General features: G+C 38.7%; 53 protein-coding genes and 1 other annotated feature (2 of these 54 cut by a window edge). Of the genes, 3 read left to right on the forward strand and 50 right to left on the reverse strand.

From position 1 onward, the window contains the following. The 3 genes from recG to ABU914_RS01355 all read right to left on the reverse strand — a co-directional run. Window positions 1-1,395: the 5' portion of an ATP-dependent DNA helicase RecG gene (gene recG / locus ABU914_RS01345; protein ID WP_379667958.1), read on the reverse strand. The gene continues 651 nt to the left of window position 1, outside the view; only the first 1,395 of its 2,046 coding nucleotides appear in the window; its start codon is at window positions 1,393-1,395; the stop codon falls past the left edge of the window. 63 nt (window positions 1,396-1,458) lie between these two features. After that, window positions 1,459-3,096, reverse strand: coding sequence for a DAK2 domain-containing protein (locus tag ABU914_RS01350; RefSeq protein ID WP_379667959.1), 1,638 nt, complete (start codon window positions 3,094-3,096; stop codon window positions 1,459-1,461). 23 nt (window positions 3,097-3,119) lie between these two features. Next, entirely contained in the window at window positions 3,120-3,482 is a 363-nt protein-coding gene (locus tag ABU914_RS01355; RefSeq protein ID WP_379667960.1) for an Asp23/Gls24 family envelope stress response protein, read from the reverse strand. A gap of 158 nt (window positions 3,483-3,640) precedes the next feature. Here ABU914_RS01355 and rpmB point away from each other — a divergent pair, with 158 nt between their 5' ends. Then, the gene (rpmB, locus tag ABU914_RS01360) at window positions 3,641-3,826 is read left to right on the forward strand and encodes a 50S ribosomal protein L28 (RefSeq protein ID WP_379667961.1); all 186 of its coding nucleotides are present in this window, start codon (window positions 3,641-3,643) and stop codon (window positions 3,824-3,826) included. A 43-nt stretch (window positions 3,827-3,869) separates the two neighbouring features. Here rpmB and spoVM read toward each other — a convergent pair whose 3' ends face one another. The 14 genes from spoVM to ABU914_RS01430 all read right to left on the reverse strand — a co-directional run bounded on the left by spoVM (window position 3,870) and on the right by ABU914_RS01430 (window position 19,221). Continuing rightward, the gene (gene spoVM, locus ABU914_RS01365) at window positions 3,870-3,950 is read right to left on the reverse strand and encodes a stage V sporulation protein SpoVM (protein WP_379668098.1); all 81 of its coding nucleotides are present in this window, start codon (window positions 3,948-3,950) and stop codon (window positions 3,870-3,872) included. A 194-nt stretch (window positions 3,951-4,144) separates the two neighbouring features. Further along, window positions 4,145-4,795 carry a ribulose-phosphate 3-epimerase gene (gene rpe, locus ABU914_RS01370; protein ID WP_379667962.1) on the reverse strand — a complete coding sequence of 217 codons (651 nt, stop codon included), beginning with the start codon at window positions 4,793-4,795 and terminating at the stop codon, window positions 4,145-4,147. A 2-nt stretch (window positions 4,796-4,797) separates the two neighbouring features. After that, window positions 4,798-5,682, reverse strand: a complete 885-nt coding sequence (rsgA, locus tag ABU914_RS01375; RefSeq protein WP_379667963.1) for a ribosome small subunit-dependent GTPase A — start codon at window positions 5,680-5,682, stop codon at window positions 4,798-4,800. 5 nt (window positions 5,683-5,687) lie between these two features. After that, window positions 5,688-7,601 (reverse strand): Stk1 family PASTA domain-containing Ser/Thr kinase, encoded by a 1,914-nt coding sequence (gene pknB, locus ABU914_RS01380; RefSeq protein WP_379667964.1) that lies wholly within the window; start codon window positions 7,599-7,601, stop codon window positions 5,688-5,690. Further along, window positions 7,598-8,353 (reverse strand): Stp1/IreP family PP2C-type Ser/Thr phosphatase, encoded by a 756-nt coding sequence (locus tag ABU914_RS01385; protein ID WP_379667965.1) that lies wholly within the window; start codon window positions 8,351-8,353, stop codon window positions 7,598-7,600. The genes pknB and ABU914_RS01385 overlap by 4 nt, the downstream gene beginning before the upstream one ends. A 52-nt stretch (window positions 8,354-8,405) precedes the next feature. Continuing rightward, window positions 8,406-9,755 (reverse strand): 16S rRNA (cytosine(967)-C(5))-methyltransferase RsmB, encoded by a 1,350-nt coding sequence (rsmB, locus tag ABU914_RS01390; RefSeq protein WP_379667966.1) that lies wholly within the window; start codon window positions 9,753-9,755, stop codon window positions 8,406-8,408. Further along, window positions 9,756-10,685, reverse strand: a complete 930-nt coding sequence (fmt, locus tag ABU914_RS01395; RefSeq protein ID WP_379667967.1) for a methionyl-tRNA formyltransferase — start codon at window positions 10,683-10,685, stop codon at window positions 9,756-9,758. A gap of 22 nt (window positions 10,686-10,707) precedes the next feature. Then, a complete protein-coding gene (gene priA, locus ABU914_RS01400) occupies window positions 10,708-13,116 on the reverse strand; it encodes a primosomal protein N' (protein ID WP_379667968.1) in 2,409 nt (802 codons plus the stop codon). Continuing rightward, window positions 13,113-14,333, reverse strand: coding sequence for a bifunctional phosphopantothenoylcysteine decarboxylase/phosphopantothenate--cysteine ligase CoaBC (coaBC, locus tag ABU914_RS01405; protein ID WP_379667969.1), 1,221 nt, complete (start codon window positions 14,331-14,333; stop codon window positions 13,113-13,115). The genes priA and coaBC overlap by 4 nt, the downstream gene beginning before the upstream one ends. Before the next feature lie 96 nt (window positions 14,334-14,429). Next, entirely contained in the window at window positions 14,430-14,639 is a 210-nt protein-coding gene (rpoZ, locus tag ABU914_RS01410; protein ID WP_379667970.1) for a DNA-directed RNA polymerase subunit omega, read from the reverse strand. A gap of 2 nt (window positions 14,640-14,641) precedes the next feature. Continuing rightward, the gene (gene gmk, locus ABU914_RS01415; protein WP_379667971.1) at window positions 14,642-15,259 is read right to left on the reverse strand and encodes a guanylate kinase; all 618 of its coding nucleotides are present in this window, start codon (window positions 15,257-15,259) and stop codon (window positions 14,642-14,644) included. Window positions 15,260-15,282: 23 nt separating this feature from the next. Next, window positions 15,283-15,543 carry an extracellular matrix/biofilm regulator RemA gene (gene remA / locus ABU914_RS01420; RefSeq protein WP_379667972.1) on the reverse strand — a complete coding sequence of 87 codons (261 nt, stop codon included), beginning with the start codon at window positions 15,541-15,543 and terminating at the stop codon, window positions 15,283-15,285. 28 nt (window positions 15,544-15,571) lie between these two features. Further along, a complete protein-coding gene (locus ABU914_RS01425; RefSeq protein ID WP_379667973.1) occupies window positions 15,572-16,453 on the reverse strand; it encodes a YicC/YloC family endoribonuclease in 882 nt (293 codons plus the stop codon). Between the two features lie 98 nt (window positions 16,454-16,551). Beyond that, window positions 16,552-19,221 carry a calcium-translocating P-type ATPase, SERCA-type gene (locus tag ABU914_RS01430; protein ID WP_379667974.1) on the reverse strand — a complete coding sequence of 890 codons (2,670 nt, stop codon included), beginning with the start codon at window positions 19,219-19,221 and terminating at the stop codon, window positions 16,552-16,554. A 168-nt stretch (window positions 19,222-19,389) separates the two neighbouring features. Here ABU914_RS01430 and ABU914_RS01435 point away from each other — a divergent pair, with 168 nt between their 5' ends. Next, window positions 19,390-21,090: an Rqc2 family fibronectin-binding protein gene (locus ABU914_RS01435; protein ID WP_379667975.1), complete on the forward strand. Its 1,701-nt coding sequence runs from the start codon at window positions 19,390-19,392 to the stop codon at window positions 21,088-21,090. 70 nt (window positions 21,091-21,160) lie between these two features. On the opposite strand, the gene ABU914_RS01440 is transcribed toward ABU914_RS01435, so the two are convergent. The 17 genes from ABU914_RS01440 to ABU914_RS01520 form a co-directional block, all read right to left on the reverse strand. Beyond that, window positions 21,161-22,468, reverse strand: a complete 1,308-nt coding sequence (locus ABU914_RS01440) for an immunoglobulin-like domain-containing protein (protein WP_379667976.1) — start codon at window positions 22,466-22,468, stop codon at window positions 21,161-21,163. A 367-nt stretch (window positions 22,469-22,835) separates the two neighbouring features. Then, the gene (gene pyrE / locus ABU914_RS01445) at window positions 22,836-23,471 is read right to left on the reverse strand and encodes an orotate phosphoribosyltransferase (protein WP_379667977.1); all 636 of its coding nucleotides are present in this window, start codon (window positions 23,469-23,471) and stop codon (window positions 22,836-22,838) included. Continuing rightward, the gene (gene pyrF / locus ABU914_RS01450; RefSeq protein WP_379667978.1) at window positions 23,459-24,160 is read right to left on the reverse strand and encodes an orotidine-5'-phosphate decarboxylase; all 702 of its coding nucleotides are present in this window, start codon (window positions 24,158-24,160) and stop codon (window positions 23,459-23,461) included. Before pyrF ends, pyrE begins: the two co-directional genes overlap by 13 nt. After that, window positions 24,157-27,366: a carbamoyl-phosphate synthase large subunit gene (gene carB, locus ABU914_RS01455; protein ID WP_379667979.1), complete on the reverse strand. Its 3,210-nt coding sequence runs from the start codon at window positions 27,364-27,366 to the stop codon at window positions 24,157-24,159. Before carB ends, pyrF begins: the two co-directional genes overlap by 4 nt. 20 nt (window positions 27,367-27,386) lie before the next feature. After that, window positions 27,387-28,661: a dihydroorotase gene (locus ABU914_RS01460; RefSeq protein ID WP_379667980.1), complete on the reverse strand. Its 1,275-nt coding sequence runs from the start codon at window positions 28,659-28,661 to the stop codon at window positions 27,387-27,389. Between the two features lie 16 nt (window positions 28,662-28,677). Then, entirely contained in the window at window positions 28,678-29,562 is an 885-nt protein-coding gene (locus ABU914_RS01465; protein ID WP_379667981.1) for an aspartate carbamoyltransferase catalytic subunit, read from the reverse strand. Window positions 29,563-29,695: 133 nt separating this feature from the next. After that, window positions 29,696-30,241 carry a bifunctional pyr operon transcriptional regulator/uracil phosphoribosyltransferase PyrR gene (pyrR, locus tag ABU914_RS01470; RefSeq protein ID WP_379667982.1) on the reverse strand — a complete coding sequence of 182 codons (546 nt, stop codon included), beginning with the start codon at window positions 30,239-30,241 and terminating at the stop codon, window positions 29,696-29,698. Window positions 30,242-30,403: 162 nt separating this feature from the next. Next, the gene (locus ABU914_RS01475) at window positions 30,404-31,309 is read right to left on the reverse strand and encodes an RluA family pseudouridine synthase (protein ID WP_379667983.1); all 906 of its coding nucleotides are present in this window, start codon (window positions 31,307-31,309) and stop codon (window positions 30,404-30,406) included. Continuing rightward, a complete protein-coding gene (gene lspA / locus ABU914_RS01480) occupies window positions 31,309-31,767 on the reverse strand; it encodes a signal peptidase II (protein WP_379667984.1) in 459 nt (152 codons plus the stop codon). Before lspA ends, ABU914_RS01475 begins: the two co-directional genes overlap by 1 nt. Before the next feature lie 23 nt (window positions 31,768-31,790). Further along, a complete protein-coding gene (gene ileS / locus ABU914_RS01485; RefSeq protein WP_379667985.1) occupies window positions 31,791-34,550 on the reverse strand; it encodes an isoleucine--tRNA ligase in 2,760 nt (919 codons plus the stop codon). Between the two features lie 61 nt (window positions 34,551-34,611). Then, window positions 34,612-34,838 (reverse strand) — a binding site (T-box leader). A gap of 56 nt (window positions 34,839-34,894) precedes the next feature. After that, window positions 34,895-35,398, reverse strand: a complete 504-nt coding sequence (locus ABU914_RS01490; RefSeq protein WP_379667986.1) for a DivIVA domain-containing protein — start codon at window positions 35,396-35,398, stop codon at window positions 34,895-34,897. 18 nt (window positions 35,399-35,416) lie between these two features. Next, window positions 35,417-36,190 (reverse strand): YlmH family RNA-binding protein, encoded by a 774-nt coding sequence (locus ABU914_RS01495; protein WP_379667987.1) that lies wholly within the window; start codon window positions 36,188-36,190, stop codon window positions 35,417-35,419. A gap of 9 nt (window positions 36,191-36,199) precedes the next feature. Further along, window positions 36,200-36,463 (reverse strand): YggT family protein, encoded by a 264-nt coding sequence (locus tag ABU914_RS01500; RefSeq protein WP_379667988.1) that lies wholly within the window; start codon window positions 36,461-36,463, stop codon window positions 36,200-36,202. Between the two features lie 21 nt (window positions 36,464-36,484). Continuing rightward, a complete protein-coding gene (locus ABU914_RS01505; protein WP_379667989.1) occupies window positions 36,485-36,901 on the reverse strand; it encodes a cell division protein SepF in 417 nt (138 codons plus the stop codon). Between the two features lie 13 nt (window positions 36,902-36,914). Continuing rightward, window positions 36,915-37,595 carry a YggS family pyridoxal phosphate-dependent enzyme gene (locus ABU914_RS01510; protein WP_379667990.1) on the reverse strand — a complete coding sequence of 227 codons (681 nt, stop codon included), beginning with the start codon at window positions 37,593-37,595 and terminating at the stop codon, window positions 36,915-36,917. A 37-nt stretch (window positions 37,596-37,632) separates the two neighbouring features. Further along, window positions 37,633-38,442 (reverse strand): peptidoglycan editing factor PgeF, encoded by an 810-nt coding sequence (gene pgeF / locus ABU914_RS01515; protein ID WP_379667991.1) that lies wholly within the window; start codon window positions 38,440-38,442, stop codon window positions 37,633-37,635. A gap of 69 nt (window positions 38,443-38,511) precedes the next feature. Beyond that, a complete protein-coding gene (locus ABU914_RS01520) occupies window positions 38,512-38,772 on the reverse strand; it encodes a YlmC/YmxH family sporulation protein (RefSeq protein WP_379667992.1) in 261 nt (86 codons plus the stop codon). Between the two features lie 204 nt (window positions 38,773-38,976). Between ABU914_RS01520 and sigG the strand changes: the two genes are divergently transcribed. Next, entirely contained in the window at window positions 38,977-39,753 is a 777-nt protein-coding gene (gene sigG / locus ABU914_RS01525; RefSeq protein WP_379667993.1) for an RNA polymerase sporulation sigma factor SigG, read from the forward strand. A gap of 145 nt (window positions 39,754-39,898) precedes the next feature. On the opposite strand, the gene sigE is transcribed toward sigG, so the two are convergent. The 16 genes from sigE to ABU914_RS01605 form a co-directional block, all read right to left on the reverse strand. Then, complete coding sequence (sigE, locus tag ABU914_RS01530; RefSeq protein WP_379667994.1) at window positions 39,899-40,618, reverse strand: RNA polymerase sporulation sigma factor SigE; 720 nt, start codon at window positions 40,616-40,618, stop codon at window positions 39,899-39,901. Between the two features lie 23 nt (window positions 40,619-40,641). Next, window positions 40,642-41,541: a sigma-E processing peptidase SpoIIGA gene (gene spoIIGA, locus ABU914_RS01535; protein WP_379667995.1), complete on the reverse strand. Its 900-nt coding sequence runs from the start codon at window positions 41,539-41,541 to the stop codon at window positions 40,642-40,644. A gap of 895 nt (window positions 41,542-42,436) precedes the next feature. Further along, window positions 42,437-43,573 (reverse strand): cell division protein FtsZ, encoded by a 1,137-nt coding sequence (gene ftsZ / locus ABU914_RS01540; RefSeq protein ID WP_379667996.1) that lies wholly within the window; start codon window positions 43,571-43,573, stop codon window positions 42,437-42,439. 40 nt (window positions 43,574-43,613) lie between these two features. Beyond that, window positions 43,614-44,894 (reverse strand): cell division protein FtsA, encoded by a 1,281-nt coding sequence (ftsA, locus tag ABU914_RS01545; protein ID WP_379667997.1) that lies wholly within the window; start codon window positions 44,892-44,894, stop codon window positions 43,614-43,616. Window positions 44,895-44,992: 98 nt separating this feature from the next. Beyond that, on the reverse strand, window positions 44,993-45,346 hold the full coding sequence (locus tag ABU914_RS01550) for a small basic family protein (RefSeq protein WP_379667998.1): 354 nt from the start codon (window positions 45,344-45,346) through the stop codon (window positions 44,993-44,995). Next, complete coding sequence (locus ABU914_RS01555; RefSeq protein ID WP_379667999.1) at window positions 45,346-46,053, reverse strand: DUF881 domain-containing protein; 708 nt, start codon at window positions 46,051-46,053, stop codon at window positions 45,346-45,348. Before ABU914_RS01555 ends, ABU914_RS01550 begins: the two co-directional genes overlap by 1 nt. Continuing rightward, the gene (locus tag ABU914_RS01560; protein WP_379668000.1) at window positions 46,050-46,760 is read right to left on the reverse strand and encodes a DUF881 domain-containing protein; all 711 of its coding nucleotides are present in this window, start codon (window positions 46,758-46,760) and stop codon (window positions 46,050-46,052) included. Before ABU914_RS01560 ends, ABU914_RS01555 begins: the two co-directional genes overlap by 4 nt. Further along, a complete protein-coding gene (locus ABU914_RS01565) occupies window positions 46,744-47,529 on the reverse strand; it encodes a cell division protein FtsQ/DivIB (protein ID WP_379668001.1) in 786 nt (261 codons plus the stop codon). The genes ABU914_RS01560 and ABU914_RS01565 overlap by 17 nt, the downstream gene beginning before the upstream one ends. Before the next feature lie 191 nt (window positions 47,530-47,720). Next, window positions 47,721-48,644 carry a UDP-N-acetylmuramate dehydrogenase gene (gene murB / locus ABU914_RS01570; RefSeq protein ID WP_379668002.1) on the reverse strand — a complete coding sequence of 308 codons (924 nt, stop codon included), beginning with the start codon at window positions 48,642-48,644 and terminating at the stop codon, window positions 47,721-47,723. Between the two features lie 26 nt (window positions 48,645-48,670). Continuing rightward, window positions 48,671-49,771 carry a stage V sporulation protein E gene (gene spoVE, locus ABU914_RS01575; protein ID WP_379668003.1) on the reverse strand — a complete coding sequence of 367 codons (1,101 nt, stop codon included), beginning with the start codon at window positions 49,769-49,771 and terminating at the stop codon, window positions 48,671-48,673. A gap of 50 nt (window positions 49,772-49,821) precedes the next feature. Further along, entirely contained in the window at window positions 49,822-51,180 is a 1,359-nt protein-coding gene (murD, locus tag ABU914_RS01580; protein WP_379668004.1) for a UDP-N-acetylmuramoyl-L-alanine--D-glutamate ligase, read from the reverse strand. 1 nt (window position 51,181) lies between these two features. Continuing rightward, window positions 51,182-52,156, reverse strand: coding sequence for a phospho-N-acetylmuramoyl-pentapeptide-transferase (gene mraY / locus ABU914_RS01585; protein WP_379668005.1), 975 nt, complete (start codon window positions 52,154-52,156; stop codon window positions 51,182-51,184). A gap of 21 nt (window positions 52,157-52,177) precedes the next feature. Then, the gene (locus ABU914_RS01590; RefSeq protein ID WP_379668006.1) at window positions 52,178-53,542 is read right to left on the reverse strand and encodes a UDP-N-acetylmuramoyl-tripeptide--D-alanyl-D-alanine ligase; all 1,365 of its coding nucleotides are present in this window, start codon (window positions 53,540-53,542) and stop codon (window positions 52,178-52,180) included. 5 nt (window positions 53,543-53,547) lie between these two features. Beyond that, window positions 53,548-55,005 (reverse strand): UDP-N-acetylmuramoyl-L-alanyl-D-glutamate--2,6-diaminopimelate ligase, encoded by a 1,458-nt coding sequence (locus tag ABU914_RS01595; protein WP_379668099.1) that lies wholly within the window; start codon window positions 55,003-55,005, stop codon window positions 53,548-53,550. A gap of 249 nt (window positions 55,006-55,254) precedes the next feature. Continuing rightward, window positions 55,255-57,174 (reverse strand): stage V sporulation protein D, encoded by a 1,920-nt coding sequence (locus ABU914_RS01600; RefSeq protein WP_379668007.1) that lies wholly within the window; start codon window positions 57,172-57,174, stop codon window positions 55,255-55,257. A gap of 71 nt (window positions 57,175-57,245) precedes the next feature. Beyond that, window positions 57,246-57,671, reverse strand: partial view of a penicillin-binding transpeptidase domain-containing protein gene (locus ABU914_RS01605; RefSeq protein WP_379668008.1) — the final stretch only. Its footprint extends 1,716 nt past the window's final position; the window shows 426 of its 2,142 coding nt (coding positions 1,717-2,142); its start codon lies beyond the right edge, outside the window; its stop codon occupies window positions 57,246-57,248.

Below are 57,671 nucleotides of genomic sequence, written 5' to 3' on the forward strand. Positions count from 1 at the left end.
ATTCATCACTTCTTTCGAAAGAAAACGATACACACGTTCGATATCATGACTTTTTACCCAATATGTTTCAACTTGTTTACGACCTACAGGCATTTCATTTATCATTGATACGTCCATATCTCCGAAAGCTGTTATGGCTAGCGTTCGCGGTATTGGAGTCGCCGTCATAAATAAAACATCAGGGTGTAGCCCTTTGTCTTTTAACACTCGTCTTTGGTTCACGCCGAATCGATGTTGTTCATCCGTGATGACTAAACCTAACTTATGAAATTGAACATCGTCTTGAATAAGTGAATGTGTTCCAATTACAATTTGAATATCACCCGCTTCAAGACCTTGTAAAATCGCTTCACGCTGCTTTCCTTTCACTGAACTCGTAAGGAGTGCGATTGACACATTCGTATGAGTTAACAGTTCTTGAATTGACTGTGCATGTTGTTCAGCTAATATTTCTGTCGGAACCATTAATGCACCTTGAAAATTAGATAACACTGTTGCATAAAGTGCGATTGTAGCAATCACTGTTTTTCCAGAGCCGACATCACCTTGTAATAGGCGATTCATTTGATAGGGAGATTGTAAGTCTTCGATAATTTCGGCTAATACGTTCTGTTGTGCTGATGTTAACTGAAAAGGTAATGCGTTTACTAAGTCATACAGTTTATCTTCAGGAAACTGCTTTTTCGTCCCCTTACCTTTCTCACGTTCAAACCTACGAAAAGCATGCATTTTTAATTGAAACGAAAGCAATTCTTCGTAGACGAGTCTTCTTCTCGCTTGTTTTAAGTCAAACTCATTTTTTGGAAAATGAATCGCTCTTAGAGCTTCTTTTTTCGTATACAACTTATATGTTTCTCGAATCTGTAATGGCAATGCCTCTTCAATTTCATTCGCATATCGGCTAAGTGCTTCGTAGACAAACTTTCGAAACTGTTTTTGATAAATTCCTTCTTTTAATGAATACACTCCTTCAATAGCCCGACTCCCTGAAAAAGACCCCAATTGAATTTTATCAACAGTTACCGAAGCGCGGTGCTGGTCCCATTTCCCAGTTATCGTTACGACTTTTCCTAATGTTAAACTTTTTTGCAAAAATGCTCGATTAAAAAAAACTGCTGTAATGAGAATTCGACCGATTAGTATTCGGACTGAGAGCTTTGATTTTTTCCCTCCATAATAGCGGACGGACGGGATGCTGTGTACTTTGCCTTCAATGGTGATCGTGTCGCCATGCTGAACTTGCTCTAGATTAGCTAATTCATAACTATCGTAGCGATATGGGTAATATTCAAGCAAATCTTTAATTGTAAAAATGTTGAGGGAGTTTAATTTTTCTTCCATTGTTTGTCCTATTCCATTAATTGTATGAATCATTTTTGTTAACTCCATGTTCATCCCCCATATTCATTAGAAAAATTCCTACCCGTTTTAACAGGTAGGAATGAAAATAATATATGATTATTCAACTGCTACAATAAACGAGTAGACAGGTTGATTTCCATTATGGATTTCATATTCAACATGTGGGAAGTCAGCTTCTAAAAGTGCTTCAATCTGTTCAATTTGTTCCTCATCAATATACTCTCCATAAATAATCGTTATAAGTTCACTATCATGATCAATCATTTGTTTTAGCAACTTTTGCAATGCTTTATCACTTTCCGACGATGTTGAAATAATTTGCCCTTCAAAAATACTTAAGTAATCATCTTTATGAATGGTTACCCCATTCACGACTGAATCTCTAACCGCATACGTAACTTGTCCAGATTTTACATCGTTTATGGCAGCTTTCATTTCTTTTTCATTTATTTCAACATCACGTTCTTGATTGAATACGAATAATGCCGCCATCCCTTGAGGTATCGTTTTCGTTGGAATAACAATCACGCGATTTTCCGAAACGTTTGCTGCTTGCTCAGCAGCCATTACAATATTACCGTTGTTTGGAAGAACGAAAACTGTTTCAGCATTTACTTTCTTAATCGCTGAAAGTACGTCTTCCGTACTCGGATTCATCGTTTGTCCACCATGAATCACTTCTGATGCACCTAAACTTTCAAATAGTTCGATTAATCCTTCACCGGCGGCAACAGTAACGATTCCAACTTGCTCGTTCATTTTATTTTCGTCGTTTACAATTTGATGATGTTGTTCACGCATATTTTCAATTTTTATGTTTAATAACTCACCATATTTTTGAGAATATGTCATAACATCGCCGGGATATTCACTATGAATGTGGATCTTTACTAACTCTTCATCTGAAACAACGAGTAATGAGTCTCCATATTTGCTTAATTCGTGTCGAAACTCATCTTCATGAAAACGAACCGAATCTACTAATTTAATCATAAATTCTGTACAATATCCATTTATGATTTCATCAGCAGAAATGTGTGACTGCACACTTTTATGATGCTCAGCTCGAATCATTTCTTCCATGCTCGGTTCGTGAGTATTCACTTCGTCTAACGTTTTACCTTCAAGAGTTGCTAAAAAAGCTTCATAAATGACGACGAGCCCTTGTCCACCAGAGTCAACTACACCTACTTCCTTCAAGACGGGAAGTAAATTTGGTGTCCGGTATAAAGAAGCTTTTGCTTCTTTTACGGTTTCATTCATTACTTCAACTATATTGTTCGTTGATTTAGCGACTTGTTCAGCTTTACTTGCAGCATCTTTCGCAACTGTTAAAATTGTACCTTCAACAGGCTTCATTACCGCTTTGTAGGCTGTCTCTACCCCTTTCCCAAGTGCAGCAGCAAATTCGATTGCATTCAGCTCACGTTTTGCTTCTGTCGCTTTTGCGAATCCGCGAAACAGCTGGGAAAGGATAACGCCTGAGTTTCCTCGCGCCCCCATTAACAACCCCTTTGACAAATGATACGTCATCGCATCTATTTTTTCAGACGTTACTTTTTTAATTTCATTTGCACCCGAAGAAAATGTAAGGTGCATATTTGTACCTGTGTCTCCATCTGGCACAGGAAAAACATTTAAAGCATCAACTTTATCTTTGTTGTTTGCCAAATGAATTGCTGCTTGCAATATCATCTGTTTAAATACTTGTCCATCCAGTTTCTCCATATCCAATTGCCTTTTTCCTCCTAACGCAGTTACTCTGTCGTTACACGAACACCTTGGACAAAGATATTAACAGAATCAACTGCAAGCCCAAGCATTTTATCTAACTGGTACTTAACGGTTGACTGTACGTTATGTGCAACTTCAGAAATTTTTGTTCCGTAACTAACGATAATATACATATCGATATTTACACTATTTTCTTCGATTCGAACGACGATCCCTTTGCTAAAATTATCTCTCCCTAGTAATTCAGTAATACCATCTTTTAATTGCTTCTGTGAAGCCATACCGACAATTCCATAACAATCAATTGCTGCACCTCCAGCGATTGCAGCAATCACTTCTTTTGTTATGTCAATTTGTCCGTAATTTGTTTTTATTTCAATTGACATCGATATCCTCCTTTGAACGAGCGTGTCAAAACTTTCTTCCCGTATTTTACTATACTTAAAAGGATCTTAACAACTTTCTTTCAAAAACATCATTTGCAAACTCGTTTAAGAAGTGGTATGATTTTTCAGTATACATCGTACGTAAGGAGGTTTGAAACGTGGCAAAATGTGCAATTACTGGACGGAAAACATCTTTTGGAAATAAACGTTCTCACGCTTTAAATGCTACAAGACGCAAATGGGGAGCTAATCTTCAACGTGCTAGAATTATGGTTGACGGAAAACCAAAACGTGTTTGGGTTTCTGCAAGAGCACTTAAATCAGGAAAAGTAGAAAGAGTCTAATTGTAAAAGACGAAAAAGCACCTAAATAAGGGTGCTTTTCTTGTCAGTTCTTTTTTATTGCCCCAAGTATCGCGCGAATAAAACCCCCAAGAAACCTCGGAAGTTTAATGGTGTAAAATTTCATCGTACCCCTCCTTAAAAGGTGCCTTTCAATCAAATAAAATCTTAAAAAGTTCGCAAACTTTTTGAACAACCACTTATAGAAATGAGTTCATTAATAAATATACTCATCAGATGAAAAATAGTACCGAAAGATTTAGCTTTTTATTAGTTTTATGCTCATTAAGGAGGAATAGAATGAAATTCTAGATTTTTTCATCATTCATCATTACGAATTTGTTGAATTGCTAGCTTTCGGTCCGATTGACTAAAAATTGCTGAACCTGCAACAAGAACGGTAGCCCCCGCTTCGATGCAAATTTTTGCTGTTTCTGGATTAATACCGCCATCCACTTCAATTTCAACGGAGACATTTTTTTCATGTATAAGCTGAGCCAATTGTTTAATTTTTGGAACGACTGAAGAAATAAACGATTGTCCTCCAAAACCTGGATTAACTGTCATGAGTAAAACTAAATCAACCTCTTCAATTATATGCTCAAGTGCGGAAATCGGTGTTGCTGGATTTAACACAACACCCGCTTTCACATTCAATTGTTTTATTGATTGAATTGTTCGATGTAAATGTTTGCACGCTTCAACGTGAACTGAAATAATATCAGCACCCGCCCGTGCAAAGTCTGCAATATAAACGTCAGGATTGTCAATCATAAGATGAACATCAAGTGGAAGCTTTGTAATTGGTCGAACGGAGTCAACGACTAGTGGTCCGATCGTAATGTTTGGAACGAAATGACCGTCCATTACGTCAATGTGGATGTAGTCTGCGCCCCCGTGCTCTACTTCTTTTATTTCTTCTCCAAGTTTTGCAAAATCTGCTGCTAAAATCGATGGTGCGACCTTAATCACAATTAATATCTCCTTTTAGTTTCTTTCACTTCATTAAAAAATTGTACGTAATGGTTGTACCGACTCTCTGCGATCTCTCCACTTTTAAGCGCGTCTTTCACTGCACAGTGTGGTTCGGCTAAGTGAGTACAACCTCTAAATTTACATTTTTCTCGACGTTGTTTCATTTCTGGAAAATATAAAGATAAATCTTCTTCATTAAAGTGACTTAAATCTAAAGAACTAAACCCGGGCGTATCCGCAACTAAACCACCAGCGATCGGAAGAAGTTCAACATGCCTAGTCGTATGCTTACCTCTTCCTAAATGCGTTGAAATTTCATTCGTTGCAATTTGTAATGAAGTATCTAATCCATTAAGCAATGATGACTTTCCGACACCTGACTGACCAGCAACAACGGTTATTTTATCTTTTAAATACGCCTTTAGAGGAGCATAGTTTTCCTGTTCAACGATTGAAAGAAAAAAGATGGGATAACTTAGCGAACGATAAAGGCTTGCCACATCAAATAATCGTTCTCGTTCAGTTGCTGTTAGTAAATCCATTTTTGTAAAACAAATAATGGCTTCGATTTCGTTCGCTTCGATATGGACTAAAAACTTGTCAAGTAATTGCAAACTTAAATCAGGTTCTTTTACCGAAAAAACGACGAGTGCTTGTTCAACGTTTGCAATCGGAGGACGAACGAGTTCATTTTTTCGTGGGAGCAATTCAATAATATACCCATCTGTTCCATTGTCCGCCTCAAACTTTACAAGATCTCCGACGAGTGGAGTGATTTTGCGCTTACGAAAAACACCGCGTGCACGACATTGATAAACGACATCTTCTGACAAAACGTAATAAAAACCACTTATTGATTTAATGATTTTCCCTTCGGCAAGCAAGCCAATCACTCCATATTTTGAACTTCTCGATACGTATATGTTTTATTTTTATGCTCTTTTCCATTAATGTAAATCTGAAACGAAGCCGTTCCATGTGGAGCGATAGTTAGCGGAAATGTATACGTTTTTGTATTTGATGCACGTTCTTGAACTGCAACGCCATTTTTCGTCGTTGCATCTTGGTAACGAATGATAATCTCAGAGTCTTCATGAATCTCTATTGGTTGAGATACTTCAAACGTTAATGGCTGTTCTTTTGTTGACGGGTCCTCACCTTTTGAAATTACAAGTTTTACAGTACTACCTTTTTTTACTTCAACAAATGGCTCTGGCGCTTGAGAGATGACATGATTTTTATCTACTTTGTCCGAATATTGCTCGGAAATGTCCACCTTTAAACCTTTATCTTTTAAATAAGATTCTGCAGCCTTTTTTGTCATGCCAATTAAGTTATCGATTGTAACAGTCTGAATTCCGTTACTATATTTTAAAATGAGCGTCGTTTCTTCAATGACGACTTCTTCTCCTTCTTCAGGCGTTTGTTCAAGAATCGTGCCCGCAGGCTCATCTGACTTCACTTCAATCCATTCAACATCTTCAAAATCTAAATTGCTAATTAGTCGTTCAACGTTATTTTTCGACATGCCGACATAATTTTCAATCACTTTCTTTTCTTTACCAACACTGACAACGATTGTTACTTCACTACGTTCTTTTACCATCGAATCCGGTGACGGACTTTGGCGTATGATTCGATCTTCTTCAACCTCATTGCTATGTTCTTCTTCTTTAACCGGAACTAAATTACGATCTTGCAATTCTTTGACAGCTTCTTCATACGTCAATCCCGTCACATCAGGTACTGTTACATCTTTCGCGTTAAATAAGCTGGCGATCGTTACAGCCGTTATAACCCCTAAACTTAAAATAATTAACGCAATTATGATAAAAAAACGTCTGCGCTTTTTCTTTTTCTTGTCTTTTTTAGGCTTTTCTTCTTCTGGAGCTTGTTTCGGTAGTTGTTCTTTAATTGGTGTAACAGGTGCAAGCACTTTCGTTTCTTCATCATCGAAATGTTGATGCAAGTTTTGATGCTCAACGGTTGGCTCTAATGCGATCGAGATATCTGATTGCAATTGAGCGACATTGTCATAGCGTTGTTTCGGTTCTTTCGCCATAGCCTTATTAATGATATGCTCGACACTTTGCGGTATTTGATCGTTAAGTAACCGCGGTGATGTATAGTCTTCTTGCAAATGCTTTAAAGCAACTGTTACCGGGGACTCACCGCTAAATGGAACGATTCCAGTCACCATTTCATAAAGAACTACACCTAAAGAATAAATGTCTGATTTCTCAGTTGAAATGCTTCCTTTTGCTTGTTCAGGTGACAAATAATGGACAGAACCTAACACCGACTTCGTATGTGTAATCGTAGCGGATGTCATCGCCATTGCAATACCAAAATCCGTTACTTTTACTTGACCACTGTCGGTAATCAATATGTTATGTGGTTTTATATCGCGGTGAATAATATGGTTATCATGAGCATGACGGATCGCGGATAATATTTTGGTGAAAATAGATAGTGCTTCTTCAATGGCCAATGGTGCGGCCTCACGTATGTATTCTTTTAACGTTTTCCCTTTTACATATTCCATGACGATGTAGTAAACTTGTTCTTCTTCTCCAACATCATAAATGTTAACGATATTCGGGTGTGACAAGCTTGTTGCCGATTCTGCTTCACGGCGAAACCGCAATATGAATTCATCGTCATTTGAAAATTCTGATCGAAGTACTTTAACCGCCACCGTTCGATCTAAAATTAAATCCTCCGCACGGTAGACGATAGCCATTCCGCCTTCCCCAATCACTTCAAGAAGCTTGTACCGTTCATTTAAGCGTTTATTTATCATGAGGACTCACCTTTTTTACCGAAAGCCACATGCTTAAGTAATATAAGCGTTATATTATCTTCCCCGCCAGCAGCATTTGCCATCGCAATTAATTCATCAGCTTGCTTCTCTAGCGATTCGGATGAGCGAATCGTTTGCTCTAGCTCTCGTTCATCAACTTTATTCGTTAAACCATCTGAACAGAGTAATAAATAATCATTCTCCTCCCAATCTAACGAACGAATATCGATCGTAACGTTCTCTTCTGTACCTAATGCTCGAAGTAAAATATGTTTACGTGGATGGTGTTCCGCTTCTTCTTTTGTAATTTGACCATTTTTTACGAGTTCATTTACGAGTGAATGATCTTCTGTTAACAATGAAAAACCGCTTTCGTTTAGTAAATAAATTCGGCTATCACCGATATGAGCAAATGTTACATTGGAATCAGTACAAATAACGGCCACGATCGTTGTACCCATACCTGAATACTCAGGGTTAGATTTTGAGAAATTAAATAATTTCGTATTCGCTTCTGTGATCGTGTTATTCAACCATTGCTCTGCTTCGGATGGTGTTAGATCATTCGTTACTTTCTGCCACTCTTCTTCTAAAAATGAAACTGCCATCTCGCTAGCTATCTCACCCGCTTGATGTCCACCCATTCCGTCTGCTACGACAGCTAACAAGCGATTGCCATTCCAAAAAAAGCCCCCGTAATCTTCATTAAGCGTCCGTATTTTACCTGTATCGGTTCGAAAAACCGCCGCCATCTTTTTCACCTCTTCTTCTTGCCAACTCCTACCTAATCATCCAGCATACACTTTAATTTTTCCGCAATGCTGCGATATAGAAACCATCGCTTTGAAAATAGTGGGGAAGAATTTGAACTTCACCCCGTTCGACTTCACAATAGGATAACAATTTTTCAGGGAGTCTTTCACATAGACGTTCATCCCGAGAAAAATCCACGTGTGTTTCTAAAAATGAATCGATGATTTGTTCATTTTCACGTGCTTCGATTGTACACGTGCTATAGATGAGTGTGCCGCCTTTTTTAAGCAAAGGAGCAACCGAATGAAGAATTTCTTTTTGAATGCTCGACATGTGACCGACATCCTGCTCACTTTTTGTCCATTTTATATCAGGCTTACGTCGCAAAACTCCGAACCCAGTACACGGTGCATCTACAAGTATGCGATCAAACGATTCGTTCAAAAAGTTCTGCTGTGCTTCCCTTGCATCTACTACTTTTGTTTTCACGCTCGATATCTGTAACCTTTCAATCTGTTGTTCAATGAGATTTACTTTATGTTCGTAAATATCTAAGGCGATAATTTCTCCTTCATCATTCATTAATTCGGCTAAATGTGTCGTTTTCCCTCCAGGTGCAGCACAACAATCAAGAACAGTTTCTCCTTTTTGAGGATCCACTGCCCGTCCAACGAGCATAGAGCTTTCATCTTGAACAGTGACGAGTCCTTGTTTAAAGACGTCTGTTGCAAAAAGATTCCCATGCTTCACTTCAATTGCTTCAATGGAGAGGTTGCCTTTTTGTGCAATTACACCTTCCATTTCTAACCGTTCAATTACTTCCGAAACTGACGTTTTACTGACATTCACTCGGGCAGTCACGGGGGCTCGCTCTAAGTTTGCTTTGCAAATCTTGATCGTAGTCTCAATGCCATATTGCTTAATCCATTGTGCCACAAGCCATGTTGGGTGGCTATACATTACAGATAGCTGTTCCACATGATTTTGAATCGAATTGAATTCAGGTAACCCTTTTCTTTGCACATTTCGTAAAATCCCGTTCACTATACTAGCTAATCCGCGATGTCCTTTCTTTTTCGCAATTTGTACCGCCTCATAAATAATGGCACGATCAGGAATCCGTTCTAAATAAACCATTTGGTAAAGTGACATTCGTAATAATGTGAGCACCCATTCATCTTTCTTCTTTATTTTTTTCATTAAATATTGTCTTAAAAAGAAGTCCAGTGTTTTTTTTCGTTGAACAGTCCCATACACAATTTCAGTGAATAGCCCTGCATCCTTCTCATTTATAATTCCTTGTTTCATCACACTATTTACTAATAAATTACTGTATGCTTCTTCATTTTCAATTTTGAGCAACGCTTCGAACGCAACTTCACGAACGTTTTTAGTCTTCATTTAATCTCCTAATTTTTCTCCGATTCTCATTTTTTTTCCTTGTAAAAATTGTTCAGCTGTCATTCGTTTTTTACCTGAAGGTTGACAATCGACAATTTTTATACCCGTTTTATTTCCAGTCGCAACAGTAAAACCGTCCTTTTCGATATGCACGATCGTTCCAGGCTCATTCGTTTCGGCTAAAGGAACTTTCTCCCCCCACCAAACTTTAAAAGGTTGTTTATCTAAATGTGTATAAGCGACAGGCCATGGGTGCAACCCACGAATTTGATTGTAAACAGCTTCTCCATCCTTCGTCCAATCAATCCGTTCTTGATCACGCGTAATGTTCGGAGCATAAGTCACTTCCTCCTCAATTTGCTTCACGGGTTGTATTTTGCCATCAATAAGTAAAGGTATCGTCTCTGATAATAACGTTGCACCTGCCGCACTCAATTTATCATGCATCGTACCGACATGGTCGGTCTCCTCAATCGGCACTTTCACTTGCTGTAAAATATCTCCCGCATCCATCTTCTCAACCATGTACATGATTGTGATCCCAGTTTCATTTTTACCATCGATAATCGCTTGATGAATCGGTGCCCCGCCGCGATATTCAGGTAATAATGATGCATGGACGTTAATACAGCCATAACGTGGTGCTTCTAAAATTTCGGTAGGAAGCATTTGCCCATACGCGGCTGTTACGATGAGATCTGGCTTTAATTCAACGATTTGCTCATATTCTTGCTTTAACTGTTCTGGCTGATAAATTGGTAAATGATGTTTTAATGCCTCTACTTTCACTGGCGGCGGCGATAACACTTTTTTACGACCTTTCGGTCGATCCGGCTGAGTAACAACCGCGATCACATCGTATTCATCATGAAGCAACTGTTTCAAAATCGGTACAGAAAAGTCTGGAGTTCCCATAAAAATAATTTTCAAATTAACGTTCACCTTCTCTTAACTACATAAGCATTTGCGGATTTTGATCAATGATGATTTGTAATTCAGACTGAGTCAGTTCACTTTCGTAATGCGATAATATCGTTTTTAATGTTTCAACTAACTTCGGTTCATTTTTGTATTTTACCATGCATTGGTAACGATATCTATCTTTGATACGTGGAATGACACATGCAGCTGGGCCTAAAACTACAGCTTGCTTCGATAATTGACGTTTAAGAACTTTGGCAATTTGTTCGCTAATCGCTATAACCTTCATAAGTTCATGATGTGAAACGGTAATCGAAGTTAAATAATAATAAGGCGGGTAAGCATGTGCTTGACGTATCTTCATTTCTTGATTAAAAAAAGCGTGGTAATTATGCTCACTTGCATATTGAATACTGTAATGTTCAGGCGCGTACGTCTGAATGATGACTTTCCCAGCTAATTCATGTCTTCCCGCGCGGCCAGCAACTTGTGTTAACAATTGAAATGTCCGTTCTGCTGACCGAAAATCAGGTAAATTTAACATCGTATCTGCAGTGATGACTCCGACGAGCGTGACATCTGGAAAGTCTAGACCTTTCGCAATCATTTGCGTCCCTAATAAAACGTCACCTTGTTTATTCGCAAATGCTGATAGAAGTTTTTCATGTGCCCCTTTTCGTGATGTTGTATCGACATCCATGCGAATAATGCGAGCTTCAGGAATAAGTTTCAATAATTCTTCTTCTACTTTTTGTGTACCCGTTCCAAAAAACCGAATATGTTCACTGCTACATTCTGGACAGCGATTCGCAACAGGTTCTTCATACCCACAATAATGACATTTCACCTGCTGTTTATTTTTATGGTAGGTTAGTGAAATGTCACAATGAGGACATTCAGCAACGTAACCACAATCACGACAAATAATAAATGTAGAGTATCCTCGTCGGTTTAACAAAAGGACACATTGCTCATTTCTAGCAAGCGATTCTTTTAAACTTTCAACAAGCTCTCTCGAAAAAATGGATCGGTTCCCTTCACGAAGCTCTTCTCGCATATCAACTGTAATTACAGTAGGCATCGCTTGAGAATAAATCCGTTCGCTCAATTCAGACAACTGATATACTTGTTTGATGCTTCTTGCATACGACTCTAAAGATGGTGTGGCACTTCCAAGAATAAGAGGGCATTGATGATAATCGCTTCTCCATTCCGCGACATCTCTCGCATGATAACGGGGATTTTCTTCTTGTTTGTAACTGCTTTCGTGTTCTTCATCAATAATAATCATTCCGAGATTTTCAAACGGTGCAAAAATCGCCGAACGCGCGCCGACGACAACTTTTACTTGTTTCCGATGAATTTTTAACCATTCGTCGTATTTTTCTCCTGCTGATAAGCCGCTATGTAAAACAGCAACTTTTTCCCCAAATCGTTCTTTAAATCGCTTGACCATTTGCGGAGTGAGTGAAATTTCAGGAACGAGCACAATCGCCTCTTTCCCTTTTTGCAAAACGGAAGCAATCGACTGTAAATAAATTTCTGTTTTCCCGCTTCCCGTCACACCGTGCACTAAAAACGTTTCTCGTTTTTCTTTCGAAACAGCGGATAAGATCGGATTAATTGCTTTTTTCTGAACATCAGTTAACGGAAGCGGCTGCGACAATTCACTTGACGCTATCGCATATGGATCGCGATATACTTGCCGTTCTTTTTCAACGAGTAACTGTTTTTGAATTAAAGACTTTAATACTGAACGCGATACGTGTAGCGTGTCCAATAGTTGTTGTACAGGAATTTCCTTAAAGTTTTCAGTAAACCATTGTAAAATTTCTGTTTGTTTTTTTGCTCTCGGATCTAACAATTTAATTTCTTTTTTTAACGTCTCTACATCGACTTTCGGTTCGATCACTTTTATCACTTTTTTTGTTTTACGCTCTTTAATTTCAGTAACAATTTCGAGAACACCTTGCTTGAGAAGTGTTTGAATCTGTTTCATTTGTTCTGTCGAACTTTTATTCAATTCTGTTAAGCTAACAGACTCTCGCTGTTTAAACAGCGATTGAACTTCATTCGGAAGTGCGTCTCGTTCTTTTATTTTCACATGTTTTTTATAATGAACTTTCAATGCAACGGGAAGCATCGCTTGTAAAGCGGTTACTGAAAAACAAAGTGTGTGATCGCTTAACCAGAAACCGAGTTCAAGCAATTCAGACGTTAATACAGGTTCTAAATCAAGGAGCTCATCGATCGATTTTAATTTTGAAATGTCTGACTCTTCTTGGAAATCTATGACAAATCCTTGTACTTTTCGTCGACCAAACGGAACGATAACACGCATTCCTCTTTCAATTATGCTTGTCCACTGGTTCGGAACTTTGTAATCGAAAGGACGGTCGGTTTGACTCGTTGCCACATCAACGATCACCTTCGCAATCATTGTTTTTTGTCATCCTTCATCATCGCGAGCGCTTCTAATAATAGGCGGTGTGCAACTTCATGTTTTGTTAAAAGAGGCCATTCTTTTCTATTTCCATTCCGATCAAGAAGCGTAACCGCATTCGTGTCTGTTGCAAAACCAGAACCTGCTTCTTTCACATTGTTCGCAACGATCAGATCTAAATTTTTTTTCTTTAACTTTTGTAAAGCGAATTGTTCCACATTCGTTGACTCTGCAGCAAACCCAATTAAAAATTGATGTTGTTTTCTTTTGCCTAATTCAGCTAAAATATCTTTCGTCCTCTCCATAACGATCGTTAAATCACCCTCTTTTTTCTTAACTTTATGAGAAAAGACTTCTTTCGGACGATAATCGGCGACTGCTGCTGATTTTACGACAAGATCAGTTTGTTCAAATTCGTTTATTACCGCTTCGTACATGTCTTCTGCTGATGTTACATCGATTCGCTTCACATTGAATGGCGTATCAAGTGCTGTTGGACCCGCAATTAAAGTTACTTTTGCACCTAAATCACTTGCGACTTCTGCAATCGCAAATCCCATTTTTCCTGTAGACCGATTCGTCAGGTAACGAACAGGATCGATCACTTCAACCGTTGGACCAGCGGTAACGAGTACATTTTTCCCTTGCAATGGTTGTTCGTTCGTTTTAAGAAAATATTGTTCAAGTGATCGTACTATTTCTTCTGGTTCAGCAAGCCGACCTTTTCCAACGTAACCACATGCGAGCAAACCTTCCCCTGGCTCGATAAATCGATAGCCAAACGATGCTAATGTTTGCATGTTTTGTTTAACTGCACGGTGTTCATACATATGGGAGTTCATTGCTGGTGCAATGAAAATTGGGGCAGTCGTTGCCGTAAGTGTAGTAGAAATCATATCATCTGCTAAACCATGTGCTAACTTCGCAATGATATTCGCTGTTGCTGGTGCGATAACAACGAGATCAGCCCAATCAGCTAGTTCAATATGGGCGATGTTTTTCGGGTCTTTTTCATCGAATGTGTCAACGTAAACGTGATTTCTTGACATCGTCTGGAATGTAAGTGGGGTGACAAATTGCTGGGCAGCAGGTGTCATCATCACTTTTACATCTGCCCCTTTTTTATACAGCTGGCTCGTTAATGCAGCAGCTTTAAAAACAGCAATCCCACCCGTTACACAGAGCAAAATTTTTTTACCATTTAGCTCCATCATCTATCTCTCTCCTATCGTAGGCATGTTTTCTAGATTTTAAAAATTACCCAAAAACCTTAATATGTGAAAAAAATAACAACCTCAAAAAGGTTGTTATTACTTAACTGTACTTTCTCCCTGTTCATAAGTTAGCTTACCTTCTTGAATTTCCTCAAGTGCAATTCCAACAGGTTTAAATGATTGTGGATTTTCAATGATCTGATTTTGGTGTTCTTGTATGTTACGTGCACGTTTCGCTGACAACGTAACGAGAGTATATTTTGAATCGATCACTTCTAGTAATGAATCAATTGAAGGGTATAACAATTTTATTCAACCTCCAGCATATTTTTATATTTATAATAAAGCCGATCTTTTCGATAATGTTCAGCACAGATGATCGCTTGGATTCGATGGCAAGCCGCCTCAACTTCGTCATTTTCAACGACATAATCATATTGAGTCATGAGCTGAATTTCTTCTTTAGCTACAGACATTCGATTTTCGATGAGGTGCGCTTCTTCTGTTCCCCGATTCGTAATTCTATTTTTAAGTTCCGTTAACGAAGGTGGCATTAAAAAGATAAATACAGCATTCGGAAAGTTTTGTTTCACTTGCATCGCACCTTGAACTTCGATTTCAAGCAAAACGTCGTTTCCTTTCTTTAACATCTTCTGTACATATTTTATCGGAGTACCATAGTAGTTTCCAACATACTCAGCCCACTCAAGCAATTCATTGTTTTTAATCATCTGCTCAAATTCAACTTTCGATTTAAAAAAATAGTCTACTCCATCAATTTCTCCATCTCGCGGCTTTCTAGTTGTCACAGAAATAGAATAATGAAGTGTTTCGTTTCTCCCTTCCATTATCGCTTCACGAACTGTCCCTTTCCCAACTCCAGAAGGTCCAGAAAGCACGAACAAAATGCCTTCGTTCCGTTCCATACAAATCCTCCAGTCACTCGCTGCTAATTATCTTCGATATCATCTTTATTTAATAATCGTTGTGCAACTGTTTCAGGCTGCACTGCTGATAAAATAATATGATCGCTATCGGCAATAATCACCGCACGCGTTCGTCTCCCATATGTAGCGTCAATTAACATATTTCGATCACGAGCTTCTTGAATGACACGCTTAATTGGTGCAGATTCAGGACTAACAATAGAAACGATTCGATTTGCCGATACGATATTCCCAAATCCTATATTAATCAATTTAATATTCATCCCATTCCTCCCGATTTTCTGCTTCCATTTATTCAATATTTTGTATCTGTTCTCTCATCTTTTCAAGTTCACTTTTCATATTTACTACATCACGGTTGATCATCAAGTCATTTGCCTTTGAACCGATTGTATTTATTTCTCGATTCATTTCTTGAATTAAGAAATCAAGTTTTCGCCCGACCGCATCTTTCTCCTGTAACACAGATTGAAATTGTTTACAATGGCTTTCCAAACGAATCACTTCTTCTTGGATGTTTGTTTTTTCCGATAATAAAGCGACTTCCGTCAGTAATCGTGATTCATCAATTTCCATTTTGTCGTGAACGAGCTCATAGATCCGATCTTGCAATCGTTCGTAAATGATCGACTCAAGTTGTTCAAAACGAATTTTAATCTTTTGCAAAAATTGCATGACACAATCTAAATTGTTTACGATTTTCGAATGCAACATCTCCCCTTCTTTTTCCCGCATTGATACGAGATTTTGCACAGCAATTGAACAAGTAGTAACGAGTATTTCGTCAAGCATTGATGATTTATTTTCTTTTTCAACAACAGTTAATAATTCTGGCAATTGCAAAATATGATCAAGCGAAAGTGTTGTTGAAAGGTTATGCTTTCTTTTTATGTGCTGAAGCGTTTGAATATAACTTTCTAGTAACTCATAATTCACATGTAATTGTTTCTCAAAAAGAGAGTCACTTTCAATCGTTACAAATACATCTACTTTTCCTCTTTTTATGTATGAGCGAACGAGCTGTCTTATCGAGTCTTCATATTCAAGAAAACCGTACGGTAAGCGAACAGATATATCTAAGTATCGGTGATTCACAGATTTGGTTTCAATATGAATTGAAAGGTCTTCATTTTTAAAGTTTGCTTTACCATAGCCTGTCATACTTTTTAGCATTCAATCACTTCCACTAAAATCCGTATTTTTTTATTTTACCATTAAGAATAAAAAAGGGAAAGTTCAAAAAAAGCTTGCCCGTTTGGCAAGCTTGCAAATTAGTTTTTCACTCTGCGAATATTCGTCTGTTTTGATACGTTGAACAGCGCAAGCAAAACCGTTGGAATCGACGCCAATCCCGTAATAAGCAACCAATCTTGAATCGTTAGCGCTGTTGTTCGGAATACAGGTTGAAGCGGTTCGTAGTAAATGACAATGAATAGTAACAACATCGATGAAATGACAGCTAACATCAGTGCTTTGTTTTCAAAAATGTTACGATGAAAAATTGAATGTTCACTTCGACAATCAAACACGTGGATTAATTGAGCTAAAACGAGGGTTGAAAACGCAATCGTTTGTGCTTTTGTTAAAGATTCTGTTTCATACACAATCATAAAAGCGACTAATGTAACAATCCCGATTAAAAAACCTCGGCTAATTATTTTCCAGCCTAACCCACCTGAAAAAATACCTTCAGTCGTTTTACGTGGAGGACGCTTCATACTGTCTCGTTCAGCAGGATCTAATGCTAATGCCATCGCAGGCAACCCATCGGTAATCAAATTCACCCATAAAATTTGAATCGGCACTAAAGGTAAAGGCAATCCCATCAGCATTGCAAATAACATAACTAAGATTTCTCCGACGTTTGACGCTAGCATGTAACGGATGAATTTACGAATGTTATCGTAGATGTTTCGACCTTCTTCAATCGCCGCGCGGATCGTTGCAAAATTGTCATCACTTAAAATTAATGCAGAAGCTTCTTTTGCAACGTCAGTTCCTGTTATCCCCATCGCAATTCCTATGTTGGCAGCCTTAATAGCAGGAGCATCATTAACGCCATCACCTGTCATCGCAACAACGTGTCCGTTGGCTTGCAATGCTTTCACAATCTTTAATTTATGTTCCGGTGATACTCTTGCAAAAACATAAATATCATCAATGATTTCTTTTAAGTGTTCAACCGGCATATGCTCAAGTGTTTTTCCTTCAATCGTTTTCCCGTTTTGTGGCAAAATCCCTAAATCATTTGCGATGGCTGTTGCGGTTACTAAATGATCACCCGTGATCATGATCGTCTTAATCCCGGCATCATGACATGCTTCGATTGCACCTTTCACTTCAGGTCTTGGGGGATCGATCATTCCCGTCATTCCGATAAACGTTAAATTTGATTCAACTTGATGCTCATGATGAGGGTCATGTCCATAGGGCAACGGTTTGAATGCTACAGCTAGAGTTCGTAGTGCTTTTTTAGCTAAATCTTCTACTTTTTCTTCAATGATTCGTTGTTCTTTCATCGATAAGATACTTTTCTTTCCATTTTTCATGATGTGGTTACTATTTGCGAGAACGACATCTGGAGCACCTTTTGTGATGACAAACCGTTGTTTATCATGATTTTCTACAATGACGCTCATCATTTTTCGATGTGAATCAAAAGGAAATTCCTTAATAACCCGATAATCTTTCTGTCGAATCTCTTGATCTATGCCTGCTTTCATCGCAGCTACGACGAGGGCACCTTCTGTCGGATCACCGATCAATTGATACTCTTTTTTTTCTTTTAAAATCGTTGCATTGCTACACAAAAGTCCGTAAGTAAGCAACTGCTTAATATCAGCCGTCACAGAACCTGAAAATGTACCTTCCGGTTGATAGCCTGTTCCTTCCACTTGAATACTTTTATCAAATGTCCATACGTGCGTAACAGACATTTTATTTTGTGTTAACGTTCCCGTTTTATCTGAACAAATGACTGTTGCACACCCTAATGTTTCAACTGCAGGAAGTTTGCGGACAATCGCTTTTCGCTTAATCATCCGTTGTACACCTAAAGCAAGCGAAACCGTGACAATCGCCGGCAACCCTTCTGGAATAGCCGCAACGGCAAGCGATACACCCGCTAAAAACATCGTGTAGACATCGTGGCCATGTAAAACTCCAGCAATGACGACGAGAGCGGTTAAAGCAATGGCTACAGCAATTAATATTTTTCCTAATTGTTCAAGTTTCCTCTGTAATGGTGTCATCAATGTTTTCGTCGTTTGAATAAGGTCAGCAATTTTCCCCATTTCTGTCTTCATTCCCGTTGCAACGACGATTCCTAATCCGCTGCCTTTCACGGCAAGAGTTCCTTTAAATAACATGTTATCTTGATCTGCAATGATCACATCGTCACCATGAATAGGGTCAGCATGTTTATGAGCAGGTACAGATTCACCCGTTAATGCTGATTCATCAACATATAAGCTTTTCGATTCTATTACACGAATATCTGCACTTATTCGACTTCCGCTTTCTATTTTTACAATATCTCCAACGACGATTTCAGTCGTCGATATTTCAATCCATTTACTTTCACGCAACACATACGTTTTTGGTGCGGTTAATTCTTTTAACGCTTGTAAAGATCTTTCTGCTTTTCGCTCTTGAATGAAGCCGAGTACACCATTTAATAAAACAATTAAAATGATCGCAACCGCATCAACATATTCACCGAGTAAACCAGAAATTAAAGTGGCAATGAGTAAAATAATAACCATAAAATCTTTAAATTGAGACAAAAAAATAAAAAAAGCGGACTTCTGTTCAGTTTCTTCTAATTGATTTAATCCAAATTTCTCCAACCTTTTCGAAGCTTGTTTCACAGATAAGCCTGTTTCAATGTTACTACTTAGTTCTGTTTCAATTTCTGAAATCTCTTTTTTAAACCAGTTCATCTCTTCACCTCATCTGTTCCTTCCATCACTTGAGCCCAAGCTTACTCAATCTATATTCAGACAAGCTAAAAAACATGCTATACTGAATCAAGTTAGTTTTACGTACATGTTCTACAATTAAAGACTACTTTGTTAGAAGTTACGATAAAACGTAAATGAGGTGAAATCATGTCTTTTGACGGATTTGTAACGAGGGCAGTTGTAAAAGAGTTACGTGAAACGTTATCGAACGGAAGAATTAATAAAGTGTATCAACCTTTTGAAACGGATTTATTATTGTCCATTCGTGCAAATCGAAAAAATGTTCAGCTTTACATCTCGACAAGTGCGAACTTTTCTAGAATTCATTTAACAAACGAACGTTATCCGAACCCGATACAACCACCGATGTTTTGTATGCTCGTTCGCAAGCATATCGAAGGAAGTATCGTTAAAAACATTAAACAAATTGAACTTGATCGTATAATTCATATTGAATTGCAAGCCCGCGATGAATTAGGGGATCTAATTTCAAAAACACTCGTCGTGGAAATTATGGGCAGGCATAGCAACTTGATCCTTTTGGATACAGAACGCAACATCATTATTGACAGCATTAAACATTTGCCGCCATCTTTAAATTCATATCGTACTGTCTTACCAGGACGGGAATACGTGTCACCCCCTTCCCAAAACAAAGCAAATCCGCTTGAAGCAGACCGCGAAACGGTTTTAAAAAAAGTTGATTTTAATCAAGGCAAAATCGATCAACAATTGGTCACAAGTTTTGCGGGTTTATCCCCCATCGTAAGTAAAGAGATCGTTCATCGGGCAGGCTTTGTAACGAAAGATAGTTTGCCGCAAACGTTTTTGGAAGCGATGAAGTTGTTTCGAAACAATACGTACGAACCTGAAATCGTTCGTTCGAAGCATCGCGAAGCCTTTTCGGTCATGTCTTTAACGCACATGGATGGAGGAAAAATTAAATTTGACACAGTAAGTAGCATGCTCGATCGTTTTTATTTCGGTAAAGCAGAGCGGGATCGCATCAAACAACAAGCGAGCGATCTAGAAAAGCGATTAAGCAATGAAATGAAAAAAAATAAACGAAAACTTAAAAAGCTTGAAAAAACGTTGCATGATACAGAAAAAGCTGAGCAATATCAATTGTACGGTGAACTGCTTACCGCACATATGCATGAAATAAAACGCGGACAATCTCAAGTTGCAGTCGACAATTACTACAATCCAGGTGAAAAAGTAAAGATTACGTTAGATCCTGTGAAAACACCTGCTGAAAATGCACAGGCATATTATCAAAAATATACAAAAGCAAAAAACGCTGTGTCAATTGTAAAACGACAAATCGAAGAAACGAAAGAAAATATTGCCTATTTTGAACTGCTACTCACTCAAATGGAAAAAGCAACGCTAGAAGATGTTGCTGAAATTCGAGAGGAGTTAGAAGACGAAGGGATTATTAAACGAAAGCGCCGGAAAGAAAAAAAGAAAGTGGACAAACCAAAACCAGAAACATATGAATCAAGTGAAGGTGTTCCAATTCTCGTCGGCAAAAACAACAAACAAAATGAATATTTAACGATGAAGCTTGCACGTAAAAGTGATACGTGGCTCCATGCAAAAGATATTCCTGGGTCTCACGTCGTCATTCGCGGTAATCAGTTTGGAGAAGAAACGTTGTACGAAGCTGCGGTGTTAGCCGCTTATTTCAGCAAAGCGAAACAATCGAGCAACGTTCCGATCGACTACACAGAAGTTCGGTATGTGAAAAAGCCGCGCGGCGCAAAGCCTGGGTTTGTCACATATAGCAATCAAAAAACGATGTATGTCACACCGAGTGAGGATCTCGTCCTTAAGTTACGACCATAACAAATTAGGAAAACAGAAGAAGCTGTCACAGAAATAACGTTCTGGACAGCTTCTCTATATTTTAAGACTTTCATTCCATGACTTTGCGCCGACGTAAAAACAAGACACCACCAGTCGTCGCAAGAAGAGTACCGATTAGAATGAGAGTCGGCAGACTCGTTGCGGTTTTTGGTAGCTTGCCACCTTTGGAAGATTTACTTTTTCCACCTGTATCACTGCTTGTTGATGTTTTTGTTTTGCCTGTTCCACTACCATCATCACCTGAACCACTGCCACTACCTGAACCAGCAGAACCTTTCGGTCCTTTTGGACCTTGTGGACCAGCAGGGCCTTGCAAGTTGGCTATTTTCTTCCATCCATCAGTCGTTTTTTCGTACAGGTCACCTGTATTCGTATCTAGATACAAGTCACCGACATCCCCCGCATCCGCAGATGGTGCGCCTGAACCTGTGAGGATTGCTGAACCTCGTTTGCCATCGTCACCTTTCAGATTGCTTACTTTTGTCCATGTGTTCGGGTCACGCTTGTACACGTCACCGGTCGTAATGTCGAGATACGAATCTCCATTCGTTCCAAGACTATCACTTGGAGGTCCTTCACCCGTGTACCATGAACCGAATGGTTCGACAACATTTACTGTGCGTTCGACGGTTGCTTCATTACCAACACTATCGCTCACTGTATACGTCACCGTATACGTGCCAATTGTGTCTGTGTCAACGTCACCTGAAATTTCAATATCATCTGATACATCGCCGTCGAAGTTATCTTGAGCAGTTGCGCCAAGTTCCTTATAAGGGTCGCCTTGTTTTACGATCATTGGATTGTCACCGTTGAGTGTGATGACAGGAGCTTCTCCGTCAATATCAATTGTTGTAATCAAAAACTTTTCATTTTCTGGAACGATACAAGTGTAAGCTAATGGTAGAGTTGGTGCTAAGTAAAGGTTCAAGGCAACTTCATCGGCCCATAACGTAACTTTGCCTTCGTCACCAGCAAGAAACGGTCCAACATCTACTCCACCTTCAGGTGTTAAAGGGACTAATAGGCGACCTTCATGCCCCGGTGGAGAAATCATTTGCGTATCTTCTAAAAATGTATGAACTTTGTTTGTTTGATTTTCAGAATTTATTTTAAAATTTGGACTCCCAAGGTCGACAATCATTGGTTCATCGGACCAGTTGGTGGCATCTGGAAAATCAAAGCTGACTGACACATTTTGTAAATGAAACTCTTCACCTGCTGCAACTAATGTAGGCAGAGTTGGATTAATGACTGGATCTATTCCAGGTATTGGTGACTTTGCGGCACATTCAAATATAAACGTTTTCTCAACCTTCTGAGTTCCGACTGCCGCATTTGCCTTCGTACTAAACATATACAAAAAGACCATTGACAACGTGAACATTGCTATAATTGGTTTTTCAAAAGATGATTCATTTTATAATACCTTCTTCATTTTTTTCGTCTACACATACGAGTAGACCTCACATACTAAGATAAAGGTTTGTCTCAATCATAACTATTCCGAATAGTGTCGGATAATTCAAAAAATAACCTACATTTGTAGGTGTTTTGTAATGATTCATGTGGTGTAAAAATGGACCAATCCACTATAAAAGTAGTGATTTGTCTGAATGAGCAAAGTGGTTTTTATTCTTTAATCGAGTTCCAAAATCACAAAAAGGACTATTTAAAAATCACTAGAGTGACTTCTAGATAGTCCTTTGAGCTTTATTTTATAATTACGAATTCTGCCAATCTGAAGGGTTTTGACGCCAGTTTTGGACGAGCTGGATGCCATCATTATTAATGTAATCCGTTTGTGAAGCAACTGTAAGAAGTGCGTCTAAATTCGTCAAAGTTTGGACTGTTAAATTTGCTTGTTGAAGCATTTTTTTCCCTTTTTCTAGTCCATAGCTGAAAATGGCTGCGACTCCTAACACGTCTGCTCCTGCATCCCGTAACGCGTCCGCCGCGTTGATCACACTCCCACCAGTTGAAATTAAGTCTTCAATAATGACGACTTGATTACCAGCTTCAATTTTACCTTCGATTTGATTTCCTTTTCCATACTTTTTTGCGGAACTTCTTACATACACCATTGATTTATGTAATCGTTCACTTACTAATGCAGCATGTGGAATGCCAGCTGTTGCGGTTCCAGCAATGACTTCAACATTCGGAAAATGTGTTCTAATAATTTCCGTTAATCCGTCAGCCATTCGTTTTCTAACATCTGGAAAAGAAAGCGTAAGTCGGTTATCACAATAAATCGGAGATTTTATTCCAGATGTCCACGTAAACGGGTCATTTGGCTTTAACGAAACGGCTCCAATCGACAATAAATCAGCTGCAATTGTTTCTGCTAGTTTTGCCATTCAGCTACCACCCTTTCATAGGCCGCAAGCGGATTATCACTTCTCGTAATGCTACGGCCGACAACGATAAAATCACTTCCAAGCTGTTTCGCTTTTGCTGGAGTGACAATTCTCGTTTGGTCATCTGCACGATCTCCAAGCAGACGAATGCCTGGTGTTACAGTTATAACGTTTTTCAATTCTTGTTTCATCGTCGGAACTTCTAATGCAGAACAAACGATACCCTCTAGCCCAGACTGTTTTGCTAGTTTCGCATAATGGAGGACTGTCAGCTCCATCTCTTTATGAATCAGCAACTCTTCTTTTAACATCTTTTCAGACGTGCTCGTCAACTGAGTGACAGCCATGCAGAGAGGGCGAGCCCTCCCACCTGTCAATCCTAACTCTAACCCTTCAATGGCTGCCTCCATCATGTTTGTTCCGCCTGCCGCATGGACATTGACCATATCCACTCCTAATGAAGAGAGGCTTCGCATCGCCTCTTTTACTGTGTTTGGAATATCGTGTAATTTTAAATCAAGAAAAATCCAATGTCCTGCTTCTTTTAACTTTTCGATGATAGAGGGACCTTCTTTATAAAATAACTGCATACCGACTTTCACATGTAATGTTTCATTGTGAAATTGAGACAAAAATGTACTTACTTCCTCCATAGATGGAAAGTCTAGCGCAATAATCGGTGCATTCATTGAGAAATCACTTCTTTGTTTACAAATTTGGGCATCGGCATCATCGTAAAAGCCATCATTTCTAATACGGTTAATAAAGCAATCGCTGTATCGAGTGAAGTAAAACAGACGACTTCATTTTCTACTGCTTCACGGCGGATTCTAAACCCATCTCGTTCAGGCTGTTTGCCTTTCGTCAACGTATTAATGACGATATTTGCTTCGCCTTGGCGGATGACATCTAGTAAATTCGGCTGTTCCGCTGCAATTTTATTCACTGTTGTGACAGGAATATTTTGCGCTTGAATCGCTTTTGCCGTTCCTTCAGTTGCTAAAATTTGAAAGCCAATTTCATAAAATCGCTTTACGACAGGCATCACTTCTTGTTTATCTTTATCCGAGATTGTAAACAGAACAGAACCATTCGTTGGAATTTTCATGCCTGACGCAAGCAAGCCTTTATATAACGCTTTTTCTAGCGTTGCATCTTTCCCCATGACCTCACCCGTTGATTTCATTTCAGGACCTAACGTGATGTCAACACGACGTAGTTTAGCGAACGAGAAAACAGGTACTTTCACGTAAACGCCATCCGCTTCTTTATACATGCCTGTTGAATAGCCTAAATCAGATAAAGTCGAGCCTAAAATCACTTTCGTCGCAACATTTGGTAATGGAACACCCGTAATTTTGCTTAAAAATGGTACAGTCCGGCTTGAACGTGGATTAACTTCAATGACGTAAACTTCATTGTTATGCAGTACAAATTGAATGTTTAACAAGCCAACGACATTCAATCCTCTCGCAAGTGCGATCGTTCGATCGATAATTTGTTGTTTCGTTTTTGCTGACAAATTTTGTGGTGGATAAACAGCAATCGAGTCACCAGAATGAACACCCGCGCGCTCGATATGTTCCATAATTCCAGGAATAAAGACAGACTTACCGTCAGAAACGGCGTCAACTTCGATTTCGATTCCTGTTAAATATCGGTCAATTAAGACTGGATGCTCCGGATTAATTTTGACAGCGTGCTCCATGTAATGGAGTAGCTCTTCCTTTTTATAAACAATTTCCATTGCACGACCACCTAGCACATAAGAAGGTCTAACGAGAACTGGATACCCAATCTCTTCCGCAATTCCGACCGCTTCTTCAACTGAAGTAGCTGTTTTTCCGAGAGGCTGTGGTATTTTTAAATTTCTTAAAAGCTGTTCAAATTCATCTCGATTTTCAGCACGATCCATATTTTCAAGTGTTGTGCCTAAAATCTGCACGCCTCTTTCTGCTAATTCAGATGCTAAATTAATTGCTGTTTGTCCACCAAATTGAACGATGACGCCCACTGGCTTTTCACGCTCAATGACGTGCATCACATCTTCAACAGTTAATGGTTCAAAATAGAGCCGGTCGGAAGTCGTAAAATCCGTTGATACTGTTTCAGGGTTATTGTTAATAATAATCGCTTCATAACCTGCTTCTTGAATCGCCCAAACGGAGTGGACCGTCGCATAATCAAACTCGATGCCTTGACCGATCCGAATCGGGCCGGAACCTAAAACAAGGACGCTTTTCTTTTCTGTCTCTTCCGTTTCATTTTCATTGCCAAACGTGCTATAAAAATACGGTGTTTGTGCTTTTATTTCATTTTCAGCCGTATCGACGATTCGGTAAGCAGGCATCAGATTGTTTTCTTTTCGGAAATTGTATACGTCTCGTTCGGTCAGATTCCATCGATTGGCAATCACATCGTCAGAAAAACCAAGACGTTTTGCTTCACGTAAAAGTTCTACATCGTTTTTACTGTTTACTAACCGCTTTTCTAGCGCGATCATGTTTTCGATTTTTTCGAGAAAATATCGTGTGATTTTACTGAACTGAAAAATTTGCTCGACCGTATACCCTCTTCGAAACGCTTCTGCGATAACGAACAATCGTTCATCATCTGCAATCGCGATGCGTTTTTCAAGTTCCTCAGCTGATAATTGTTGCATTTCAGGCTGTTCAATGTGCAAAACATTTGATTCAAGCGAGCGAACAGCTTTAAGCAATGCTTCTTCAAAGCTACTTCCAATCGCCATCACTTCGCCAGTCGATTTCATTTGTGTTCCGAGTTTACGGTTGGCAGATTCAAATTTATCGAACGGCCAGCGTGGAATTTTGACAACGGTATAATCAAGCTTCGGTTCATATTGTGAATATGACTCTTCCGTCACTGGATTTATAATTTCTGAAAACTCCAGTCCGACTGCAATTTTAGCCGCTAGTTTTGCAATCGGGTAAGCCGTTGCTTTCGATGCCAATGCAGATGAACGGCTTACTCTCGGGTTTACTTCGATAATATAATATTTTTTATTCGTTGGATTTAGCGCCATTTGCACGTTGCAGCTGCCTTCAATCCCAATGGCACGTACAATCTTTATTGCTGACTCTCGAAGCATCGTATACTCCTCTTCTGCTAACGTCTGATTCGGAGCGACAACGATCGAGTCACCCGTATGTACACCAACGGGGTCGACATTTTCCATATCACAAACGACGATGACTTCATCATTCGAATCACGCACTACTTCAAATTCAAGCTCTTTATACCCCGCAATGCTCTCTTCAAGCAAACATTGAGTAACAGGACTATATTTCAACCCGCTTGAGACAATCTCAATTAAATCTTTTTCATTTTCAACGATACCGCCACCAGTACCACCAAGTGTAAAGGCAGGGCGAACGATAATCGGATAGCCTACTTTCTCTACAAATTTGTAAGCTTCATCAAGTGTATGAACGATCTCACTCGTCGGTGTCGGCTCACCGATTTCTTCCATTAAGCTCCGGAATAAATCGCGATCTTCTGCTTTTTGAATCGCTTCAAGATTCGTTCCAAGCACTTTTACGTTAAAACGGTCGAGCACCCCTTGTTCGTGAAGTTCCATCGCCATGTTAAGCCCTGTTTGTCCGCCTAAAGAAGGCAAAAGGGCATCAGGGCGTTCTTTTTGAATAATGCGAGTAACAAATTCTAATGTAATTGGCTCGATGTAAACTTTATCAGCCATCGTCGTGTCCGTCATAATGGTTGCCGGGTTTGAATTCACTAATACGACTTCATAGCCTTCTTCTTTTAACGATTGGCATGCTTGCGTTCCCGAGTAATCAAATTCGGCTGCTTGCCCGATAATGATCGGCCCAGAGCCGATAACTAAGATTTTTTTAATATCCGTGCGTTTTGGCATGTTTGATTTCTCCTTTAGCTTTACTGTTTCTTCCAAACGATGTTGCCTTCAAAAATGGTCAATGTCGGCCAGCCCGTACACGTCCAATCCGTAAAAGGTGTGTTTTTTCCTTTTGATAAAAATTGCTTCGGGTTGATCGATTCTTCATTTTCGATATCGATAACCGCAATGTCGGCGATACTGCCTTCTTCAAGCTTTCCGTATGGTAGTTCGAAAACATTTGCTGGTTTTACTGTTAAAAAGTCTACAAGCTGTTTTAGCGTTAAAACACCCTTCTTCACTAAATGAGTGTATAACAATGGAAACGCCGTTTCTAACCCCACGATTCCAAATGGAGCTCGTTCGATTCCTGCTGCTTTCTCCTCTTCAGCATGTGGAGCGTGGTCTGTTGCAATAAAATCAATCGTTCCATCTAAAAGCCCTTCAATTAAAGCGTCGCGATCAGCTTTCCCTCTTAACGGCGGATTCATTTTGTAGTTTGTGTCTAAACTTGGAATATCTTCATCGCAAAGTAGAAGATGATGCGGTGTCACTTCCGCGGTCACGCGAATCCCTGCCTTTTTTGCATCTCGTACGGCACGTACAGACTCTTTCGTACTAATATGACAAACGTGATAGTGAACATTTGCAGCTTCCGCAAGCAAAACATCACGGGCAACGTGCACAGATTCACACACCGATGGAATTCCGTTTATGCCCTGTTTTTCTGAAAAAACACCTTCATGTACAGCTCCGTCATTAATTAACGTGTTTTCTTCACAGTGTGCGACAATCGCAGCGTTAATCTTTGAAGCTTGTTTCATCGCTTCAAACATTTTTCCAGCACTTTGCACACCGACGCCGTCATCCGTAAAAGCAAAGGCGCCTGCTTCTTTTAGCTCTTGAAAATTCGTCAACTCTGCACCTGCTTGCTGTTTCGTAATTGCCGCGTAAGGCAAAACACGGATCACCGCTGCATCTTCAATTCGTTTATTAATGTTTACAAGCGTTTCAACATTGTCTGGGACAGGGTTCGTGTTCGGCATCGCTGCTACCGTCGTAAATCCGCCTTTTGCCGCTGCCTTCGTCCCCGTTTCAATCGTTTCTTTATGTTCCCCGCCGGGTTCACGTAAATGAATGTGCAAATCGAGCATTCCAGGAATGATAAGTTGTCCGTTCACATCAATCGTTTGCACATCGGTTTCGGTGATAGATGTTGCTAATTTTTTAATCCGTCCGGATTCAATCAATACGTCATACATCTCTAATTCATTATTAGGCATAACAATTTTACCGTTTTTTAATAAAAGCTTCACGTTTTCATCTCCCATTCTAATTTCCGATTAGTGCTCGTTTTAACACAGCCATTCGAACGTAAACACCATTTTTCACTTGTTTAAAAATGCGTGATTTTGGTGATTCGATAAGTTCTGAAGCAATTTCTACATCTCGATTCACAGGTGCTGGATGCATGATAATGCTCGTGTTTCTCATCCGTCTTTCGCGTTCAACCGTTAATCCGTATTGTGTATGGTATTTATATTCATCAGTTGTCTGATGAAGTTTGTGATGATGCCGTTCATTCTGAATACGTAGCATCATTAGCACGTCCACTTGTTCAACTGCGTTATCCAGATCAACATAATCTCCTAATGTATCATCATACCAATATTTCGGCCCTGAAATGTAAACATTCGCTCCTAATCTACGTAATACTTCTGCATTCGAACGCGCAACTCGACTATGTTTAATATCCCCTACAATTGCTACATTCAAGCCTTTGATTGCTCCGAACTCTTGGTATATCGTAAGTAAATCTAATAGTGATTGTGTTGGATGATTTCCACAACCATCACCCGCATTAATTATCGGTATTGAAAGGTTTCCTTTTAGCGAATGATAGAAGCGTTCTTCCTTATGTCGAATGACGACGACATTTGCTCCAATCTCTTCTAGTGTCCGGACTGTATCGTACAATGTTTCGCCTTTTTGAACACTTGAATGTTCTGCAATAAAATGTAACGTCTCAAGCCCTAATTTTTTCTCTGCAACTTCAAAGCTAAATCTCGTTCGTGTACTCGGTTCAAAGAACAGATTGGCAGCAAACATTTGCTGAGTAGGCTTCCAGTGCATCCCTTTTTGAAATCGTTCCGCTTCATGTAAAATATCGTAGATTTCATCGTTTGATAGCGTTGCTAATTCTAGTATGTCTTTCACTATGCACCCCTCCTACTATTGTTAACATTAAAAAAACCTCTCTGCCGAGGTTGACAAAGAGGGTATACTGCTCCTATACATAAGAGAGCATCACACCCCTTTTCAAGCCTCACGGGACTTAATTAAAAGGGCTTTATTTGTTTTTCTTTATGCTTACTTGGTCTAAGCTGTCTACTTCTAATAGTTCCACATTGACGATTTCTGTCCGAGCTGTCGGAACATTTTTTCCGATATAATCGGGGCGAATCGGGAGTTCACGATGACCACGGTCGATTAAAACTGCGAGTTGTATTTGAGCGGGACGCCCTAAATCCATTAATGCATCCATTGCAGCCCGTACTGTTCTGCCAGTGTAAAGGACGTCATCGACTAAAATAATTTTTTTATTCGTAATGTCCTCTGGTAGTTTTGTCGATTTAAGCAACGGTTCATGATCAACAGTTTTCTCAGACAAATCGTCACGGTATAACGTTATATCAACTTCACCCACCTGAATTTGTGTGCCTTCGAATTTCTCAATATTGTTAGCTAACCGCTCAGCAATATAAATTCCCCGTGTCCGAATGCCGACTAAAATACAGTTATCAATGCCTTTGTTTCGCTCAATAATTTCATGTGAAATTCTCGTCAAAGCCCGGCGAATCGCTTGATCGTCAAGTATAATCGCTTGCTCCTCCAATGTGCCACCACCTTTACCAAATAAAAACCCCCCACAAGCCGTGAGGGGTTTTCGACATACAAAATACACCTTATCATGTCTGGACATTCCTTTACAGCCTCACGGGACTGATATTAAAGGTTTATTTTGTTACGAGTATTATGACAAACTTCACCATACGTGTCAAGTGCGTAAATCTTCGAGAAGTGAAACGATATCGTTCGGCAAAGGGACCGAAAACATTAATTGTTCCCCAGTAGTCGGATGAACAAAACTAAGTGTTTTAGCGTGAAGTGCTTGACCTTCAATCGGCAATGTTTTTTTCGGACCGTATTTCGGATCACCAGCTACAGGATGACCGATATATTTCATGTGAACTCGAATTTGATGTGTTCTCCCTGTAACGAGTTGACATTCTATGAACGAGTATTTTGAAAACCGTTCGATGACTTTGAAATGTGTCATTGCTTCCCGACCTTTTTCCGTGACTGTCATTTTTTTACGGTCACGTTCATCGCGTCCAATCGGAGCATTGACAGTTCCTCTGCTATGCTCTACCTGACCATGAACGATAGCATTATATTTTCTTACTACGGTTTTATTTTTAAGTTGCTGAGCGAGCGATTCATGTGCTTGATCGTGTTTAGCAACCATAATGAGCCCAGATGTATCCTTATCAATCCGATGCACAATACCGGGCCGAATGGCTCCATTTATCCCTGATAAATCTTGACAATGTGCAAGTAAACCATTAACGAGCGTTCCGGAATCATGTCCAGGTGCGGGATGAACAACCATCCCACGCGGTTTATTTACTACGATAATGTCCGTATCTTCATACAAAATATCTAGATGGATTTGTTCTGGCTTAATGTCAATCGGTTCTGGCTCGGGAATTTGAATTTCAATTTCATCGTGAAGTTGGCATTTGTAACTTGCTTTCACTAGCTTGTCATTAACAGTTACACGATTTTCTTTAATTAAATCCTTTATCCGAGCTCGTGACAAACTTTGTAGCCAATCAGCTAAAAGCTTATCGATGCGTTGATTGATTTGCTGTTCATCCACTGTGAAATGGAACGTTTCCATTATACTTCTCCTTTTGCCTGTTCTTCTTTGAATGTGAACAGCATGAGTAAAATAACTCCGATGACGAGAGAAGAATCAGCCACGTTAAAAATCGGAAAATCATAATTGATGATTTTCACATCAATAAAATCGACAACTTCACCTCTAAATAAACGATCGATGAAGTTTCCAAGCGCTCCTCCGAGAATGAGCCCGAAGGCAATTCCGGTTCCAACATATTTCACTTGTTTTTGTAAATAGTACACGATCCCGACAACGACGAAAATTGTGATTACAAAAAACAATCCCATTTGACCTTGTAAAATGCCAAATGCGGCTCCTTTATTACGATGTGACGTAATGTAGAGTAAATTCTCAATTAATGGAATTTGTTCACCTATTTTCATATTTGTAACGATAAGCCATTTTGTCACTTGGTCAATCGCTATGACGATGAGAGCAATCAAATAGTAAATCACAAACTAACCTCCGTTCTCAACGATCACTCTGTTGATGTAAGCACTGTAAAGCAGCGAGAACATAATGTAGGGTGCTCTTCATGCTTGCCAACTTCATTCGATACGTTCCAGCAACGCTCACATGTTTCTCCTTCCGCATGTTGAACGACAACTTGAACGTGTTCAAACGATTGTGCTTCATTCGGAGCTTGGTCTTTGTCATTCGTGATTTCCACTTGCGATACGATAAATAGTTGTTCTAATCTGCCCGCTTCAGAGAGTAATGATTTCGCATCGTTTGTCGGATACAGAACGACTTTCGCTTCCAATGATTTACCGATAACTTTCTCTTTGCGAGCATCTTCAAGCGCTTTTAACACTTCGTCACGAATTGAAATGATGTTTTCCCATTTAGTTTTTAACGCTTCTGCATTCGGAATTTCCGACGTTTTTGGCATATCTGTTAGTTGGACACTGTCTTCATCTACACCGTCAATGTACGACCATACTTCTTCCATCGTATGCGGAATGATCGGTGCTAATAATTTAACTAATGCCGTTAATGTATCAAAAAGTACCGTTTGAATGGCTCGACGTCTCACATCATCCGCCTTTTCAATATAAAGTGTATCTTTCGCAATATCTAAATAGAAAGAGCTCATATCAATCGTACAGAAGTTATGAATCGCATGATAAATTGGTGAAAATTGATATTCTTCGTACGAACTCGTTACTTTTTCAATCAATTCATTTAATTTAACGAGCATAAAACGATCGATTTCTGAAAGCTCCTCCATTGAAACGCGATGAGCATGCGGATCAAAGTCATGCAAGTTCCCAAGCATAAATCGAAACGTGTTTCGGATTTTACGGTATGCTTCAGCAATTTGCTTTAAAATTTTGTCAGATACACGAACGTCAGCTTGGTAGTCAACTGAAGACACCCAAAGTCGTAAAATATCAGCTCCGAGTTGCTTCATAACATCATTTGGAATGACAACATTTCCTAACGATTTGCTCATTTTTTTGCCTTCGCCATCAAGTGCGAATCCGTGGCTAATGATCGCTTTATAAGGTGCTTTTCCTGTAACGGCTACACTCGTTGATAAAGACGAGTTAAACCAGCCACGATATTGGTCTGAGCCTTCAAGATAGACATCAGCAGGTCGCGTTAAATCGTCACGTTCAGCTAATACGGCTTGATGTGATGACCCTGAATCAAACCAAACATCCATAATATCAAGTTCTTTCCTAAATTCACCGTTCGGGCTATGTTCAGACGTGAATCCTTCTGGAAGTAAATCTTTTGCTTCTCTTTCAAACCATACGTTTGAACCGTATTTTCTAAATAAGTTCGCGACATGTTCAATCGTTTCATCGGTTATAATCGGTTCACCGTCTTCTCCATAAAAAACAGGAATTGGTACTCCCCAAGTACGTTGGCGTGAAATACACCAATCTTCACGCTCCTTCACCATGTTATGAAGTCTCGTTTCACCCCAAGCAGGATACCATTTGACATCTTTAATCGCTTGAAGAAGTTCATCGCGAAAATCTTTAATCGATGCAAACCATTGCTCTGTTGCTCTAAAAATGATCGGTTTTTTCGTTCTCCAATCATGAGGATAGGAGTGGGTAATAAACGTTAGCTTAAGTAATGCTCCAACTTCTTCAAGTTTTTCTGTTACGAGCTTGTTCGCTTTATCATAAAATATACCTTCGAAACCTGGTGCTTCATCAGTGAAGACCCCTTTTTCATCGACGGGACAAAGAATCTCTAAATTATATTTTCTACCGACAATATAGTCGTCTTCCCCGTGTCCTGGTGCTGTATGGACACACCCTGTTCCCGCATCTAGTGTTACGTGTTCCCCTAAAATGACGGGTGACTTTCGATCGTAAAAAGGATGCTTTGTTTCAACAAATTCAAGTTCTTCACCTAGGAGCGTTTTTTCAATGTCTACATTTCCCCAATTTAACTCATTCGTTAACGTATCGACTAAGTCTTTCGCCACGACATATTTTTTCCCGTTCACATTAACAACCGTATACTCAAATTCTGGATGAACAGCTATCGCTAAGTTTGCTGGAATTGTCCACGGGGTCGTCGTCCAAATGACAATTTGTTCGTCTCCTTTTAATACACCTTTTCCATCTGTCACTTGGAACCCAACATAAATGGAAGGTGAGCGCTTATCTGCGTATTCGATTTCTGCTTCTGCTAGAGCCGATTCTGAAGAAGGTGACCAATATACCGTCTTTTTGTCCTTATAAATGTAACCTTTTTTCGCCATTTCACCGAAAACTTTGATTTGCTGTGCTTCATATTCTTTCGTTAATGTAATATATGGATTGTTCCAATCCCCACGAACACCAAGACGTTTAAATTGTTCACGTTGGCGATCAATTTGCTTAAGTGCATATTCTTCACATAATTTACGGAACTCTGCGACAGATAATTTTTTACGATCAACTTTTCCCGATTTCGTCAGTGCTGTTTCAATCGGCAGACCGTGTGTATCCCAACCAGGAACGTACGGTGCATGATAGCCACGCATTGATTTATAGCGAACGATAATATCTTTTAAAACTTTATTAATCGCATGGCCAATATGGATGTCTCCATTCGCATATGGCGGTCCATCATGTAGCACAAATAAAGGACGACCTTTCGTACGCTCTTGCACTTTTTTATAGATGTTTTCTTTATCCCACTTCGCTTGCCACTGCGGCTCTTTATTCGGTAAATTACCACGCATTGGGAAATCGGTTTTAGGCATTAACAAAGTTTCTTTATAGCTCATTTTGTTTCCTCCTGCAACTATATAATTCGTGTTCAAAAAAAGAAAGACCTTTCTTCATCCCCATAGGGACGAGAAAGATCTCGCGGTACCACCCTAATAGCAAACCGATTATACCTTAACCGTTTTGCCACTTTATATTCTTAACGCGAATAAAACGCCAATACTTACTTTCCGTTCAGCATTAGACTCAAGGGTGATCTTCCTTTTTTTCAGTTTGGTCAGGCTTTCACCAACCCTGACTCGCTTTACAAACGTACGAAAAAGTACTCTTCCTCTCATCGTCTTTACCATATTCAATTCATATCTTTTTGTTAGTATAAAGAGAGTAAGGTCATTCGTCAAGCTTAAATTGGATCCTCTACTTGTTCTTCTTCAACTTCTGTAATTGGATTTGTCACTTCATCCCATTCATCGTGATTTAGCATTTCTAATTGTGCCTCGATAAGCATACGAAACCTCGTTCGATATACAGACGCTTGTTTTTTCAGATCTTCGACTTCAACTGCTATTTTACGTGTGCGGGAAAGAGCTTCATTAATGATGCGATCAGCATTTTTTTCTGCTTCACGAATGATAAGTTCAGCCTCTTTATTTGCATTACGCTTTACTTCTTCAGCCGTTTGTTCAGCAACGAGAATCGAATTTTTTAATGAGTTTTCGATATCGGAATAATGAGTAATTTTTTCGTTTAACGTATCGACTTTTTCCTGTAAATCTTGGTTTTCACGAATGAGCGCTTCATAATCTTTAATCACTTGATCAAGAAATTCATTCACTTCATCGATATCGTAGCCACGAAGTCCCCGATTAAACTCTTTGTTATGAATATCAAGCGGTGTTAATGGCACGGATGCCACCCCCTAAAGTTATAATTTTTTACTATATTGAATCCGCCATTTTCCTTTTCGGGTTTGTCCTTCAAGTACTTGCAATTTTGCTCTTCCGAAACCTCTAAGTGAAATTGTATCAAAAATATGGCATTCATACGACGGTTGTTCGACAACTTTCCAATTGATTTTTACGAGCGCTTTTTGTATGTATGTAACAGCTTTTGAACGTGAAATGTTAAAAATTTCAGCAAGCAATGCATCAAGTCGTAAAGCGGGAATTGTTCCAGTGTATGAACGCCATTCATCATCCGGTTCTATTAGTTCGTCTTTGCTTAGCTTATGTAATGTTACTGGAGCTCTTCCGACTGAGTCTAAGTGTAACATTACATATTCGGCGATTTCGTCAACTACGACAAACTGAACAGCTTGTCCATTTATAAGGATATCACCAAATTTTTCACGTTTTAACCCTAAACTCATTAAAGCTCCGAGAAGTTGGCTATGCTCAATTGTAAAAAATTTCACCGCGTATTGAAGCTCAAAAAAAGCGAGTCCATAATCTGAACGTTTTGGTTCAAAATAAGTGGGTGCAATAATACCCCGTTTTCGCTCAGCATCTTCTAATCCGCCATGAAAATAGGCGTTCACTTCCCCATCATAGTTCGCCAGTTGAGTCACAATTTCCTGCTGTCTCGGATCAAGAAAATCAGTTAGCCTAAAAGCATACGAGTCTTTTACCATTTGAATCCATTCAAACACTTGATCAAGAAATAGCCTTTCATCATGACGATAATGTTGATAAATATCCATCGATGTTACCTACATTAACATTTTAAAAATTTCTACGACTCCACGTTCAGCAAGACGTAGTGCAATAATCGCAACAATTGGGGAAATATCGATCATTCCTAGTGGCGGAATAATTTTTCGGAATGGTTCTAAATAAGGTTCTACGATCCGACCGAGCATTTGACCAAAGCCTGACTCCCTAGCGTTTGGAACCCAACTCATTAAAATATAAATGATGATGAGCCAAGAGTATATGTTAAGAATTGTAATGATTAAACTTGCAATTGTTCCCAAACTATTGCCACCGCCCTCAAATTAGTCCTCATGGATTATTTCTGAAATTTTACCTGATACATCTACGTTAGCAGGCGTACATAAAAATGTATGTTCACCGAGTTTTTGAATGTCACCGCCGATTGCATATACGGTTCCGCTAAGAAAATCAACAATGCGCTTCGCTTGATCATGAGGTACACGTTGAAGATTCATTGCAATGGCACGATGACTTTTTAGCTGATCAGCAATTTCTTGTACTTCTGAATAAACACGAGGTTCGACTAAAATTACTTTTACGTTTTGTTGTACACTTTGTAAGCTTACAACATTTTCAGCTTTTTTTACAGCCGAACGCTCGTCATATTGTGGTTCGCTCGTAGTTGCATACGCTTCTTCAATTTCGTACATTTCTTCATCGAGTTCGAAAAAACGTTTAAATTTTGACTTTATTCCCATATCATTTCAACTCCTATTCTATATTTGTTCCAACGATTGTGCTGCCAAGTCTAATAAAAGTCGCTCCTTCTTCAATTGCAATCGTATAATCGTTTGACATTCCCATCGATAAGTGCTCACACGGGGCATGAGGCAAGTGCATATTTTTCACTTTTTCTTGAAGTGATTTCAATGTTTTGAAAACTGGACGAATGAGGTTTTCATCATTCGTATGCGGCGCCATCGTCATGAGACCTATAACTTCTATATTTTCATATGATTGAAGATTTTCGATAAATGGAATGACTTCTTCCACAAATAAACCATGCTTTGATGTTTCTTTAGCGACATTTACTTGTACGAAACATTTTACTTTCTTAGTTGCTCGTTTGTTAATTTCTTTCGCTAATGACTGCCGATCAAGTGAATGGATATAGTCTACTTTATCGATTATATTTTTTACTTTTCTCGATTGAAGTGTACCAACAAAATGCCAGGTCGCCCGTTCTCCAATCGCTTCATATTTTTGAATAAATTGATTGTCACGATTTTCTCCGAGGTGTTTAATACCTAAATCGACTACAGCCTTCGCTCTTAGTTCATCGACATATTTCGTAACAGCTACGACCGTAATCTCTTCTCGGTTACGATTCGCTCTTTGACAAGCTTCTTCAATTTTTTTATGAACTGCTAAAATATTTTCTTTCATTATCAAGATGTTCTCACCCTAGTTTTTTCTTATGTAAACTGTCCTATCGTAATCCAATATATGCCATCATTCTTCCTGTTTGGCCATTCTCTTTTCGATGCGAAAAGAAAGTGGAATGTAAACAACTCGTACATAATGGAGACAGGTATATGTCTTTTTCAGGAATACCTGCTTGAATTAAGAGCAATTTATTCAACAATTTTAAGTTTAACATATATTGATTAGACTTATTTTTTTGCGCAACATTTTTATCGAATTGAAACTTGTTCACTTCACTCATGACAACATCATTCACTTCGTAGCAGCATGGCCCGATCGACGGTCCGATGACAACTTGTATCTTTGTAGGATCAATTCCTTCTTTCCGCCACGCTTCAACCATTTTTCCCGCTATGTTGGCAACTGTTCCTCTCCAACCCGCATGAGCAATACCAACCATTTGACGTTGCTTTTCAATAAAGTAAATAGGTACACAATCAGCATATAAAGAAACGAGTAAAATTCCACGCTCTGTCGTATATAGCCCATCTACCTCACGAATTGCGGTGTGTTCCGTCGTTGCACCTTTTCCTCTATCTCCACGCTTAACTTTATAAATGTTATTGCCATGGGGTTGTGTTCCAACAACCCACTGCTGTAAAGGAATGGAAAGCTTTTTCGCAACGATGTGCCGGTTATTTAATACATCACTTAGTCGGTCCTTAACGTGAAAGCCGACATTAAGAGACTGATACGGTGATTGACTTGTTCCTCCGTGTCGAGTTGTCATCCCAGCAATGATATGTTGATCGCTCTCCCACTTTTTTATAGATAATATCGATGGATCATCAGTTTCATACAAGGTTTCCGTCATTTCGACACCTCTTGTTTAATACTGAAAGTTTATTCTTTATTTTATCATATATTGTAAATGATTACTGCATCATGATTGCAATTCTTCATTAAATTCCGTTTCATTGAGACGGACGAGAATTACATCTGTACCAATTTTTATTATATTTTTCCAAGGGATCATCAGATCTTGATCACGACCGAATAAGCCCATCATTTTTCCGCTACTTTGAATAATAATCGCTTCAATTTTTCCAGTCGTCGTATTTATTTCTAAATCGTAAATGTGACCGAGTCTTTTTCCGTTGGAAACACTGACAACATCCTTTACTTGAAATTCAGAAATTTTCATATCCATTCCCACCTTTCAGTAAAGTATATGTACAACTAATAAAATTTGAACGTTTCGCTAAAAAAGAGTTTTAGTAGAACAAATATCACTAATAAACGATTGTTTTTTACAATTAGTCGACGTCATCAAACAATTTTTTGTGCATATTTTTCCTTCCTGCGGAGATACTTACTTAAGACACCATCCCCAATAGGAGGGAAAGAATTGACTCGACATAAAGTTGAAATTTGCGGAGTTGATACGTCTAAACTGCCTGTACTCAAAAATGAAGAAATGCGTATACTGTTTAAAAAAATGCAAAATGGTGATTTATCATCAAGAGAAAAATTAGTAAATGGAAATTTACGTCTTGTCTTAAGCGTCATTCAACGATTTAATAACCGTGGCGAATATATCGATGATCTCTTTCAAGTTGGTTGTATTGGGCTTATGAAATCGATCGACAATTTTGATTTAAGCCACAATGTTAAATTTTCAACGTATGCAGTACCGATGATTATAGGTGAAATTAGGAGGTATTTACGAGATAACAACCCGATTCGAGTATCACGTTCGTTAAGAGATGTTGCTTATAAGGCGTTACAAGTAAGAGATAAATTAATGGTTAAACATTCAAAAGAGCCAACGGCTCAGGAAATTGCAAAGGAACTAGGCGTCCCGAAAGAAGAAGTGGTTTTTGCATTAGATGCGATTCAAGATCCTGTCTCATTATTTGAACCTATTTACAACGATGGGGGAGACCCAATCTATGTGATGGATCAAATTAGCGATGATAAAAATAAAGATACGTTTTGGACAGAAGACATTGCCGTAAAAGAAGCGATGACACGGCTAAATGAGAGGGAAAAATCGATCTTAATTATGCGCTTTTTTCAAGGGAAAACTCAAATGGAGGTGGCAAATGAAATTGGAATTTCTCAAGCCCAAGTTTCGAGGCTAGAAAAAGCAGCGATCCAACAAATGAATAAAAATATTCAGTGAGATAGCAAGTTGCTATCTCACTTTTAAATAAACGTAAATGTATGACCCAGACTTAACAATAGAGCGAGCTTACAATTTCTTGACCATGTTTTCGTGTCTCATATCGATGAACAAGTTAAAATTTCGACGCACTCACATAATTACATTACACCATTTTGTTAAATTCCTTCCTTAACCTTTTAATAATTCGTTTTTCTAATCGGGAGATGTACGATTGAGAAATCCCTAGTAAATCTGCAACATCCTTCTGTGTTTTTTCTTCTTTACCGCTTAAACCAAAACGCAATTCCATAATTTGTTTTTCACGATCATTTAGTGTATATAGTGCTTTAAACAACAATTTACGATTGACTTGGTCTTCAATTCCTTTCGTAATAATATCATTTTCCGTTCCTAATACGTCCGAAAGTAACAGCTCATTCCCATCCCAATCGACGTTTAGCGGTTCATCGAAGGAAACTTCTGAACGTGTTTTATTATTTCTTCGTAAATACATTAAAATTTCATTTTCAATACAACGGGAAGCATACGTGGCAAGTTTTATTTTTTTCTCAGGATTAAACGTATTCACTGCTTTTATTAATCCAATTGTACCGATGCTAATTAAATCTTCAATATTAATACCCGTATTTTCAAATTTTCGTGCGATGTATACAACGAGTCTTAAATTATGTTCAATTAATCGCGAACGCGCATCTGCATCTCCTTTAGGAAGCTTAGCAATTAATACCGCTTCTTCCTCTTTTGATAATGGAGCTGGTAATGCTTCATTTCCTCCAATATAATAAATTTCATCCGTTTTTATTCCGAATCGATTTAGAATTTTGTGCCAAAACTTGATCATTCGGAATTTCCACATTTTCATCTTTCTCTTCCTCCATTCTCATTTTAAGATGCGTGTTTATGTAGCAGCATTTTAGGATGCAATATGCATTCAAAATCTCCATCACTTGACAGACGTTGCTTGCTTAAACCAACTAAACAATGTTTGACAATAAACTTGTCATCGTTATGAACGATTTCAATACGTTCAGGTCGCAACGCGACAAGCATCTGTTGCTCTTGTCCAACAGAACGAAATGGAATAAGCCTAACTCTTGAATACCACGGATGTTCGTTGTCAATCATTGAAAGAGAGCTCTCATGTAATTCGTGTAATTGTAGTGACTTGTTTACGGTTGATATATCCATAATCATAACCGGAACTTTCGTAATCGGATCAGTAAGCAGATTTCCACTATCTATCAACCCTTTCAACTGAATAATTTCTTCCTCTATAAATATTTGAACATCCGCCATTTGCTCAAATGTCATTGAACGGTACTCCATGTTAGTCAACCGTTCCCGTGTGAAAAACCATAGCAACGGAAAACCGATTGCGACGAAAAGCCAGCTTATCGGATCACCATATCCTGTGAATGGCATTGAAGCGATTCCATTCAATAATTGAGAATCCGTCAGTAAAAAAAAGCGGACTGCAATCAATCCTCCTCCAATCATGAATGTTACGAAATAAAACATAGCAACATTCTGAAAAAAATAAGAAAACCGTTTAAACCGAAATGCGATATAAACGATAATCATAGAACATATAAATTTACTAACAGGATGATAAAAGACTGATGCATAATGGGTAAATATAAGTAATACGTACATCGAAGCAACTGCTGAGCTAATCGCTATCCGTAACTTATTTATTTTTCTTTTCAGAAACAGTCCCGTAAGCATTAACAAGAGATAATCTGTGAAAAAATTCAAAAGCCAAATGACATCTACATAAACCGTCAAGTTAGCTCATTCCAATCCTTATTCTTGTCTTTAGTATATAATTATTCTATTGATAAGTTTGTCAGTTTATGACGAGCATCTCCTTGTTATTTTGAATAAAGCACACTATTTTTGTCACCACTGATGGTAGATTGGATCAAAAAAACACGACAAGCATTTGTCGTGTTTTTAAAACAGCTTTTCATTTTTAACGTACTGCACATACTTGCGCGTTAGAAACCTGTAGACAGACTAAGGACGCCACGTTCGAGACACCCAATGATTATTCAACGATGTATTGTTCTACGTAAGGAAAGAATAAATTTGCAACTAGAAGAAGCTCGATGTAGTTGCAAATATTAAGCCCCTAATATAAGCGCAACCAAGCCTTTGTCTGCGTCTTAAAAGACTTGCCAATAGGCAAGTTTCCTTTATGGGTTTACTCTCCTCAGTACAGCACACTCGACGGAGCCCCTGTGGGCCTAAGTCTCGCTTTTCCACGTGTCAAATGCCCGTAATTTCACTCGTTCAAACGGGCGTTAGAAACCTGATAAGTCTCGCTAACCATTAGCTGTTAAATAGGCAGGCAGACTACAAACGCCACATCGTGTGGCAACGTCTGCATGACCCACTTCCTGTGGTCCTAAGTCTCGCTTTTCCACGTGTCAAACGCCCGTAATTTCACTCGTTCAAACGGGCGTTAGAAACCTGATAAGTCTCGCTAACCATTAGCTGTTAAATAGGCAGGCAGACTACAAACGCCACATCGTGTGGCAACGTCTGCATGACCCACTTCCTGTGGTCCTAAGTCTCGCTTTTCCACGTGTCAAACGCCCGTAATTTCACTCGTTCAAACGGGCGTTAGAAACCTGATAAGTCTCGCTAACCATTAGCTTACGCTAATGGAAGTCTCGCTTTATCGGCGGCGATTTCGGTTCCTCAAAAATGTTGGAATGTCTAGCGTATCACCTGTATCTTGGTATTGAGTGCCAAACTTTCTTTCATCTGCTTGAGGCGCTTCTTCTTTTTGACTACTCACGTTCGGCTGAACATTTGATTGAGTCATTCGGCTCGGTGCCTGTTGTCGTTGGCTATTTTCTTTTTCATCGAAACCAGTTGCAATCACAGTTACGACAATCTCTTCCTTTAAATCTTCGTTAATAACGGAACCAAAGATCATATTTACGTCTTGATCGGAAGCTGATGATACGATATCTGCTGCTTCATTCACTTCGTAAAGACTTAAATTCGCACCGCCGCTAATATTCATTAATACACCTTTCGCTCCATCAATTGAAGTTTCTAGAAGTGGGCTTGAAATTGCTTTTCGTGCTGCTTCAGATGCACGATTTTCTCCCGTGGCGATCCCGATGCCCATTAATGCTGTCCCTTTTTCAGTCATAATCGTCTTTACGTCAGCAAAGTCTAAGTTAATTAAACCCGGAACCGCAATTAGATCTGAAATTCCTTGTACTCCTTGTCGAAGTACGTTATCTGCTTCTCTAAACGCTTCAAGCATCGGTGTATTTTTATCAACAATTTCAAGTAAACGGTCATTCGGTATAACGATGAGTGTATCAACTTTTTCTTTAAAAACAGAAATTCCATTCGCGGCTTGACTTGAACGCTTGCGACCTTCAAACGTAAATGGTTTCGTTACAACACCAACTGTTAACGCACCGTTTTCTTTCGCAATCTCAGCGATTACAGGCGCAGCTCCAGTCCCTGTGCCGCCACCCATTCCAGCTGTCACAAATACCATGTCCGCACCGTTTAATGCTTCAGCAATTTGTTCTTTGCTTTCCTCAGCGGCTTTTTTGCCAATTTCAGGATTAGCTCCGGCTCCAAGGCCTCTCGTTAGTTTCGTACCAATTTGAAGTTTCGTTTCTGCTAAAGATAAATTTAACGCTTGTGCATCGGTATTAACTGCAATGAAGTCAACGCCGCGAACACCGTGTTCAATCATTCTGTTTACCGCATTGCTTCCACCACCACCGACGCCTATCACTTTAATCTTTGCTAATTGATGAACATCCATATCGAATTCTAGCATCTTAAATCCTCCTAAGTTTTGAAAATCGTATCACTCTTCTTTAATCAAAAAAAGATCCAAAGAAACTTTTCACTTTCGTTACTACGTTCGAATTGCTTTCATCGTTACGTTTCTTCTTCTGATCCGCTACCTTTTTCTTTGGTTTGGGTGGAAGTTCATGGCTAATTCCGGCAGCAACTTCTCGACCTTGTATTTTTACATTACGATATGTAAATTGGATTAATCCAACTCCTACCGTGTATTTTGGCTCACGAACACCTAAATAGTCAGGTGAAGCCACTCTGACATTGTTTTCAAGAATATATTGTGACAACTCTAAGACACCAGGCATGGAGGCTACCCCACCTGTTAGGACATAGCCACCTGGAAGGTTCGGGTAACCGAGACCCTCTAATTCTTTATCGACCATTTCAATCATTTCTGTAACCCGAGCTTCAATAATGTGTGCTATTTCAAACTGATTATATTCTTCTTCCTTTGCACTTCCAATTCTAGTAACCTTAAAAACTTCTTCATCTGTTGAAAGATCAATAAAAGCATGTCCGTGTTTAAGTTTAACTCTTTCCGCTTCTTCGGTTGAAATACGTAAACCGACCGAAATATCTTTCGTTATATGTTCTCCTCCAACAGGAATGACGCTTGTTTTTCGTAAGTAACCTTCTTCAAAAACTGAGATTGTCGTACATCCGCCGCCAATGTCGATTAGTGCAACACCAAGTTCTCGTTCATCACGAGAAAGTGCGATTGAGCCAGCTGCAATCGATTGTAAACAAATGTCAGCAATGACTAAACCTGCTTTTTCTACACAACGCAATAAATTATGTAGGATTGTCTTTGAACCTGTAATGATCGTTCCTTCCATTTCTAAACGAACACCGATCATTCCACGTGGATCATTAATTTCATCTAACCCGTCTACAATAAATTGGCGAGGGATGACGTCGATAATTTCACGTTCTGGCGGAATTGAAACAACTTCAGCTGCCTCAATAACGCGAATAACATCCTCATTACGAATTTCACGATCTTCACTCGATACAGCGACAACACCATGACATGGTTGGAGCGCAATATGATTACCACCAACACCAACAATGACAGACTCAATTTGAACACCAACCATTCTCTCGGCTTGTTCAACAGCTTTTTTTATTGAACGCACGGTTTCATCTATATCAACGATTGCACCTTTATTCAACCCTTGTGACGGTGCCGTTCCAACACCAATGATATTTAAAGATTCATCGACCATTTCACCGATAATTACTTTTATATTCGATGTTCCGATGTCTAAGCTAACAAATATGTCGTTGCTGTTCAATCTCAGAGCACCACCTTATTCATTGTTACAAATAAATAGTTCGATTAAAACTGTATTCCACATAAAAGGGGTCATTCCCTCTTTTTTTATTAAGATTTTCAGCTGTTTTTTCTCTTTTCGGACCACTTCTGTAAAAAAATACGGCGAATAATTGCTATATTATTAAACAATCGTACGCCAAAAGCGAAAATAGCCGCTAAATACAAGTCTACACCAAGATTAACACCGAGAAAAGCTAAACTTGCAGCTAGAACAATATTAAAGAAAAAGCCTGAAATAAATACACGATCGTCAAAGGTCGATTGCAAATGGGCTCGAATACCACCAATGAGTGTGTCTAATGCTGCTAATACGGCAATTGACAAATATTGTGTGTATTCTTCCGGCACTCGCAACTCTGTTGAAAAGCCTAACATAATACCGATTAATAGTCCGAGTAGCGGAAGCCACATTACGAACCCTCCTCATATTGTTGCATATAGTTTACTTTAATGTTTCGATCGTAAGGAATAATATGAACGTTATTTTTCAACTCTGCAGTGATGGACAAGTTTTCCTCGGCAAACTCATCCGAAATTTTCGATGCTTTAAATTGGTCCAAAAGCTTTGCGACATCATCTGCAACGATTTTAATTTCAATCGGCAAATCCGGTAACGAGCGATTATTCAAAAACGTCTGTCCATTCACTTCTCTAACCGCTGTTAAAGCTATGACTCGTTGTTCTGCGATTGAAATATGTTCAATCCCAAACGTATTTAATTCATTCATAAGACGAGAAAGTAATTCTGCTGTTAATTGCGGGATTTCTTCCCCGATCAATTCTTCCTTGAATAATGGTTCGATTCGGAGAACGATGCCTTTACTATATACAGTCGTTAAACCGGCTTCATGTTTCAATTTTTTTAATGCTTCTTCCATTACGAGTACCCGGTCTTGATCTGAGTTTTGCTTATACTCATTAAGTAATATTTCATAATGGGAAATTTCCGTATTTAACTGAAGTTGTTTTTGTTTCTCTTTTTCCAAATCTTCCCTTAACTCCCATATGCTTCTTGTATCACGTTCATTCGGACTTTTAAACGTTTGGAATTGTACTGCTAACATAAATCCAAGTATTAACGTACTTAATGTAAAAACGATGATCGATTGTGGCTTCAAGCCCCTCTTCCTTTCCCACTAAAAAAAGGTTCCATCACAACTTCAGATTTTTTTTCAATCGATACTTCAATCCCATTTTCAACGAGTTGGTCTTTTACATTTCCTTTTAAGTTTATTGAAGATTCCATCATATCTACATCGCCAATTGCGGCGATTTCAAATGGAGCAAAGTATTGAACTCCATCAACCTCAACCACTGGACCGATACACAAAATATATGAGTTAAATGAAATCCGTTGCCCATTAATCGAAATGGCTTCTGCACCGGAAATGAGCAATTCATTAATGACTTTTTGAATATGGTGTTCGTGAACGATATAGTTGTTTGGATTATCTTGGTCTGGTATGTAAGATGAATCACGAAGGGAAACGACGATACCAGGACCTTTTACTTTCACCGTACCTGTCACCATTCTTAGTTGTTCAAGTTCTTCAACGAGTTTTGAACTCATTTTTTCGTTATCGACTTGATTTTTTTCAATTTCTTGAACTTCAGCCTGTAATTCTTTTAATTCATTAAACCTTGTGCTATTTTCATTTTGAATTCGCAAAATTTCATCGCGAAGCTTGTCTTTTTTTTCCCATTCTGTTTCAGATATACGACTCAAATTTTTTTCTTTCGTCGTAAGATGATAAGAGTATGAGAGCATGAATCCAACAAGTAACAGAACGAGAGCGTAGATAACGTGTTTACCCTTCACTTTCATGTTCTGTTTCCTCCTCATTCTTACTCTTATACTCTTCAAAATAAGTACTAACATTTAAATGAATAATCCCGCGTTTTCCAGGCTCAATTTGACTGACTACAGCAGGATATTTTCTTAGATTTTCAGCGAGATTCGCTACAGATGTCCTTACTTCAAATCCATCATTCATAAAAACGCGTAAATCATAGGAGATTGTTTCAGATGAGGTGAACTTTATTTCAGAAATTCGTTGAATTAAGCTTTGGGGCAGTTGCTTCAATTCATTTGCAATTTCTTCTAATTTCTTTTTATCTGCATTTGCCAAAATAGGTGCATTTACAGGAGTTTCATCTGATAAAAGCTTGTCAATTACTCTACCGTTTTCCAAAATTGGAAAATAGGCATCTTTCTCTTTTAAATAAGCGACTCTAACAAATTCCTTCACTTCTATGTAAATTGTATTCGGAAAACGTTTGTGAACTTTAACATCAGACAATTGAACATTTGATTTTAAAAGCTTATTCTCTAACTCTTTCGTATTAATGTTCCAAAAGCTTGTCTCATTCGTTAAATTGCCAGCTTTTACAATAGAAGAATCAGCAACGTAATGGTTGCCTTCAATTGTAATTTTACCAATTTTGCTTAACGGTGATTGTAAATAAACGACGAGCAAGATTAATAAAAAAAAGAGCGACAAGTATATAATTAAACGTCGATTCGCTTTCCGCTTCCTCTCCGCTTTTAATTTAGGAATTCGGTCTTCTATTGTTATGACCTTTCCACTTTTCATCTGTTCGCCTCCGCTAGAAAAATACGACGTCTTAATTATAACACAATTCATATGTTCGTTACTTTGCATCTCAATGAAAATTTATTTCAAACTGTAACAAGATTTACATCTAATCACAAAAACACCTTTCTATAATTAGAAAGGTGTCTTACATTCATGAAAGAACAATAAGAATAGCGATAAACATTCTGTCAACTAACTGGGGTTTCGCCAACAATTTCAACTTCCGTTTCCAGCTCTATGTTATATTTTTCTTTAATCGTTTGTTTAATAAATGCTATTAAGTCGAGCACATCTTGCGCCTTCGCCTTGTCTTTATCTACATTTATAATGAAATTTCCATGCATGCTTGAAATCATAACGCCGCCCATTTTTTTTCCTTTTAACCCTGCTTTTTCAATTAATGCACCAGAGTGATCAGGTAACGGGTTTCGAAAGACGCTACCACAGCACGGATCGTTCCAAGGTTGTGTGTCACGCCGGTAGTCTTTATGTTTTTTCATTTCTTGTACAATACGATCTTTGTCTCCTTTTTTCAATTGCATTTCAACTTCTACGACAATTCCGCGTTCAGCTTGCAGTCGCGATGTGCGATACGAAAACTGCATATCTTTATTTGTTAGCCATTTCATCGTTCCATCTGAAAACAAAACATGTACACGCGTTACGATGTTTGACATATCTGATCCGTGCGCACCTGCATTCATATATACTGCTCCACCAACGGAGCCGGGAATACCACCTGCAAATTCTAAACCAGATAGCCCTTTTCGACTTATTATTGTCACGAGCTTTATGAGTGGATACCCGCCACCGACTACAATTCTTTCTTCATCAACATAATTAAGATGCTGAATTCCTTTTGCTAAATTGATGACGACACCTTTTATTCCGCCATCTTTTATAAGTAAGTTTGAACCTCGGCCGATTACAAACCACTCTTTTCCTGCAGTACCGATAAAGTCCATCAATCTTATTAAACTTTCAACGTCTTTCGGCTCTACATATAATTCAGCTGGACCGCCTAATTTTATTGTCGTATGTTTTGATAAAGGTTCATTTATGACAACATGACCGATATTTTCTTGACGTAATGTTTCTGCAAACTGTTCCATCAACTCTTCCTCTCTTTATATCACTTTTAGTACCTTGCATACCGGCTAATATTAAGTAAAATCCCAATACTTCCGAGCATAAGGGTTAACGACGAACCACCATAACTTAGAAAAGGTAACGTAATCCCAGTAACCGGCATTAAACCTGTCACTACACTAATGTTAATGACAACTTGAATGACGACCATCCCAATGATGCCGACTGCTAAATAACTTCCAAACGTATCGGGTGCACCACTTGCAATACTAATCCCTCTCCACAGCATAATACAAAACAAGGCTAAAACAAAAGTGCCACCTAAAAATCCTGTTTCCTCAACGAGTATTGAATAAATAAAATCTGTTTGTGGCTCTGGTAAATAAAAAAACTTTTGTCGGCTTTGTCCAAGACCTAACCCCATAATTCCTCCTGGACCGATCGCATATAACGATTGAATAATTTGAAAGCCGCTACCGAGAGGATCACTCCACGGATCTAAAAACGATGTAATTCGTTGCATACGATACGGTGCTGAAATGATCAATGCACCTAATCCAATTAAACCGATAAGGCCAAGCCCGAAAAAGTGTGATATTCTCGCACCAGCTATGTAAATCATGACAATACAAGTTCCGACCATGACAACCCCAGTTCCTAAATCGGGTTGTAACATAATCATTCCAAAAGCGAGAAAAATTAAAGATAAAGAAGGCAATAAACCTTTGCGAAACGTTATAATATACTTCTGATTTTCCGTTAAAAATCGTGCTAAAAAAATAATCATCGCAATTTTCATAAATTCAGAAGGTTGAATTGAAAATGCTCCGACGCCAAGCCAACTTCTCGCTCCGCCACGAACAAGACCGATGCCAGGAATCAATACGATAATTAAAAGAATAAAACAAACGATGAGCAACACTTTCGACCATTTTCGCCAAACCCAGTAGTCTATGTTCATAACGAACAACATCACAGCGATTCCGATACCGGCAAAGAGAAATTGTCGCTTAACAAAAAAGAAAGAGTCATGAAAACGATAATCAGCCCATACTGCACTCGCACTGTAAACCATAATAAGTCCGATCATTAATAACAAAAGTGTGGATACGATTAATAAATAATCAGGCTTATCTCTTTTCTTCACCATCATGCGAAACACCTCAAAACACTTTCGTTTTCGCAACAGTTAACAGCCTGTCACACTTTTAATTTATGCACACTATTTATAAACATGTCTCCTCTTTCTTCAAACGTTTTATACTGATCCCAACTTGCGCAAGCAGGTGAGAGTAAAATCACATCCCCTTCAGTTGAAAATTCATAGGCGGTTCGAACTGCTTCTTCCATTGATTGTACAATTTTTGTTGAATGCACACCCGCTCGTAATGCCGTTTGCTGAAGCTTTTCCGCGGTTTCTCCGAAAGAGACGACAGATTTTACATGTTTTTTAAAAACGGGAATGAGTTCATCAAATCCGTTACCGCGATCTAACCCGCCCGCTAATAAGATAACTGGAGCGTCAAACGAAGTGATCGCTTTCTCAGTCGCGAGTAAATTTGTCGCTTTTGAATCGTTATAAAATTTTCGTCCATCCACTGTTACAATGTACTCAAGGCGATGTTTCACACCTTGAAATGTCGTGAGTACTCGCTCAATCCATTCATTTTGTACGCCATAAAGCTTTGCAACTGCGATAGCAGCTAATACATTCTCCAAATTGTGTTCTCCTGGAAGTGCTATCTTTGTTGTTGAGATAATCGGTTCATCATTAAAATGAACGATACGATTGTTTACCCAAGCACCATTCGCAAGCTTCTTTTTTTGAGAAAAAGGGATGAGAGTCGCCGCACATTTTTTTGCAATTGCCGTGACAAGTTCATCATCTGCATTGTAAATGAAAAAATCTTCTTGTGACTGATTCATACAAACATTTGATTTTGCTGCTACATAGGCCACTTTCGATCCGTGGTAATCAAGGTGAGCATCAAAAATATTAAGTAATACGGAAACTTTCGGTTTAAATTCGACGATGCCCATTAATTGAAAGCTCGAGAGCTCAGTAACAATCACGTTTTCTTCAGAAGCATCTGTAGCAACATCAGATACGACCGTACCAATATTGCCCGCAATGAGAGGCTGCTGATTACTTTCTTTTAATAACTCGTTAATAAGCATTGTCGTTGTCGTTTTTCCGTTAGAACCCGTAATCCCGATAAATTCTGCCTTCGACACTTGGTAAGCTAACTCAACTTCTGTAATAACGGGAATGTTTCGTTTTTTAGCTTCTTCGATAAGCGGATTGTCATAGCGAATCCCTGGATTTTTCACGATTAGATCAAAATCGTTATCAAGCAAATGCAAAGGGTGCCCACCACAAACAACTTCAATTCCGAGTTGCTCAAGTTCTTTCGCTTTTTCATTTTCTTCATAACGCTTTAAATCGTTCACAATAAGAGAAGCGCCTAATTGATGCAAGAGTAGAGCCGCTGAATATCCACTTTTCGCTAACCCTAAAATTAAAATCTTTTTATTGTTGTACATCCTAAGTTGTTTCATATTACACCCACACCTCTAAGTAAATTCCGAGTGCTGCAAATAAAAAACCGACGATCCAAAAGGTAACAACGACACGCCATTCAGACCATCCTGATAATTCATAATGATGGTGGATTGGAGTCATTTTAAACACTCGTTTTCCTGTTAGTTTAAAAGAAATCACTTGTATGATGACTGATAATGTTTCAATGACGAAAATGCCACCGATAATCATTAACAGAAGTTCCATTTTTGCTAAAATTGCAACGGAAGCCAGTGCCCCTCCTAAAGCTAAAGAACCGGTATCACCCATAAACACTTTCGCTGGATGAGCATTAAAAACTAAAAATCCTAGAACAGCCCCAACGATGGCAGCTGAAAAAATCGCAACTTCAAATTGTGACTCGTTCCAAGTTAACACAGCAAATGTGCCAAAAGCTACCGCTGCTGTTCCAGCTAACAAGCCATCAAGCCCATCTGTTAAATTGACAGCATTGGACGTTCCAACGAGCATAAAAATAATCAGAAATGGATATAGTAAACCTAGATCAATGGCTAAATCCGTTCCTGGAACAACAATGTTCGTAGAATGTCCCGTTCTAAGTAGCCCGAAATAAAAAATCAGCGAAACAATTAGTTGCCCGATCAATTTCTGTTTTGATGTTAAACCGAGATTGCGTTTTAATACAACTTTAATAAAATCATCGATAAAACCGATCAGTCCGAAACCGAGCGTTACTACTAATAACAAAACAATCTCAGAAGACCATTCTAAGCGATAATAAACAGCAATGCTAGCCGCTGCAAGCCCAGAAAGTAAAATAACAACGCCTCCCATCGTAGGCGTTCCAGATTTTTTTTGATGCCATTTTGGTCCTTCATCACGGATACTTTGACCAAATTTTAGCCGCTTTAAAAAAGGGATGACAAACGGTGATAATATAACGGCTATGATAAAAGCTCCAAGCAATGTATAAATGAGTGTCTTTATAAGCATAATGCCAAACCTCTCTTTTCACTAACGACTAACGAGATTTTCAACGATCGATTCAAGCTTCATTCCACGTGATGCTTTAAATAACACGACGGTTTCCGATGTTAACCTTAATTCAAGTTGAATGAGAGCTTCTTCTTTTGAATGACAAAAAATAACATCGCCCTCCCACTTTCGTTCAAGCAACGCTTCGCCAATCCAGATGCCTTTATCTCCGATACAAATTATCGTATCGATATCGTCTCCAACATAATTTGCGACTTTTTCATGCAATGATTTCTCGCTTTCTCCAAGTTCATACATATCCCCTAAAACTGCTATCTTCTTTTTATAATCTTGGAGCAGTGAAAGTGATTGTAGCGCCGCGATCATCGAAGTAGGGCTCGCATTATATGCGTCATTAATTAGCAATGACCCATTTTTCCCTCTCTCTCGCTGCAATCGCATTCCTGTCAACTGGATGCTTGCTAATCCTTTTTGGATCTTCTTTTCCGCAACTCCTAAATATTTGGCTAAAACTATCGCATACAAAGCGTTTTTTACGTTATGTTTACCTAGCAGTGGTAGTTTATAAGTCGAACGTTCATCATTTAAACGAAACACTTGCTCATGTTCATTACTAGAAAGAAGTGTAATCTTTTTTTCATTATGATCACTAAACCCACATGAAATAACATGCGTATTTTTTAACTTTGATGGTAGCAATGGCTCATCACCATCGATGAGTAACATTCCTTGCTCAGCTAAGCCATCGCATATTTCTAGTTTTGCTTTTGCGATATTTTCACGAGTACGCAACTGTTCTAAATGGGAATCTCCAATATTCGTAATGATTGCAAAATGAGGCTTTGCGAGTTGACTAAGAAATGAAATTTCACCAAAATGGTTCATACCCATTTCTAAAATAAGTACTTCGCAGCTTTCCTCCATTGAAAGTATCGTTAATGGCATTCCAATGTGATTATTAAAATTCCCTTGTGTTTTATGCGTTTGAAACGTACTGCTTAACAAAGAAGAAACGAGATCTTTTGTCGTCGTCTTCCCATTGCTTCCCGTAATCGCGATAACAGTAGGCTGAACTTTCTCTAAAAATTTTTTTGCCGTCCTTTGCAAAGCTTTTAAAGTATCATTGACAACGATAAACGGAATTTTATTTTGAAGATGTTTCGGAATTTGTTTTTCTTTTTGCCAATATGTTGCAACAGCACCATTATCAATGGCTTCCTCAATAAAGTCATGACCGTCGAATCGCTCCCCTTTGATGGGAATAAATAACCCATTATTCACACGCTCTTTACTATTCGTAAAAACATTTTCAATCCGTTGATTTTTTTTAATTCCTATAACGGTTTCTCCAATCGATTCAAAAAAAGTAAGCTGCTGTTTCATACGCTTTAACCTCTCTTTATCGCCTCACGAGCAACTGCACGATCATCAAATGGATAAATCTGCTTTCCAATAATTTGTTCTGTCTCATGCCCTTTTCCAGCAATTAAAATGACATCTCCTGGTTCAGCCTGTTCAATTGCGTATTCAATCGCTGCCTTCCGATCGACAATCGTTTTAAAATTGCCTTGTAAATGACGAGTCATATCACGGATAATGTCGTTCGGATCTTCGCTTCGTGGATTATCAGAAGTAAAAATCGCTTCATCTGCATGTTGTACAGATATTTTTCCCATGAGAGGACGTTTCAATTTATCACGATCTCCACCACACCCGACAACAACAAATACTTTCTTGTTTGCAAATTCTTTAATTGTTTTCAATACGTTTAGTAAACTGTCTGGTGTATGTGCATAATCAACGAGAACGGTAAAATCTTGGCCTTCATCAATTAATTCAAATCGACCTGGCACCCCTTCTACTTGTTCTAAGCTAGATTTAATCTCAGCAAGTGAGAGACCAGAGACGAGACATGCTGCACATGCTGCAAGCGCATTGTACACACTAAACATTCCCATTAATTTCATCGTTATTTTTTCGTTGCCGAACGGCGTACATAACATAAAACTCGTACCGTTACTTGACAACGTAATCTGCTGTGCAGAAATATTAGCGTCCTTTTCGATTCCGTACGTTATAACTTCAGCTGCAGTAATTGTACGATAATAAGCAGAAGCTGGATCGTCATGATTTAAAATTGCGTATTTTTTCCGATTTTTACTATATGTATTTCCTAATTGTGAAAAAAGAATTCCCTTCGCTTGTTTATAAGCATCCATCGTTTCATGGTAATCTAAATGATCTTGTGACAAGTTCGTAAACAGGGCAATATCAAAGTCGCAACCGCGAACACGACCGAGGTGTAGAGCGTGAGACGATACTTCCATAATTGCTGTGCCTGTACCGCCTAGAACCATCTCATAAAACATCTTTTGCAATGCTAATGATTCTGGCGTCGTATTGGCAACCTCATGCTCAACACCGTTAATTTTAGTGTTAATCGTTCCGATTCTACCTGTTTTTCTGCCAGCATCTTCAAATATTTTATCAATTAAATAGGTCGTCGTCGTTTTTCCATTCGTTCCAGTAATTCCAATTAAATGTAATTTATTTGTCGGTGATTGATAAAATACATCCGCAAGAATTGCCATTGCTCGTTGAGAGTCTTTAACTTGAATAGTTGGAACATCTACATTCACTGGTCGTTCAACGATGAGAGCAACTGCCCCATTTTGAACCGCTTCCTTTGCAAAATCATGACCATCAACTGTAAAACCTTGCATACAAATAAATAAACTTCCTTGCGTCACCTTCCGTGAATCCATTTCAATTGAGTGAATGGTAGGATTCCCTTTCACTACCCACTTTTTTATAAATAAATGTTCAATAAGATTTTCTAGCTCCATCATTCTCAATCCTCTCGGGTGTTTACTAAGAAAGCCAAGCTTATTTCGAAAATGGTTTAGGTTTAAGTGAGAGCTGACAGTCTAATTGCCTAACAAATTTTAGGATCAATCAGTTGAGAAATCAGTTTGAAGACTAGATTAATGTTAGCAGGACCTTCTTGCTTATACCTGCACTTAACCTAGATATAGACGTTTTTCACTTTATCGCTTAGTTTATAAGCTGCCCCATATATTCTAATGCGTAGACGATTATTTGTCACCTAAATATATACGAATCGTTGATCCTTCTTTTACCTTCGTGCCAGGAGATGGAGATTGCTGAATAACTTTATGACCTGAACCGGACGAATCGATGTCAAGATTATAAAAAGCGTTATGAATTTCTTCCACGGTTTGCCCAACCAATTTTGGTACTTCAACAAGTGGGGTGTCTGTCCACGTTCTTTCTTTTTCAATTTGTTTTTTCCGCGGCTTCACTTCCATCACACTTAAACTATCTTTTATAATGTTACCAGCGATCGGGGCAGCAACTGTTCCCCCGAATTGAACCGTACCTTTTGGATTATCAACCGCTACATATACGATAATTTGTGGATCGTCAGCTGGCGCAAATCCAATAAACGAAACGATATAGTTGTTCGTTAAATATTTTCCACCAACCGCCTTTTGAGCTGTCCCAGTTTTACCGCCAACCCGAAATCCATCTATAAATGCGTTTTTCCCTGTCCCTTTTGCTACAACACTTTCTAAAGACTCGCGAATTTTCTTTGATGTCTCTTCTGAAATGACTTGGCGTTTCTTTTTTGGTGTTTTTCGCTCGATCACTCGATTCGTTTCGGGATCAATCCATTCTTTTGCAATATATGGTTCATATACATAACCGCCATTAATCGCAGCGGAAACTGCAGTAATTTGCTGAATCGGGGTTACTGAAACACCTTGGCCAAATGAGCTTGTCGCTAATTCAACAGGTCCTACATGATCAAGGTTAAATAAGATACCTGTTCCTTCTCCTTGAAGATCAATGCCTGTTTTTTCACCAAAACCAAAATTGCGAATGTACGAAAATAATGTTTCTTTGCCTAATTTTTGCCCCATATTAACAAAGCCAGGGTTACAAGAATTTTCAACAACCTCTAAAAAGGTTTGCGATCCATGACCACCTGACTTCCAACACCTTAGTCGAGCATTTGCAACTTTAACGTAGCCTGGATCATGAAAATGGTCATCGTGTAAATCAATTTTATTTTCTTCCAATGCAGCCGCCAGTGTAATAATTTTAAATGTTGAACCCGGTTCATACGTGCTCCAAACGGGTTTATTTTGGTTATAAACTTCAGGTGGAACTTCACGAAAGTTTTCTGGATTGAAATCAGGTCTGCTTGACATTCCGAGAATTTGACCTGTATTTGGATCCATTGCAATAGCCAATGCACCATCTGGTCGATAGATCGTTTCAGCATTATCAAGCTCTCGTTCAATGATCGTTTGAATTCTCGAGTCAATCGTCAACTTTAAATGAAGCCCGCTTTGTGAAGGTGTATAATCATCAGATAAAAACGGCATTCTATTTCCTTTTGCATCAGCGTAAAATTCAACCCGACCTTTTTTTCCACTCAATTCTTCATCATAACTTTTCTCTAAGCCTGTTAATCCTTGATTATCTATGCCAGCGAAACCGAGCACATGTGATAAGTAACTCCCAAATGGATAATGACGTTTGTTATCTTCAGCAATGTATACTCCTGGAATACGTAACTTGCGAATTTCATTCGCTTTTTCATTTGAGATTTTCCTTCCTTCGGGATGAATCCACGCTGACGAAGCTTGTCTCGTTAATATTTTGTATACCTTATCTTGTGGCATATCCAAAATAGAAGCTAACTGTTCAGAAGCAGCATGAGCGTCCTTCACTTGTCTTGGGACGACAAGTACAGAAGGTGCACTCACGTTTTTTGCCAACGCAATGTCGTTCCGATCTAAAATTTCACCACGTTCTGCTTCGAATGGGATGTTCCGACTCCAAGAGTCCTTTGCTTTTTCTGTCAACCATTCTCCTTGAACGATTTGAACATAACCTAAGCGAATGACTAAAATTAAAAAAATAACGATCCCGATTAAAAAAGCAAAAATTAATCTTCTTCGTACTGTTACATTTGAAACGCGCAAAGTGAGGACCCCCCTATCCCTTAACTCGCTTCAAATATATGCTTGGACGAAAGTAATTAGACTTGTCTTTTCTAATCGTTTGGGGGTGATAATTCAAGCTTAATCGTATCGCCTTCTCGAACAATTTCATTCGCTTCAATATTTTGCTTCGTTACGTAACCAGATCCTTTTATCTCTGATTTTAATTTCATTATGTCAATGAATTTTAGTACATCTGCTAACGACCACGATGTTAAATCAGGAATCTTCACATGACCTTCGCTTTTCAGAATAATTCGTTCTCCTTGTAAAACCGTTGATTCTGGATACGGAATTTGTGCAGTTACGTTACTTTTAGAATTGCCTAAAGCTTCTACTTTAAGACCTTTATCTTCTAGTGTTTTACGTACTTGTTCTAACGGCTTCCCGCTATAATCTTCTAATGTGATGCCGTCATCGTCCCCACTTGAACTTCCCCCTGTTTTTTTAGTTTCATCGGGTTTAATATTTAAATACTG

The sequence above is a fragment of the Pueribacillus sp. YX66 genome (assembly GCF_041725775.1).
Classification (GTDB): Bacteria; Bacillota; Bacilli; order Bacillales; family UBA6769; genus Pueribacillus.

Excerpts from the sequence above, each read along its gene's own strand:
- ABU914_RS01355 (WP_379667960.1), bottom strand. The coding sequence starts at position 3,482 with ATGTCAATTGAAATAAAAACAAATTACGGACAAATTGACATAACAAAA.
- spoVM (WP_379668098.1), bottom strand. The coding sequence starts at position 3,950 with ATGAAATTTTACACCATTAAACTTCCGAGGTTTCTTGGGGGTTTTATT.
- pknB (WP_379667964.1), bottom strand. The coding sequence starts at position 7,601 with ATGATAAATAAACGCTTAAATGAACGGTACAAGCTTCTTGAAGTGATT.
- ABU914_RS01385 (WP_379667965.1), bottom strand. The coding sequence starts at position 8,353 with ATGGCGGCGGTTTTTCGAACCGATACAGGTAAAATACGGACGCTTAAT.
- rsmB (WP_379667966.1), bottom strand. The coding sequence starts at position 9,755 with ATGAAGACTAAAAACGTTCGTGAAGTTGCGTTCGAAGCGTTGCTCAAA.
- priA (WP_379667968.1), bottom strand. The coding sequence starts at position 13,116 with ATGATTGCGAAGGTGATCGTTGATGTGGCAACGAGTCAAACCGACCGT.
- coaBC (WP_379667969.1), bottom strand. The coding sequence starts at position 14,333 with ATGATGGAGCTAAATGGTAAAAAAATTTTGCTCTGTGTAACGGGTGGG.
- gmk (WP_379667971.1), bottom strand. The coding sequence starts at position 15,259 with ATGGAACGGAACGAAGGCATTTTGTTCGTGCTTTCTGGACCTTCTGGA.
- remA (WP_379667972.1), bottom strand. The coding sequence starts at position 15,543 with ATGAATATTAAATTGATTAATATAGGATTTGGGAATATCGTATCGGCA.
- ABU914_RS01425 (WP_379667973.1), bottom strand. The coding sequence starts at position 16,453 with ATGCTAAAAAGTATGACAGGCTATGGTAAAGCAAACTTTAAAAATGAA.
- ABU914_RS01430 (WP_379667974.1), bottom strand. The coding sequence starts at position 19,221 with ATGAACTGGTTTAAAAAAGAGATTTCAGAAATTGAAACAGAACTAAGT.
- ABU914_RS01435 (WP_379667975.1), top strand. The coding sequence starts at position 19,390 with ATGTCTTTTGACGGATTTGTAACGAGGGCAGTTGTAAAAGAGTTACGT.
- ABU914_RS01440 (WP_379667976.1), bottom strand. The coding sequence starts at position 22,468 with ATGTTTAGTACGAAGGCAAATGCGGCAGTCGGAACTCAGAAGGTTGAG.
- pyrE (WP_379667977.1), bottom strand. The coding sequence starts at position 23,471 with ATGGCAAAACTAGCAGAAACAATTGCAGCTGATTTATTGTCGATTGGA.
- pyrF (WP_379667978.1), bottom strand. The coding sequence starts at position 24,160 with ATGAATGCACCGATTATTGCGCTAGACTTTCCATCTATGGAGGAAGTA.
- carB (WP_379667979.1), bottom strand. The coding sequence starts at position 27,366 with ATGCCAAAACGCACGGATATTAAAAAAATCTTAGTTATCGGCTCTGGG.
- ABU914_RS01475 (WP_379667983.1), bottom strand. The coding sequence starts at position 31,309 with ATGGAAACGTTCCATTTCACAGTGGATGAACAGCAAATCAATCAACGC.
- ileS (WP_379667985.1), bottom strand. The coding sequence starts at position 34,550 with ATGAGCTATAAAGAAACTTTGTTAATGCCTAAAACCGATTTCCCAATG.
- ABU914_RS01495 (WP_379667987.1), bottom strand. The coding sequence starts at position 36,190 with ATGGATATTTATCAACATTATCGTCATGATGAAAGGCTATTTCTTGAT.
- ABU914_RS01505 (WP_379667989.1), bottom strand. The coding sequence starts at position 36,901 with ATGGGAATAAAGTCAAAATTTAAACGTTTTTTCGAACTCGATGAAGAA.
- pgeF (WP_379667991.1), bottom strand. The coding sequence starts at position 38,442 with ATGACGGAAACCTTGTATGAAACTGATGATCCATCGATATTATCTATA.
- ABU914_RS01520 (WP_379667992.1), bottom strand. The coding sequence starts at position 38,772 with ATGAAAATTTCTGAATTTCAAGTAAAGGATGTTGTCAGTGTTTCCAAC.
- sigE (WP_379667994.1), bottom strand. The coding sequence starts at position 40,618 with ATGAAAATGTGGAAATTCCGAATGATCAAGTTTTGGCACAAAATTCTA.
- ftsZ (WP_379667996.1), bottom strand. The coding sequence starts at position 43,573 with ATGCTAGAATTCGATATGGATGTTCATCAATTAGCAAAGATTAAAGTG.
- ABU914_RS01550 (WP_379667998.1), bottom strand. The coding sequence starts at position 45,346 with ATGTGGCTTCCGCTACTCGGACTATTAATCGGTATTATGTTAGGCTTT.
- ABU914_RS01560 (WP_379668000.1), bottom strand. The coding sequence starts at position 46,760 with ATGAAAGTGAAGGGTAAACACGTTATCTACGCTCTCGTTCTGTTACTT.
- ABU914_RS01565 (WP_379668001.1), bottom strand. The coding sequence starts at position 47,529 with ATGAAAAGTGGAAAGGTCATAACAATAGAAGACCGAATTCCTAAATTA.
- murB (WP_379668002.1), bottom strand. The coding sequence starts at position 48,644 with ATGGAACAGTTTGCAGAAACATTACGTCAAGAAAATATCGGTCATGTT.
- spoVE (WP_379668003.1), bottom strand. The coding sequence starts at position 49,771 with ATGGTGAAGAAAAGAGATAAGCCTGATTATTTATTAATCGTATCCACA.
- murD (WP_379668004.1), bottom strand. The coding sequence starts at position 51,180 with ATGAAACAACTTAGGATGTACAACAATAAAAAGATTTTAATTTTAGGG.
- mraY (WP_379668005.1), bottom strand. The coding sequence starts at position 52,156 with ATGCTTATAAAGACACTCATTTATACATTGCTTGGAGCTTTTATCATA.
- ABU914_RS01590 (WP_379668006.1), bottom strand. The coding sequence starts at position 53,542 with ATGAAACAGCAGCTTACTTTTTTTGAATCGATTGGAGAAACCGTTATA.
- ABU914_RS01595 (WP_379668099.1), bottom strand. The coding sequence starts at position 55,005 with ATGGAGCTAGAAAATCTTATTGAACATTTATTTATAAAAAAGTGGGTA.